Origin of the sequence: Robertkochia sediminum, from assembly GCF_016786255.1 — a bacterium.
GTDB lineage: Bacteria > Bacteroidota > Bacteroidia > Flavobacteriales > Flavobacteriaceae > Robertkochia > Robertkochia sediminum.
The window spans coordinates 194510-252180 of sequence record NZ_JADMKT010000074.1 but is presented as its reverse complement, the minus strand read 5'-3'; the positions used below and the strand labels follow the sequence as shown (position 1 = coordinate 252180).

The following is a 57671-nucleotide window of genomic DNA, read 5'->3' as shown; positions in this document are numbered from 1 at the left end:
TTCTCAAATTGGGTTAACGGCATTGGAGCCATGCGTCTTTTTAACGATCGCATGTAATAATTAGGATACTCGTTCTTCGACTCTATACGCACCAGGAGCTGATCTTCTTTTGGTTTGTAATCCAGCAGATTCTCTTTTTTACCTTCCAGTTTAGAGGTATAGATACGCTGCTTTTTCATGGTTTTGAGTTCCACCCGGTCTACAAAAGGGAATTGCCCTTCCGGTGTGTAACCCGCTCCCATCATATACGCGTGGTCGCCCTTATCGAGGAACAGGGTATTTCTGCCAAATTTGTTTCTTGCGGTCACAAAGCGTCCCGGATCACTATAGACATCCTGGTAGTTTCGGTCTTCGATGATCTTAACCTTGTCCGGGGCTGAAGGATCAAAGAGATAGGTCTTGGTATTTCTGTTGTTAAACCAACGGTCGTAAGCCACAGCAGTGTGATCATCGCCCCAGGTGATCCCTGCATAGCGATTCTTTAATTTTAAAAGTGCTTTCGGGGTCTGATTGAAGGGAGCGCTCCATAAGTACACCTGGTCGCGGTATTCGGCTTCGGTGGCAGGGTCACCGCCATCCAATGCTTCTACATAATATAAGGTAGCACCCTTATCACTTCTCCAGCCAATACTTCTTTTTCCCGTATACGTAGCCATAAAGCCTTTAGGAAGTTCTTCCCTTAAGGGATCCTCTGCGATCACTGAAACAAGGTCGCCTTTCGGAGTGTAAACGACGGTGGTCGAAGGGAACCTGTAGTAAGGAACAATATAGGAGAATGGTTTTTTGATCTCAGATACCATGATATACTTATGGTCCGGAGATACAGAAATATTGTCATGCATGGCCGTTGACTTCCAAAGGGTTTTTGTTCCATCCAGGTCTACCTTATAGATCTCAGACCGGGCCAGTTGTTCAAAGTTGAATTCGTCAGACGGGTCCTTTAACAGGTCCTGGTAGGTTCTGTTCTGGGCCTTTTTACCGTCATTGGTTGAAATGGTGGGTCCCGTAGGAACGGCTTCTGCAGTATTGATAAGTGGCTTGCGATCGGAAGGCAGCATTTTTACCAGCAGGGAAGAGCCCTCGTCAACCCAATTGATCACATCGCCCATGTTCGCATTTAAAACAGGGTCGGTAAGTCTTTTTAGCTCGCGGGATTCCAGCTCCAGTACCCAAAGGGCCACCCCGTTTTCTGTGGTATTGGTAAAGGCGATGAATTCCTCATTAGGAGAAAGGGAGAAATTGGCCAGCCTGGCATTTTCAGGGATACCCTCGATCGCATAAAGTTCATCACCCATAGGGTCCTTGATCTTTACATTGTTCACATAGCGGGTTCTGCTGCCAATATTGGTCTTCGGATTAATACGCAGTCCGCCCAGGCGCATTTCGGTTTCCGAGAGTTCGGCCACCGAACTGTATGCACTTCTGTAAAGCAGTAACATGTGTTCGTTGTTGTCGGTAAGAAATACCTGGGGAGCAGGAGTCGCCTCTGCCAGCTCCAGGATCTCGTTCGAAGGTTTTTGGTAATTCAGTTTTTCCTGAGCCAGTCCTAAAGCAGAAAAGGCCAGAAAAAAGCATCCAAAAATTAATGTTCTCATGAATGGATTTTTTAAACGATTTGTAGTGTGTGATTTGCAATTGGAAAGATATGAATTTTTTTACCTGTAGAAGTCGTTATGCTCAGGGTGGAAATTGCGATATTTTCGAATTTCTCAATGAAATGGGCACTTTTTTATGTATTTTTAATTTGTAGTTTTGCTTCACTCAGATAAGATCAATTAAACAAACAACATATGTATAATTCACGTTTTGCCGGTCTTGGTTATTACGTTCCTGAAAATGTGGTTACTAATGACGACCTGTCAAAGGTAATGGACACCAGTGACGAGTGGATCCAGGAGAGAACCGGTATAAAAGAGAGGCGCCATGTGATCAAGGGCGAGGAAACGACCATGACGATGGGAGTTAAGGCCGCCGAGCAGGCTATTGAGCGCTCGGGCCTGGATAAGGATGAGATCGATTTTATAGTATTCGCCACCTTGAGTCCTGATTATTATTTCCCTGGACCGGGAGTAATGGTGCAGAAAGAATTGGGATTAAAACGCACTGTTGGGGCCCTTGATGTTAGAAATCAGTGTTCCGGATTTGTGTATGCCGTTTCTGTTGCCGACCAGTATATTAAAACAGGGATGTATAAGAACATTCTCGTGATCGGTTCTGAAACCCATTCTCCGGGATTGGATTTCACTACCAGAGGGCGTGGGGTTTCTGTGATCTTCGGTGATGGTGCCGGAGCAGCAGTATTAACAAGGGAAGAAGACAACAGCAAAGGGATTTTGTCTACCCACCTGCACTCAGAGGGAGAGCATGCCGAAGAGCTGGCTCTTATCGCTCCCGGAATGGGAAGACATTGGGTAACCGATATTATTAAGAACAACGATCCTGAAGAAACTTCGTACTGGCCGTATATGAACGGACAGTTCGTATTTAAGAATGCTGTCGTACGTTTTAGTGAGGTGATCATGGAAGGACTTAAGACTAATGAACTCTCTCCGGCAGATATCGATATGCTGATCCCGCACCAGGCTAACCTCAGAATTTCACAATTTATTCAAGGGAAATTCAAGCTTAGCGACGACCAGGTGCATAACAATATTATGAAATACGGTAATACGACCGCTGCGTCTATTCCGATCGCACTTACTGAAGCCTGGGAGCTCGGTAAGGTGAAGGAGGGCGACCTTGTGGTGCTGGCTGCTTTTGGTAGTGGCTTCACCTGGGGAAGTGTGATCATACGGTGGTAGAGTATATCGCTAACATAAAAAAAACCGGCCTAAGCCGGTTTTTTTATTCTAATCGGGGAACACCCTGTTCCAGTCATTGGCCATATCGATCACCAGCCAGCCATGCCTGGCGGCTTCATCGAGTCCTTTATCCAGTCTTCCGATATGGGATTCCTTGTCGTAGGCCCACTCCCGAATAGAATCGGTGTGATGCAGGTACAACTGCATGCTCGGATCTTTGGTGTCGGAGTAGAGCAGCATCTGCAGATCGCCATCAGAATTTCCGGCAGCGAATACGGGGACCTTCCCGATAAAGCGATTGATACCAATAGGCTTACCTTCCTTATCGTCTATGAATTCCAGCTCAGGCAACCGGTTGATGTGTACGGTGTTCGAATCGGTGATCCATTCGGTTTTGATGCTACTACCCACCACCTGGTAGGGAGGGATCCCATAAGTAACCTCGGCCCAGGCGCGCAGAAACTCGACGCCTCCTCCCGAGACAATAAAGGTCTTGAAGTCATGAGCCCTGAGGTATTCCAGTAATTCCAGCATGGGCTGATAGGTCATCTGATTAAATGGTTTTCCGGTTTTCGGGTGGGTAGCATAGGACATCCAGTCCTGCACGATCTTGCGGAATTCCTGCGGACTCGTCCCTGCATGGGTGGTCATTACCAATTGGGCAATAGCCTTAAGGCCCTGTGCTTCGACATTCTTATAATTGCCTTCCAGGATCGATCGGTAAGGTTCCTGCTCCTTCCATTCGGGATGGTCATCTGCCATTTCCTTGATGCGATCTATAACAAAAAGCAATTGAAAGTAGACGGGTTGTTCGGCCCATAAGGTTCCGTCATTATCAAAGGTCGCTATCCGGTCCTGTATCGGAATAAAGCCTGTACTCCCTTCATTGATGGCGTCGCTCACAAATTTTATAATGGCCGATTTGTGTGCTCCATCATTCCAGGAAGGCAGGGGATCGGTTGCATATGCATCTGTCTTTAGTTCGCCGGATGATGCAGACGAATCGTTAGCTCCTTGTTCTTGTTTGCATCCCCAAAAGGCCAAGAGTAAAAAAAGAAAGAGGGCGGTAGTAAAAGATGAAGTTTTCATAGGCTGTGTTTTGCTGTAAAAGGGAACAGGCACTAAAGGTGCCTGTTCGTTATTTATTGAAATCTTTCGGAAGGTCTAATTACTTCCGATGTTCTTTAATTTCTCTTCAATACTACTCAGGTTGAAGGCTCCCGGAGACTGACTCGGAGGATATTCTTTCATGGTCATCAGGAATTGAGCTGCCATTTGCTGGATGGGAACCAATACGAAGGCGCGATCCAGTAACCAGTCGTAATAGGTGTTTGAGTTGTGTTGTGCCTTTTCGAAAGGATCTCTTCTTAAATTGAAGACATTCGGTACCCTGAGCTCTACGAAAGGCTCTACCCATACTCCGAATTTCTCACCGCGGTTCTCAAGGAAGACCACCTTCCAGTCGTCATAGCGTGCCGCTACGATCTGTCCGTCATCATTCACGTACCAGAATTCACTCCTTGGTGACTTGTCGGTTTCTCCCTTTAAATAGGCGTTGAGGTCGTAGCCGTCGATATAATTCTTGTATTTACGCCCGTTTAGTGTAACCCCATTCATGATCTTTTCTTTGATGCCTGGTGCACCGGCGATAGCGGCGAAAGTGGGTAGCCAATCTTCGTGTGCCACGATCCCGTTCAGCGTTACTCCGGCAGGATATACGCCTGGCCATCTCACAAAGGCCGGAACCCTGTAGGCTCCTTCCCAGTTCGAATTCTTCTCGCTTCGGAATGGTGTGGTTCCTGCGTCGGGCCAGGTGTTGTAGTGAGGACCGTTGTCGGTGGAGTACATGACCACCGTATTTTCGGTAATGCCCAGCTCGTCTAAAAGATCCAGTAGCTCTCCTACATGCATGTCGTGTTCGACCATACCATCAGAGTATTCGTCCTGACCACTTATCCCTCTGTGCTCTTCTTTAACATGGGTGCGGAAGTGCATGCGGGTACCGTTCCACCATACGAACCAAGGCGTACCTGCCTCGTGTTGCCTTTTGATAAAGTCTTTTGCGGCTGCCACGGTCTCATCATCAATGGTCTCCATGCGTTTTTTGGTTAATGGTCCGGTATCTTCTATACGCTGACCATTTCCGGTAGCCCAGGTGTGTAATACCCCTCTTGGACCATAGGTTTCACGGAAGGTCTTACCATTTTTAAGCATCATATCTCCGGGATAGTCTTCATTTTCGGGCTCTTCCTCAGCATTGAGGTGATATAGGTTTCCGAGAAATTCATCAAAGCCGTGGTTGGTAGGCAGGTGGGTGTCAAGGTCCCCCTGATGATTTTTTCCAAACTGTCCGGTGGCATAGCCCTGGCTTTTCATGACAGTGGCCATGGTCACATCACTCTCCTGCCACCCCTGCTCTGCACCGGGAAGTCCTACTTTGGTCATCCCGGAACGCACAGGAACAGATCCACTAATGAATGCTGCCCTGCCCGCTGTACAACTTTGCTGAGCGTAGTAATCGGTAAAGGCAACTCCTTCTTTGGCGATCCTGTCTATGTTTGGAGTTTGGTATCCCATCATACCACGATTGTTGTGGCTGATGTTCCAGGTACCAATGTCGTCACCCCAGATGACGAGGACGTTGGGTTTTTTGTTGTTTTGAGCTTGAGCTTCCTGGAAAGGGATGGTGAGAAGCATGCAAACAATCAGCATTAACACATTGTAAAATCTCATCTTTTTTTAACTGTTATTTGGTTAAACGTTTATTCGTTAACCACAGCTAAGGAGGAATTTTGCAGTACGCTTGGGGGGCAGATGATAGTCACAGGAGGTTCACGTATTGGTGATAGGTCATAAAATTAATGGGGAGTTCAAAGTATCTAAAGTATTAAAATTCAGCTAATTATAGGGATGTTTTAAGTTGTTATAAGTTCGTTTTCAGAATATTGAGTGTTTTAACAATGTTTTTCTGGATAGTTTTGTAGGTGTAGAGGTATGCGGGTAGGTAATTATCGATGGTATATGATGAATTTTGGATGTAGAGTTATAAATGTATTTTTCCTACCTGCCTACCTGCCTACCTGCCTACCTGCCTACCTGCCTACCTGCCTACCTGCCTACCTGCCTACCTACCTGCCTACCTGCCTAACTGGCTAACTGTATAACTGCCTCACCTTAATAATCAAAATCCCGGGAAGTACTGCTTTTCCCGGGATCTCTGTTAACAACTGTCAATAAACACTAACCATCAACTATAAATTGACGAGTTATTAAGTACTATAAAATACCTCCTCCGCTTTTGGTATTGCTGTCGCGTTGTTTTCTTCTTAAAGCTCTGTTCTTTCCTGAACCGAATTGGTAAGACATACCGACGAAAATGGTTCGGCTTTCCCAGTTAAAGTGTCCCTCCTGCGGATAAGGCCTGTCGGTGTCAAAGCCCCATTGTGCCGTGTTGAAGATGTCGTTAAAATTTAAGCTCACGCTTCCTTTACCCTGAGCAAAGGTGTGTCTTGCCCCGAGGTTTACAAAGTATAATGGTCTTTGTTCTATCTGCAGGGTGGCAGAACGTCCTCTGTACAATCCGAAAACATTAAAAGATAGCTTCTTGGTCGCCTTAAAGCTGTTGTTCATTCTTAGATTAAGGATATTGTTCTCCACCTGGATGGCATCGGTTGTGATATCATCCGGTGTTGGATTTACGATCGACGGATCCAACCGCTCTGTGAGTCCGCGTTGCGTTTGCGAGAAGAACTCTGAACTGAGGTTGACACTCCACCATTTGGTCAGGTTGAGGTTGGTGTTGATCTCCACCCCATAGGCCTCCGTGTCGGCAAAGTTCTCGTACGTCAGGATCTGCTTGGTGAGATCGGTACGGTCTACGAATACCGCCCTGTTGATCTCGTCGTTGATCTGTCTGAAGAAACCTCCAAAACTAATGCTTCCCAATTTTTCCATGCGATGGGTGTAATTCACTTCGAAAGAGTTGGTGAATTGAGGGAGCAGACTTTGATTACCGAATGATGATAGCTGAGGGGTACTCCACTCTCTCACCGGGTTTACCTGCTGCAGTCCGGGACGGTCTACCCTGCGGCTGTAACTCACCTGGTACTGGTTCTTTTCGCTGGGTGCAAAGCGAACGAATGCCGAGGGGTAAACCTGGAAGTAGTCGTCGGTAAAGGTGCGCTCTCCATTGGTGTCTGCGATTACAGATACATCTTCAACGCGTGCCCCGACCTGGTAGCTCCATTTGCCGAAGTTTTGTCCAAAGGTGGCATAGGCCGAATAGATGTCCATTCCGTAAATAAAATTGGTGCTCGGTGTCGGGATCAGGTTGCCATTGCCATCAAAGCTGAATCCGGTGGAAGCGTAATCAACCTCCGTTTCAAAGATGCGCGATTCCAGGCCTAATTCGAGTTTGGACTTTTCGCTAAGCGGATTCACATAATCCAGGTTGACGATGCTTTGGTCTCTTTGTGTGCCTACAAAATCCATATAGTCCGGCACGAGGGAGAAGCCTCTGGTTCTGAAATCGGCATCCTGGGTATTGTCAAAATTACTGTAGTCGGCTTCAAGGATCAGGTTATGTCCTTCTTTCGCAAAATCGCGTTTGTAAACAAAATTGTATTGTTCTGTGCGGTTGTAATCGTCAAAGGTGGCAAGCTGCGTGCTGTTAAGTCCCGGATCCTGGCTGTTTACCACATCGGTGTCTGCATTGCCTAAACCGTCAAATGTATTCTGGTTGGTGAACATAGAGATCGTATTCTTTTCATTTAAATAGAAATCCAGCCCAAACTTATAAAGGTTAGATTTGTTGTTATTCAGGAAATAGAAATACTGGAACTGTTGTTCGTTCAAGGATGAAGCGGGGTCGTCAAGACGTTCGATCTGTCCGATATTCACATTCTTACTGGTGTTGTTTCCGTAGCTTCCGTAGAAGTTAAATTTCCCCTGGCGATAGTTGAGGTCTAAGGATCCATTGAATTTTGCTTCGATCTCATAACCAAGGCCAATATTAGCGTTACCATTGAATCCGATATTCGCATTTTTGTGCAACACGATGTTGATGAGTCCGCTCATCCCTTCCGGGTTGTATTTTGCTGAAGGATTGGTGATCAGTTCGATCTTTTTGATCGAAGTTGAAGGGATCTGACGTAACAGCTGAGCCACGGGAACGTTCGATAGCTTCCCGTCGACCATTACTCTTACGTTGCTGTTTCCTCTCAGGGAGAGGGCTCCGGTTTGCTGGTCGACATTCACTGAAGGGATATTGTTCATGATCTCTGCCGCCGTAGCTCCCTGGGTAGTCAGGTCTTTACCGATATTGATCACTTTACGGTCGATCTTTTGCTCTATGGTAGAGCGCTCGGCTACCACATCCACACCTTCCAGTTCAGTCACATTTTCCTCAAGGGAAATGGTTCCCATATTGATTCGCCTGTTTCCGCGATTAATGGTAATGGTCTTGGTGTAGGTGGTGTATCCAATAAATTGGATCTCAAAGATATGGGTTCCGTCTTCGATCTTTTTGATCTCGAAGCTTCCGTCTTCGTTGGTGATGCCTCCGGTAAGCACGCTTTTATCGGATGCAGATTTGATCACTACAGAGGCGTACGGGATCGGATTTTTAGCGTTCTGGTCGATTACTTTTCCGCTGACAATACCTATCTTTGCGTCACTGATATCAGGTTCATTGGCAGCTGTTTGTGCAGTACTCCATGCGCCAAAAAGCATGGCGCACATCAGAAATAGATGTCTCATTGATTTGTTTTTTGATTGATGATGATTGATGATGAACCCGGATCGTTTAACCTACGTTCAATTAATTGACGAGTTGTAACGTACATTGTTACAGCTCGATTTTTATTTAACAATATTTAACAATGAAAAAAACCTTAGTTCTAGGGGCCTCAACCAAGCCTGAGCGTTACAGCTACAAAGCTGTGGAGAAACTCACCAAAGCAAACATCGAAACGGTTGCGGTTGGACGTCGTAAAGGCGTTGCCTGTGGTGTAGATATCCAGGATGCCCCGGTAGCCTTTGACGATGTGCATACGGTTACCCTGTATCTTAACCCGGAGAATCAGAAGGCGTATTACGACTACATTACCGGACTTAAACCAAAAAGAGTGGTGTTTAATCCGGGAACAGAAAATCCGGAACTATACCGCATCCTTGAGGAGCACGGTATTGAAACCGAAGTAGCTTGTACTTTGGTGTTGATCTCGATCAACGAGTATTAAGAAGTACATGACCTTAAGATAGAAAAGCCGCTCACAGAGCGGCTTTTTTATTTGGGATCAACAGATATTCCCGCGCGGCTTTGTTATTTGTTTTGCTCGACAGAAACTCTTATTGAGATATCTTGCTGTTTGTAGTGATCAGTAAAAGTCCTAAAAAGGTTAACGCCCCGTTGAGGATGAGTATAAAGAACCCAAAATCAAATCCGTAGTGCGTCATGCAATAATCGCTTATCACATAGGATAAAACGGGGGAGGCCAGGGCGATAAAAGGAACTAACTTATCTCTTACCTTCAGTTTGGTGAACAATCCGAAGCTATAGAGCCCCAGCAGAGGGCCATAGGTGTACCCTGCAAAGGTGAAGAGCTTGGCGATCACGCTTTCATTCTGAATGATGTATTTAAAGGTGATGATCACCAGTATAAGTACGAAAGAAAACAATACGTGTATGCGCTTTCTGATCTTTACCCGGTCTGCCTCGGGATATCGTTTTTCCAGGTCGATAATATCTACGCTAAACGAGGTGGTTAGCGAGGTCAGGGCGCTGTCTGCACTACTGTATGCAGCGGCGATAAGTCCGATCAGGAAGAATACAAAAACTCCGGTTCCAAGATGTTCTGAGGCCAGGATGGCAAAAAGGTCGTCCCGATGCGCATCGATACCGGTGCGTAGGGCGTATTCGGTAAGCAGTAATCCCAGGACTAAAAATACCAGTTTAACCACGGTTAACACGATGGTGAACCAGAACATGTTTTTCTGGGCGTCTTTCAGCGAACGACAGGTGAGGTTCTTTTGCATCATATCCTGATCAAGGCCTGTCATCACAACCGCAATAAAGGCTCCGGAGAAGAATTGCTTCCAGAAATAAGCCCCGTCTTTTACATCGTCAAAGAAAAACATACGGGAAAACCTGCTTTCGGTCACGAATTGAAAGAGTCCGCCGCTTTCGGCGATCCCCAGTTTGCCGTATACACTTACTGTAGCCACACCTACGGCAATAAGCATGAACAGGGTCTGCAAGGTGTCGGTATAGACAATGGTCTTGATGCCACTTCTAAAGGTGTAAAGCCAGATGAGGGCAATGGTTATGGTAACTGTGATCCAGAATGGTATGCCCAGGGCATCGAACAGCACCACCTGTAACACATTGGCAACGAGGAAGAGCCTGAAACTCGCTCCCACGATACGGGAGATCAGAAACAGGGATGCTCCCGTTTTATAACTGGCATTCCCGAAACGGCCATCGAGGTAGGTGTATATAGAGGTGAGGTTAAGGCGGTAGTACAAGGGCAGGAGCACCGTACCGATAATGAGGTACCCGAGGATGTACCCGAATACCATTTGCATATAGCTAAATCCGGAAGCTTCTACCCATCCGGGAACAGAAATAAAGGTAACTCCACTCAGGGTGGCGCCTATCATTCCGAAGGCTACTACATACCATGGCGACTGCCGGTTGGCCTTAAAAAAACTTTCGTTGCTTTGTTCTTTTCCGGTGAGGTAGGAGATCAGGATGAGAATGGCAAAGTAGGCAGCGATCAGGGAGACGATAAAGGTGGGTGACATGCAGGTTTAGTTTTTGTGACGGCAAAATACAAAACTTAAGATTATCCTGTTTTATGGACTGATAAAATCGTAAATTCGCCGCGATGGATTTTTCTTCTAAATTACTGGAGCGTGCCGTCGATGAGGTATCCCAGCTTCCCGGAATCGGAAAGCGAACTGCCTTGCGCCTTGTGTTGCACCTCCTGAGGCAGCCCAAAGAACAGACCGAAGATCTGGCCGGGGCGCTACTCGGACTTCGTCGCGATATTCACTACTGCAAGCAATGCCATAATATTTCTGATACCGATCATTGTGAGATCTGTGCCAACCCAAAACGCCAGCAAGAGGTGGTGTGCGTGGTTGAGGATATTCGCGATGTAATGGCTATTGAAAATACCGGCCAGTTTACCGGCCGTTATCACGTGCTTGGCGGTAAGATCTCACCTATGGATGGGATCGGGCCACAGGAGCTCAATATCGAGAGCCTTGTCGAAAAGGTGAAAAGCGGAACGGTGGAAGAGGTGATCTTCGCACTGAGTTCGACCATGGAAGGAGATACGACCAACTTTTATATTTTTAAGCAGATCGAGCCGTTTAAGGTGAAGACATCGGCCATTGCCAGAGGGATCTCTGTGGGCGATGAGCTGGAGTATGCCGATGAGGTGACCCTGGGGAGAAGTATTATGAACCGGGTGCCTTTTGAACACTCACTTAGAGGGTAGGTCAAAGATGGTTCAGGCGATTTTATTGAAATTAATTTAACGATAAATGCCTGATTTGTTTATTTTCGCAACAAACACACTAAAAAATAGCTATTCATTATCAATATGGCAAAATTTGAACTTAAACTGCCCCAGATGGGAGAAAGTGTAGCAGAAGCAACACTTACTACATGGTTAAAAGACGTTGGAGATACGATAGAGGCCGATGAGGCCGTGGTCGAAGTGGCTACCGATAAGGTAGATTCTGAAGTGCCCAGCGAGGTTGACGGGGTGCTGGTAGAGCGATTTTTTGATGTTGATGACGTGGTTAAAGTAGGAGAGGTGATCGCCATTATCGAAACCGATGGCGAAGGTGCCACTACTGAAGCTCCCGCTGCATCTGCCCCAGCTGAAGAAAAACCTGCTACTGCCCGGGCAGAGGAGGCCGCCGCTAATCTTGAAACGCAAATGAACGAGGTGAAGTCTCAGGTAGCTACCGAAGCCCCTGCCGATTTTTCAGATACAGAGCGTTTCTACTCGCCACTCGTAAAGAATATTGCCAAGGAAGAAAATATTAGCCTGGAAGAGCTTGAATCGATCGAGGGAACCGGAAAAGATGGACGAGTGACCAAGGATGATATCCTGGGATATCTGGAAAACCGCGGTACGAAACCTGCTGCGACTGCAGTGCCTCAGGCTAAAACAGCTCCGACCCAACCATCAAAGCCTGCACCGGTAGCGAAACCTGCACCGGCACCGGTATCGGTGAATGGCGAAGATGAGATCATTGAAATGAGCAGAATGGGTAAACTAATCGCCCACCATATGGTAGAGAGTGTGCAAACCTCTGCCCATGTGCAAAGCTTTATCGAAGTCGATGTTACCGCTATCGTGAACTGGCGTAATAAGGTAAAGCGCAGCTTCCAGGAGAAGGAAGGAGAAAAGCTCACTTTTACTCCGATCTTTATGGAGGCCGTAGCCAAAGCCATAAGAGATTTCCCGATGATCAATATTTCGGTTGATGGCGATAAGATCATTAAACGTAAGCATATTAACCTGGGAATGGCTGCAGCCCTGCCTGACGGAAACCTGATCGTGCCTGTGATCAAGAATGCAGACCAGCTTAATCTCGTGGGGATGGCCAAAAAGGTAAATGACCTGGCCAATCGCGCACGTAACAATCAGCTCAAGCCGGACGAGATCCAGGGCGGAACCTATACCGTAACCAATGTGGGAACCTTTGGAAGTGTTATGGGGACACCGATCATTAATCAGCCACAGGTCGCCATCCTGGCGCTGGGAGCCATTAGAAAAGTTCCGGCTGTGATCGAGACCCCTGAAGGCGATCTTATCGGGATCAGACACAAGATGTTCCTGTCTCACAGTTATGACCATCGCGTAGTGAACGGAGCGCTAGGCGGACAATTTGTAAAGCGCGTGGCCGAATACCTCGAATCCTGGGATATGAACAGGGAGGCATAAGCCGTTTAAAATATGAGTTTTTAAAACCCCGGTTCCTCCCGGGGTTTTTTAATACCCATTGGTTATCTTTGTCCGGAACAAAATGAAAATGGCCCTCTAATGGAGTTGAATTTAACGAAACCTATCTGTTTTTTTGACCTGGAAACTACCGGGATCGAAGTTGCCAAAGACCGTATTGTAGAGATCTCTGTTCTTAAGGTGTATCCTAACGGGAACCGCGAAAGCCGCACCTGGCTGGTGAACCCTGAAATGCCTATACCGGCCGAATCTGCTGCAATTCATGGTATTACCGATGAGAAGGTGGCCAATGAGCCTACCTTTAAGGAGCTTTCCAAGACCATATATAATATGATCAAGGACAGTGACCTCGCGGGGTATAATTCCGATCGATTCGATATTCCACTTCTGGCCGAAGAATTGCTTAGGGCAGGTATCGATTTTGACCTGGGAAATAAGGTGACGGTCGATGTGCAGACCATATTTCACAAAATGGAAAAGCGCACCCTGGAGGCAGCCTATAAATTCTATTGCGATAAGACCCTTGTCAATGCACATAGTGCAGAGGCCGATACCCTGGCCACCTATGAGATCCTGAAAGCACAGCTGGATCGCTATGACGAGCTGGAGAATGATATGAAGTTTCTTGGTGAATTCACCAACAGAAAACGCAATGCCGATTTTGCCGGATTTATCGCCTATGACAAAGAGGGGCGTGAGATCTTCTCCTTTGGGAAGCACAAAGGAAAACTGGTCGAAACTGTACTCGAGGAAGAACCCGGATATTTTGGGTGGATCCTTAATGCCGACTTCCCGCTATATACCAAAAAGGTTCTTACAGCCGTAAAATTGCGTAAACTCAATAATAAGCTAAACTAGTCGTTATCTCTAATGAAGATTATTTGTATCGGAAGGAATTATACCGAGCACATCGCCGAGCTGGCCAATGAAAAACCGGAATCACCGGTGATCTTTATGAAGCCGGATTCGGCCGTACTGCCCAGACAACAGGATTTTTACATCCCTGAATTTTCAGAAGATGTGCATCATGAGGTCGAGGTACTGGTCAAGATCAAAAAGGTAGGTAAGCATATAAACCAACGCTTTGCTCATAAGTATTATGATGAGGTAAGTCTCGGGATCGATTTTACGGCCAGAGATCTTCAGGCGCAGCTTAAGGCTAAGGGTTTACCCTGGGAAAAGGCCAAGGGCTTTGACGGGGCCGCAGTGATCGGTGAGTGGTCGCCTAAGGAAGATTTTGGTGATCTGGATGCCCTGGATTTTAAATTGCTGCGCAACGGAGAGGTCGCACAGCAAGGGAATACCAGTCATATGCTTTGGAAGATCGATGAGCTTATCGCGTATATTTCGACCTACTTTACCCTGAAAAAGGGAGATGTGATCTTTACAGGAACTCCTGCGGGCGTTAGCCGTGTGAGTCCGGAAGACCGTCTGACGGGATACATTCAGGATCGAAAAATTTTTGATATCAATATAAAATAACCATGAGCTACAGCCTGGATAAATTAAACGAACTTTCAGGAGGCGATAAAGATTTTAACGTCTCTATTATAGAAGTGTTTCTTGCAGAAACACCATCAGATATGTCAAGCCTTGAAGGGGCAGTTGCCGCAAAAGAGTTTGATAAGATCTATCAGCATGCCCATAAGATCAAGCCTAATGCCGACCTCTTAGGGATCGAAACGGCTCTTGAAGCGGTGCTCACCATCGAGAAGCACGCAAGGGGCGATCAGGATATTGCGGCCATCGAAACCTTAACGGTGACTGTAAAGGAAGCGCTGGAAAAAGCCTATCCCTTTTTTGAGGACTACATCAATTAATCGGGTAGCATGCAGGCAGAGATCATTACTATAGGCGATGAGATCCTGATCGGGCAGATCATTGATTCGAACTCGGCCTTCATTGCTCAGGAGCTCAATAAGATCGGGGTGAGTGTTTATCAGATCACCTCGGTGCAGGACGATAAGCAGCACATTCTTAATGCCCTTGCCGAAGCAGAGGCGAGAGCTCAGATCGTGATCGTAACCGGCGGTCTCGGTCCTACCAAGGACGATATTACCAAACGTACGCTATGTGAGTATTTTAACGATGAGCTGGTCATGAACCGGGAGGTCCTCCAGCATGTCGAAGACCTGTTTAAAAAATACATCTCCACTCCCATATCTGAAGTCAACCGAAAACAGGCATTGGTGCCTTCGCGCAGCAGGGTCCTGTTCAATAAGTACGGTACGGCTCCGGGCATGTGGATGGAGGATAATGGAAGAGTTTTCGTTTCGCTCCCCGGCGTGCCTTATGAAATGAAAGCCCTGATGCATGGGGAGGTATTGCCGCTATTACAGGAAAAGTTCGACCGGCCATACATCCTTCATAAGACCATGATCACCTATGGCATGGGGGAAAGTGCCCTGGCCGAAAAGATCGAAGCCTGGGAAGATGCCCTTCCTTCATATATAAAGCTGGCCTACCTGCCTAATTTGGGAAAGGTGCGCTTGCGACTTACGGCTAAGGGAGAAGATCTGGATAAGCTCACCTCTGAGGTCGATGAACGATTTAAGGCGCTTTATCCGCTTATTGGCGATCGTATCGTTGGCTTTGAAGAAGAAGGATTGCTCGAAGCCAATGTCGGGAAGCTGTTAAAAGAGGCCGGCGCAACACTTTCACTGGCAGAGAGTTGTACCGGTGGCCGTCTGGCAGCACAGATCACTTCGATCCCCGGAGCTTCGGCTTATTTTAAGGGAGGTGTGGTGAGTTATGCGACCAGTGTGAAAGAAGAGGTGTTAGGGGTTTCTCCTGAGTTGGTTGCTACACATTCTGTTGTGAGTGCCCAGGTGGCTGAAGCCATGGCCCTGGGAGCGCGTGCAGTACTAAAGGCAACCTATGGGATAGCGACTACCGGAAATGCCGGTCCCGAAAAAGGAGAGTCGGATGCTGAGGTGGGTACGGTCTACATAGCGATCGCTTCACCGGAAGGCGTTAAAAGTGAAAAGTTTAATTTTGGCAACCACCGGGAAAAGGTTGTAAACAGGGCGGTGAACAAAGCCCTGGAAATGTTGCGAAAAGAAATTTTAAAAAAATAGCGAAGCGACTTGGCTGAAAGGTAAATAATTCGTTAATTTGCACCCTGTTTTGAAATAATACTAAAGTTTAGAAGAATGTCAAGAGTTTGTGAACTTACAGGAAAGAAGGCGATGGTTGGGAACAACGTATCCCACGCGATGAACAAAACCAAGCGTAAATTCAACGCTAACCTTGTCAAGAAACGTTTTTATCTTCCGGAAGAAGACCGTTGGATCACGCTTAAGGTGTCTACATCTGCCCTTAAGAATATCAACAAGAAGGGAATTACTGCGGTTCTTAAGGAGGCTAAAGAAAAAGGATTCATCAAATAATCGGGGTTAATCCGCAAAATAAAATACGATGGCAAAGAAAGGAAATAGAATTCAGGTTATTTTAGAGTGTACCGAGCACAAAGCTTCCGGGAAACCAGGAACTTCTCGTTACATCACTACAAAGAATAAGAAAAATACACCGGATAGAATGGAGATCAAAAAATTCAATCCTATCCTGAACAAAATGACTGTTCACAAAGAGATCAAGTAAGAACCGGTCATAAATAAAACGTTAGCGTCATGGCAAAGAAGACAGTAGCAACATTACAATCTAAGTCGAAGAGATTAACCAAAGCGGTTAAGATGGTGAAATCTCCAAAATCAGGAGCCTATACTTTCGTTGAAGCCGTTATGGCACCAGAAATGGTAAACGATTGGTTAAACAAGAAGTAATCGTTCACAACTTTTAGTATATAAAGCTACTTTCACATTGAGAGTAGCTTTTTGTTTTTTTATATTTATACGTGCAAATCCGCCCTGTTTTACGGGGTGGAAATTTTAAGATTTCCGGATAGCCGGAAAGGTTAAGTGATACTTTCGGTATATGAGCTTTTTTAAAAAGATATTTTCATCAGAGAAAAAAGAGACCCTCGATAAAGGACTCGAAAAGTCTAAGACCAGTTTCTTTAATAAACTAGGAAAGGCCGTTGCCGGTAAATCCAAGGTCGATGATGAGGTGTTGGATAACCTCGAAGAGGTTTTGGTAACCAGTGATGTTGGGGTAGAAACCACCCTGAAGGTGATCGAGCGTATCGAAGAACGCGTTGCTCGTGATAAATACCTGGGTACCGATGAGCTCAATACCATTCTCCGGGAAGAGATCGCAGCCCTGCTTTCTGAAACCAACGTGGGAGAAGCTACCGAATTTGCCATTCCGACAGATAAGAAGCCTTATGTGATCATGGTCGTAGGAGTGAATGGAGTAGGAAAGACCACCACCATCGGAAAGCTGGCATACCAATTCAAAAAGCAAGGTAAAAAGGTCGTACTGGGTGCAGCCGATACCTTCCGTGCTGCTGCGATCGATCAGCTTCAGGTATGGGCCGACCGTGTAGATGTTCCTATCGTTAAGCAAAGTATGGGGAGTGATCCTGCTTCGGTTGCTTTCGATACCTTGAAATCTGCCGTATCCCAGGAAGCTGATGTGGTGATCATCGATACGGCAGGGCGTCTTCACAATAAGGTGAATTTGATGAACGAGCTCACCAAGGTCAAGCGTGTAATGCAGAAAGTGGTAGGCGATGCCCCCCATGATGTATTGCTCGTACTCGACGGATCAACAGGTCAAAATGCTTTTGAACAAGCCAAACAATTTACCAACGCCACCGAAGTAACTTCTCTGGCCGTGACCAAACTCGACGGTACCGCCAAAGGAGGAGTGGTGATCGGGATCTCAGACCAATTCAAGATCCCCGTAAAATACATCGGGGTAGGGGAAGGTATTGAAGATCTTCAAGTCTTTAATAAGTTTGAGTTCGTAGATTCATTCTTTAAGTAAAGAGGTAAAGAGGTAAAGAGGTAAAGAGGTAAAGGTTTTTTCCTTTTTAACTTCCTATTAACTGCTCACCATCTATATTGCCTTTGCGAGGAAGGCCAAAGGCCTGTCACGGCAATCTTTCGAACAACGGTAAAGAAGTAAAGAGGTAAAGGTTTTTTCCTTTTTTAACTCACTACTCACTACTCACTACTCACTACTCACTACTCACTACTCACTACTCACTACTCACTACTCCCTACTCCCTACTCCCTACTCCCTACTCCCTACTCACTACTCTCCACTCACCATTCTCTACTTCGGAAACAACAGTGTTAATCCGAACCGTACTCCAAAATCAGATCGGTTCCCATTACCATACGGGAATCTCGGTCCTGCAAACACCTGTGCCATTTGTGATCCCAGGGTGATAACCTTGGATCCCACGATATTCAGGGTCCCGTTGGTTAGGCTGTTATCCCAATCCTGGGAGATCTCTGTATTCACAGAAATAGCGTAACCTCCGGGAATGTTCTTCCCGATAAAAGGCTGGAAAAATGTGGTGTTGATATCTGCCCTGTCCTCGTCTCCTGCTACCGACCAGATGTGATTCACCAAGGCTCCGAAAGTGATCGAACCTGCCTGTTGCAGGGCGACAGCAGTGGGACCAACACCAAATTTTTCACCTCCAAGAAGATTCTGAGATGCTGTAGGCGCCAGTATTACTGGACCTACCCCCCAGATGAGTCCGCCCGCTGTAGGTTGTTTAGGAGAAAAGAAGCCACTGATCACTGCATCACCGATGCCGAACTGACTGTCGTTATTGACCACGTCGTTCTGCCAGATCACCGGGAGGATGACCCGGGCAATAAGATTCCAGTCTTCATTAAGCCCCAGTGGGACCACGGGTTGGACATTAAGTAACATACGATTTCCATTTAGCGGATCATACCCGAAGTCGTAGTTAAACTGAAAGGGTACACTGATCAGGCTGGCTACCGGGTTCTGAAGTTGTTTTGCCAGCGCATCGGCATCAGAAAGCTGTTGCTCTTCCTGGGCAAAAAGCGCAGCGGTAAACACGAATAATACCAAGGTTAGTGTGTTTCTGTAAAGGTTAATAGCTGTTTTCATATTCCAGTGTTTTATAGTAAGGGTTCTTTTTTTATCTGATTTAATTAGTTGGTAGGGATGGTAAGCGCAGGGCCCTGGGCTTGGGATTGATTTTCTGATAGGCTGAGGATGAGCTGGAGAAAAGAAAAATAGCGCTTAGAATTCCGGTCGTTATTATCAATATAAAACCAATGATCCTGGGTAAATACTTTTATAATGGCATCCTTCGGCTCCTCTTTTGCGTAAAGTACATTGATCGGTGCCACCACCGTACTGTCCTGAGCAGAAAATCCCTGGGTAGTTCGTCCGTCTGTAACATGTTCCGGGGGTACCTCGAAGTACCAGGACAGATTGAGCATGATCTCCCATACCGAACCAGTGATCATGGCGATCTCAGTAGCATTTTCCTGTATGAGGCCATACTTTATATTAAAAGAGTCTGCATGTGCATCGAGATGGATGATGTCCTTAAAACGACTGATCTTTTCGAGGTACTCCTGATTTTCTGTTTTTTGAAAGAACAATTTGATGATATCCGGATTCTTTATACCTCTCCTTAGGCCTATCATTCCGTTTTCACCCAGAAACTGCCAGATGTCGATCAGTTCAGAGATCTCGGGGTCTGCAATTCTTCTTCCGGAGGGGCGTGCTACCTCCAGGAATACCCCGTTTACCGACCATACCGCTGTTGTCATCACCAGTTCTATGGGCCACCCCGATTGGATCAAGCCAAGCAAGGACCAGGGTGGGATAGGGGTGAGCAGATTGCGCGAAAATTCCTGTCCGCTAATCGGCAAATAGGTTATCGTAGGGGTATTGGACCAGGAAACACCTCCTCCTGTAGAGAGGGTGTTGCCGTTGATCCCGTCGCCAATACCGCCCAGCACATTGGCCGATCCCGATCGGGTATATTGATTCACAATAGAACCTACCTTTAAAAAGGTAGGCTGTTCACTATACCTCAATCGGACCAAATTCAATAGAAGCTGTTCTGAACTCGCCTCATTGATCGCCTTATTGAAATCGAACTGGTCTGCCGGGATCTTTTTAGGTCCCACGGTACGGCACCCCTGAAACATGAGGAATGCGATGATCAGGCACTTTAAAAGAAACTGTTTATTTATGTGACGACGGTTGGTTTGCATATAGTTTCCTGCATTCCTGGATATCTAATTCACTTTCTTGATCAATTCTGTAGCATTGTAGCCTTCAACGTTATTGCGTACGTTATCGCTCGGCCCATAGTGCCGCATGACCACATTGAATTTGCCGGTGGTATTCCCTTCCCTTATCGGGATGTTGTTGGGCATGTTATCGCATCCGAACCGGACAGTAATACTTCCGTCTTCATTGATCTCTGTATCCATCTCACTCGATATATGGGCAATGTCATTGAACATATAGCCATTGGCATCATACACCGTGGCAGACCAGAAGTATTTATTCTCAGGGTCAGGAAAGGTCATTTCGTAGCACCCATCGGTATCCAGGTAATCGGAGGTCTGATAAATATTATCCTCCACCATGGCGCCTCCCCAGCCGCCGGCAGCACCAATAAAGTTCATATAGGTGGTCTGCCCGGTTTCCTTACTTCCAAAGGCTTTTGATTGATCATAGCCTTTTACGAAAACGGCATTTCCTTCTGCCTCCAGTTTTTTAAAACTCTCCATATCCCATTCTTTCATTTCAAAGGGCTTGTTGCTTTCGGCTTCTACCAGCAGGTTTTTCCTGGTCTCGTCTTCAAGTGCCCTTACGATAACAAAGGCATGGTCGGTCTTGGCGGTGATCTTGTGTCTTCCGGGGCCATAGATCATCGGTTGGGTTTCGTGATTTTCATCTACGATCTGGATACTAACGTATTTATCGGTTTCAGGGATGGTGATATGCGCATCTTGTGATACATCGATCACTGCTGCCGAATAATAGGTGTCTCTGTTCATTCGGACTACCGGTTGTTCTGCCGGATCGCTGGGGGGTGTTGGCATCTCCATAAAGGCGTTAACTCCTCCCGCGTTTTGCACAACGACACCCATGCGCATATTGCTGTAGGCCGTTGGGAAATTTTCCTGGGTTACAGTGATCGTTGTGGCCAGTTCCTGATCCACCATAGTTTCCGTCTGTTCCCCGCCAGAATCGTCGGCCTTCTTTTTTTCTGTAGTATTACAAGAAACCAATATTCCCGTAACTACAATGCTCAGTAAAACTTGAATTAGCGTTTTCATATCAGTGTATTTTTAGAATTATCAATTAACAATTCACAATTCACTTCTCTCGACTCTCGATTCACTACTCCCTACTCCCCGGGTGTATACCATATCGGACTCGTATAGGCCCGTTCCTGTCCGGTAGTTTCAGCAACTTTAGGGATATCAATTCCAAACCTGAAGGCATCATAGACCACCCATCTCGGGGTCGGGATCTCCAATACCCTGGCGTAATAGAATGCCTTTTGGTCAGGGTCAAAATCGGGGTCGGTCCATACGGTCCCCAGTTCTGAGGCCCCGATGGTATTGCTCCAGGTTGCGTTTTTAATATCTACGGTATTGCCTACAGCTTTGATATTTCCTTTTTTATCGGCTTTTCGATCCCCTGACCATACCACATTGTAAACTTTTTCGTGGGTATTGCCATCGGCATCCAGCCACCCTTTAATGATCTGTATCCGGTCGAGGTTGGCCCCCAGCGGATCTTTAAGAGCGTAAACCATAAAGGAGGGAGCCTTGTTACCCTCTGCAGCTCTCAGATCACCACCCATAGGGACTCCTTTTTCATATCCCCTGAAGGCCGGAGCCCTGCTTTTGAGGTCCTGATCGGTATAGTCCCAACCCCCAAAGAAACGCACCATAATTCGCGGACCGGTAGTGGCATAGGTTTCCTTTCGTGCCATTGCATCCCAAAGGGCTTCCCTAGTGTTTTCTGTAGCCCATACGGCGGCAAAACCGGAGGCCACCAGTTCATAGCCCTCGTATACTCCAAGCTCAGACTTTGCAAAGGGGTGTTTCATACGTTCGGTTGAGGGTTCTGCATTGGCTGCCTTTCCAAAGAAGTTGTCTTCTTCGACTGCGACAAGAGAGGTGTGGCTATCGGTAGATCCCACAGCCCCGAACTTGTATGGGTTAGTCCCCAGTTTGCTTTCCAGCATCAGTCCGTTTTTCAGGGCTTCCCGGGCATATTCCTTAGCCAGCATATCATTGGTTTTCGCTTCAGAGAGGTCCAGGTTCCCGGCATCCCAGGTCTCATAATCGGCGAATTCATCATCAGGAGAAAGATAAGGGTGGGCTTCTCCGTCACCTTTGATCTGTGTCCATTCGTATAGGGGTTCCCATTTGTTACGAAGGGTGACATAGGTTTCATCGAGGGCTTTGCCGGTGTATTGTGCATCAACAGGGAACATGAGTCCGTTAGACAGATTCCCATTATGGGCAAGGGCCAGAGCCGACCCCCCTGTTTTTTCTTCATAATTTTCCAGCCACTTATAGAGTTCCAAAGGGTCTGTTGATCCAAAAGGTTCTTGTGTAACCATGGGGACAACTTGTAGCGCTCTGTTTGCCCCATCTCTGAGTAATACGTTTCTATGAAGATTATTTCCACTAACCAGGGAGGTCCACTCAAATCCGATGATCGTTGTGAATTTACCGGGATCGTTGTATTCTTCTGCAGTTTTAACCACGCGTTCCCATACTGAGTTATAGGTCCTTGCCCCAGGGGAATAATCCTCCAGTAATGCCCGATCCAGATTGCCTTGTGCGAAGGTAGTGATCAGATTGAGGCTGGCCTCTGTGGCCTTTTCGCCGCCTGCTTTTAATCCGTCGTACCAGCGTTTTCCCTGTTCCGTCGCCAGGATATTTGGTGCACCCTTATCAAGATCTTCCGCAAATCCCATCATATCTGAGTGATCAGCGATAACCAGCCAATCCAGGGGCCTGGAAAGTCTCACAGGTTGATTGGTCGAGGAGACCACCTCTTCTCCGCGGGCAAAACGGTAGGCTTCATCCAATCCAAGGGTATTGCCAAAGAGTCCCGCATCGGCAGAAAGACGTGTATGCAGATGGGTATCTCCCCAAAATACTTTGTCAGGGAAAGAGCGTTGGGCATAGGGAGAATAGGCTTTGCCTGGATAAAGGTTGGATAAGGATTCTTTGGAGGGGTGGATCTGTGCTAATGCAGGAAGTGTTATCAAGAGGACAAATGTCGTTGAGATCATCCTGCATAGGTTAGAAGTGGATTTCATATCTCTGGTTTTTATGGTTAGTTATTCCGAAGTAGTGCGGTAAGGTGACATGGAGTAATATAAAGGTACTGAAAATGAGCTGCTTACATGTTTATTGTGGTCGGTTTTTAAGGGGGCGGGAAGTGGGGAAGTAGGGAAGTGGGGAATTGGGGAATTGGGGAAGTGGGTATTTAGGCAGGTGGGTAGACAGGTAAGTAGTACTTACGGCCCCGAGCTTTCCTCTTTATCGAAAGGTAGGATTATGGAGAAGTGGATTTGTTGTGCTTTAAGGCTAAGTTTGATGGAATGGGAGCTAAGAGGAGTGGGGGTGTTTTCGGCGTATAACATTTTAAAAATCAGTAAATTGCACTTACTGTCATCTTAAATAGTTTAGAAATGTCGCGTATACTAACCTTCACCATTGCCCTGATGTTATTTATTTCCTGTAAGAGTGAGAAGAAAAATGATCAGATTCCTGAAGTGTCTGCCTCTTCCGAATTAGCAACTCCTCAGGTAAGGGAAAATCCGCTAAAGGATGCCTACTTCGGAGAAGAACACCTCCATACAGGTGTGTCCATGGATGCATTTATTGCCGGAACCAGAATCGGCCCTGATGAAGCCTACCGCTTTGCAAAAGGAGAAGCAGTAGAGATCAATGGAATGGTTCATAAGATAAAAAGGCCATTAGACTGGTGTGCGGTTACCGATCATTCGGAATTTATGGGTGAGGCTTACACGCTTAGAAACCCGGAATCTGAGGGATATGACGGTGAGATTCCAACGCAATTCCGTAATGCCACTAATTATCAGGAAGCTCTTGGGCTCTATAAGAAGTATGTTTTAGATGTACTCGCTGGAGGTGACAATCCGCATGCTGAATTTTGGGAAGGCTGGGAGGCCGTGAAATCGACATGGAGATCGAATTTTGAGGTTACTGAAAAGCATTATGAGCCCGGAAAATTCACGACGATTCATGCCTACGAGTGGTCGTCTGCCCCGAATGAGGGAAACTCCCATAGGAATATATTCTTTCGGGATACTATTGTCCCCGATATTCCCTTCTCTTCTAATGAAAGCAAGGATCCGGAAGATCTTTGGGCCTGGATGCAGGAACAGCGAAATGAAGGAAAAAAGGTATTTGCCATTCCTCATAATCCCAATGAGAGTAAGGGGTTGGATTTTCCTGAGCAAACCTTAAGCGGTGGCCCCATTACCAAGGAATATGTGGAAACGAGGGCCAGTATGGAACCTCTTATTGAGATGATGCAGATCAAGGGTAATTCTGAAGTGGTAGCTGAATTCTGGAAAACGGATGAATTCGCAGATTTTGAAAATGCACCTTCCATTCAAAAATTTAATGAAAGGGTTTTCGAAAAAAGGAATTTTGTGCGTTATGGTCTCACAAGGGGAATGAAATATCAGATGGATCTGGGGACCAACCCCTTTAAATATGGTTTTGCAGGGGGAACGGATAGTCATAATGGCTCTCCTTCAAACGTAGAAGAAGACAATTGGCTGGTGGGAGGTCATGGACTGGCGGACCGAACTGCGGAAGACCGCGCTAAAAATGATATGGATGGTGAAATGACGGTTGCCGATATGAATCCCGGCGCCCTTACAGGGGTGTGGGCTACATCCAATACCCGGGAGGCTATCTGGGATGGAATGTATAACAAGGAAACCTTTGCCACCAGCGGTCCTCGTATAAAAGTAAGGGCCTTTGCCGGCCAGGGCTTCGATACCTCGATGGAATCCTATGAAGATATTATCGCTGATGCCTACCAAAAGGGTGTGCCTATGGGACAGGATTATAAGGGAGCCGAGGCGCCGCAGATCCTGGTATGGGCGATGAAAGACCCTATAGGACCTAACCTGGACCGTATCCAGATTATTAAGGGTTGGGTAGAAAATGGTGAATTAAAAGATAAGGTGTATAATGTGGTGGCTTCCGGAGACCGCTTGCAGGAAGATGGGAGTGTAACCCCAATCGATGCTCCTGTGAACCTTGAAACCGGTGAGTTCAATACTGAAAAAGGAGACCCGGAACTTTTGGGCGTATGGACGGATCCCGATTTTGATCCTTCGCAATACGCATACTACTATGTACGTGCCTTGCAGCTTCCGACAGGCCGGTGGAATTTGTTTGATGAGATCCGGCATGGGGTGAAGTTTCCCGAGAGGATCCCGAAAACCCTCATAGAACGCGCTTGGGGCTCTCCCATATGGTACACACCTTCGGAATAAATAAAAAAACGGGCTTCGGCCCGTTTTTTTTTGGTTATGGGGTTATAAAGTTATGAGGTTATGAAAAGGGAACTGTCCTTGCGAGGGCTATGCCCTTCCTCGCGAAGGTGCCTTCAATAACTTATAATTCACCATTTATAATTCTTCTCTGTAGATCTCCTTTAATGCCTCAACATTCTTCTCCATGCCTTTCAGAAAATCGCTATCCCCGGGTTTGCCGCCCATGGGGGTGAATACCACGCTTTGGACGCCCATTTTGGAGAGTTTCTCAAAGTTCTCAGGTAAAGGCTCACCTTCCCAAATGAGCCATGTAACCCCTTCGTCTTTTATTAAATGTTCGATCTCATGTTCCATATCGTGATCGATAGGTGTTTCCGGTTCCCAGTGCAGGCTTTTTCCGTTGATCCCATAGGCGGTTGCCAGGTATTGGTATACGGGGTGAGAGAAGGCCACCGTAATGGTGTTGCCTTCCGGGATGCTGTTTTGCATCTCCCGGTGGAGTGTCATCAGATCGTTTTGGAGGGCTTCGAAGTTTTTTTCGAATACTGCCTTTTCTTCCGGCTTTAATGCTACCAATGCATTTTTTACTGCTTCTGCCTGTTTTGCGGCCAGGGCCAGGTCAAGCCAGGTGGTATAGGCCGTGCCTTCATGGGCATGCTCGCCTTCATCTCCATGGCTGTGGGTAAAGGTACTGCCACTGGATAAGAATTGATCTTTAAACGATTCACTGGTATTCACCACCTTTCCTTCGGGCAAACTTACATTCATCATCCAGTTCTCAAAGGAGGCGCCGTTTATCAGGATGAGGTCGGCGTTTTGCATGGCTGCAATGGTGTCGGCTACCGGCGTCCACCCGGAAGGGTCGGAAAGGGTTCTAGCGGGGAATCGGAGATCGTTGGCATCACCCCCTATGCGGTTTGCAAAATAGTAGAGCGGATAGTTACTCGTGTATACTATCGGTTTTTCGACAGTTACGGCAGCAGGTTCTTCTGCCTTGTTCTCTTGTTTGCATCCTGTAAGAAGCAAGGTAAAAGCTGTGAAGAGTAGAAGCGTGTTTTTCATAATGATTACTGAATTATTTTTTCAAGTAAAGGAATTCCAAGAAGATTGATCACAAGCAGGTAGGTCAGGGTGAGCAGCAGGCTTATGGCAAAAACAAGAACGATCTCCAGGGAAAGTACGGCAGTGATCCTGCCTTTGGCTGCTCCGATATAGCGGAGCGTTTGTATCTCTTTCTTTCTGAGGCGTATGGAAAGGGAGAACACCAACAGGGTGATCACCAGGGTAGCCAATCCGATGGATACTGCTGCCAGGGTCAGGATCTCTTTTATGGAGACCACAGTTTCCAGGAGCTCTTCCACCACCAGTTCGGGTACCACGACCTGCGACGCACCGCCTTCATTTTCATACCTGCCGCGCAGCATGAGTTCCGATTTTTTGTCCTTTGGTACGGCTATGATCGCGTTGACCGGATAGCTGTCCGGGTCGCCGTGGAAGTGGAAGGAATTGATGTTTTCCGAGGTGATCTCTGTATAGGAAAGCACGGCCTTGCTGGCAATGGCAATGCTGTCGCTGCGGGACAACAGTAAACTGTCGGAGGTAACGGTGGTAAGATCATCATGGCCATGGGCCTTTCCGGAGATCACCCAGGTGGTTTTGATGTCGGTGAACACCCCTTCGTCATCTGGGGTATGGGTTGGCTCTAAAACACCCACTACGGTCATTTTCAAAGGAAAACTTCCTGCCACATCAAAAGCTCCGGCAGGAGAGGAGATCACGGCATCGCCTACACCGGCCCCAAGGACTTCAGAGGCTGTGGCACCTAAAACACATTCGCCCAATACGGCCATAGGGCGGCCTGCATGAAATGCTAGCTTGCGAAAATCAAAATACCGGTTGGAGGTGCCCACAATGGGTTGGTTCTTTACCTTGTAATCTAGGTTGAGGGGAATGGCTGTTGCCAGACCTTCCTGTTCGATCAATTTTACTTCCCGGAATTCGAGGGGCGGAATTCCCGCTTCCCTGAAATAAAGGGAGCTCAGGGTCAGGTCGGTGGCGCTGCCCTTGCTGCCGGCCAGCAGTGGGGTGGCAACAGCCCGTGACATCATTCGTTCCGAGCCCCGGTTGGCAAACAGGTTGAGGGCTAAAGGAATAAAGATTACCATGCTGATGGCCAATACCAGTAGCAGGGTCTTTCCCCAGTGATATCTCAGGTAATTCCATGCCAGGTAGATACTATGATTCATCTGTTCCGGAATTTATGGTGAAACTATATTTGCTCAGGTCGATCTGACGGTCAAAGGCCGAGACGATCTCCCGGTCATGTGTCACCATGACCAGGGTGGCGCTGTGGGTTTGGCAATAATCGAAAATGATCTTCAGGATGGCATCGCGGTTTTTGGCGTCCAGGTTGGCCGTGGGTTCATCGTAGAGCAGGATGCCCGGGGAGGTGATCACCGACCGGCAAACCGCCACCCGCTGCCTTTCGCCCTGGGATAAGTGCCCCGGGTATCGTTTGGATTTATTTCCCAGGCCTACAGAATTCAGTAATTCCTGCGCCCGTGAACTATGTTTCCTTTCATATTTTAAAATGGGGTTGAGGCGAAGGGGTAGGGTTACATTGTCGATCACACTCAGGTAATCGAGCAATTCAAATTCCTGGAATACCAGGCCCGTTTTGACAATGCGCAGGTCCTGCAGATCGGTATGGCTGTAGCTTGTTATATCCAGACCATCGAGAAAGATCTTTCCGGTATCGGGACGGAGAATACCGGCCATCAATTTTATGAAGGTGGTCTTCCCGCAGCCACTGGGTCCGGTAATCGCTACCCGTTGTCCCTTGCCAATATCGAGGTGGTCGATCTCCAGCGAAAATTCTGCCGAATAGGAGAACCGTATATCGCGGCAGCTAATCACAGGGTGGCCGATGGGATCACCTCCCGGTCTTCGGAGTCGAGTATGATCTTTGAGATCTTCCATGTATCGTTATCAGTTTTCATTTCTATAGTGCCGGTATACCGGTTACGCCGATAGTGAATGTGCTTCAGGTGCTTTACCCGCGCTGTTACTGTCCAGGAAGCCGGATAACTTAATCCGCTTTCACCGGAAGGGGTTTCAGCATGACCTAATAGGTTCACCCGTACCTCTTCCACGGTAACTTCCGAACCTTCCCGCAACCCCATGGTAAGTCGTCTACGGCTATCGAGGTACATATTGTCCAGGAGTTGTTCATCTACGTTAGAAGAGAGAGCCTCATAAAGTGCTTCTTCATCTTCAATATTAAAGGCAGTATAGGTATTCGACAGTACTTGTTGCATCACGGCCTGAATTTGCTTTTGATCCATATTGGCAGTACTGAACCAGGGGTTGTTCATCCCAGTCTTGACGGGTAAACAGCATAGTGACAGCCCTAAAAGGAGAAGCGACAGCGCCGGTTTCTGTTTTTCGATCCCCATATCCTTATGCACCTTTTTTCGCCTGGGCCAAAACAGGATCGCAGCCACCAACAAGCCCAGACTTAACAAAGGGGCCTGCAATTGTGGTTGCAGGTGAAGGTCCTCCAGGGAGAATCCTGCACGGTGAATAGCGATTGCTCCGACCATGATCACGGCAAGTACCGTAAGTATCTGTGTGAGGGAAATTCGGGAAGTATTTATTTGCTGTCTTTGGGATACCCACGACATCAGCGGGACTACTACAGCAGCCAGATAGATCAGGATGAGAGCAAATTCTACCGATCGCGCGATGGGATACGAGAGGTATCGGTCGGTGTATTGCGCAAGAAAGAGTCCGCTGCCCAGGCCAATGACGATCATGAGTATGGTTGAGATCCAACCGCTGTTATCCGATGGGAAATAGCGTATGATCAAAAAAAGCACACTCATGGCCATGGTGAATTCTGCAACAAATGGTATTTGGAGTCCGATATAACACAATATGATACCTGTAAAAAGCGCTATGATAAGATAGTACGACCTGAAATTTCGTTGGTCCCTTTTGATCAGGAGCCCTCCGGTTACCATCATCAGGGTTAAGGTCCACAGCACTAAGGGGATGGTCGGGAAGAGAGAAGGTGTTTCCCAAAGGAGGGAAGCGTGATAAATAAGTAACCCCAAACTAAGTGTTCCTAAGAGGGTATATGTCTCCCGTAAGTCGTGAAGTTCTTTATTCAGGACGAGTGATAAAAGTGCTAATCCCTGACGGAACAACAGGAATAACAGCACAACACCCAGTAAAATCCCCGATAATGTCCAGAACATAAGGAGTGTGGTTTCGGCGGAGGTGAACCCCGAAAGGGTATTTGGTTCTGAATGTTGGGCTCCAAGAAATATCGTGGATACCAACAGGGGGAGGATCAAAGCCCTTTCCTTAAAGAGCCATTTTTCAGGAGCAAATTTTTCTACTGCAAGCAAGAGGGATAGTAAAAGGGCGGAAAGGCCGAAGATCCACCCCGGAGTTCGCAGTAATTCAAAATAAGAAAGGAGGTGCCCCGCAATGATCCCGGTTGAGAGCAGGAGAATGGTTTTTTTAGCGGGTATGTCCTTTTTAAGGATCAGGATAAATAAGAGCAGCGCAAACAAGTAATTGCTCACCGGGATTCGCATACCCTTATAGATGCCATTGGTGATCAGGTCCCATCCGGAAGGGGGATAGGGGATCTCGAACCAAGCAGCTGCAGGATTCAGGGTGGTGCTGTATTCGCGGCCTTCAAGGGTGTTCACCTGCAGGATGATGTTGATCTGACTCCCCAGGAGTCCGCTGATCCCAATACTCTGGCCGTAAAGTTCCTTTTGGTCGCATTGAAGGGTCCATCGCATTTCCTTTACATAGGCATTTCCTGTCACTTTCGGATCTTCCAGGTAACTGCAAAACTCCGGAAATACAGGGGCCGCCTTGAGTACTTTCCCCTGGATCACGGGCAATACAAAATACACTACGAATACTCCGGGTTGGATCTCCTGGAGTTCCAGGCGTGCGGGGTAAACGATGTCTGCCTTTATGCTTAAGGGCATTAAAAGAAGGCACCATAGGAGGGATCTGAATATATTTTTCACCCAAATGTTATTCATCGATCAGGTCTTTAGCCATACCCTGGTAGATAATTTCATATTGCTGAAGGAGTTCTGTGTAGAATTGTTCTTTTGCCGCTTGTTTTTCTTCGTACTGCAACATATTGGCGATCTCGTTCTTCACATTTTCAAGAGGTAGAGGCGCTGCAGGAATGAGGGAGTCGAGATAGATGAGGTGATATCCAAATCCTGAGCGTACCGGGCCCGACCATTGTCGAACCGGAAGTTTTGAAAGGGCGGCTGCGAAACCATTTCCGAACTCACGGTCGATAACATCGGTGGTTTGCAGGTTAATCCGCGGCAGCAGCAGGGAAGGGGAGGCCTTTTTTAAGCCTTCTTCGGGAGACAAACCTTCCCGGTTCCACTTTGAAACCAGGGCAGTCATGGCGGTGCTGTCTTTTTCGTCTTTAAGGTATACCTGGTGGAATTTTAACAATGCAGGCGCTACGAACTGTTCCTTGCGGAGATCGTAATACGCTTTGATAGCTTCTTCACTGATATCGCGTTCACTTCCCTGTCCTTCGGCCAGCATATCCATCTGGGAGATCAGGGCCCGTTTTACGGTGGCATTGTTCCGGTCCATCCCTTGGTTCAGGGCCTCCCGGTACACCACCTCATCCTGAACATAGGAATTCATGATCCCCTGAAGTTCCTCCCTTGTGGGCATGCGCTTCCAGGTGCGCTGCCATCCGGCGACCATATGTGCCAGGTCGGCATCGTCAATAACGACCTTCCGATCTTGAAGTTCCGGCTGCCGTGGACCATAGATCAACAGCAGGGTTGTGCCTAAAAGCACTCCGAAACATAAGATCTGGAATACCGGGTGTTTAATAATCTTACGCATGTATAAGAAATTTCATTTAAGATATTGAAAAATAGGGGGTTGTAGATCTATTTTAGATGAGCGGAAAAATAGAGGGGTAAATTGTTACCGGGGGTTCGTACCTTTACCATGCAGGAATCAGACAAGCCTAATCTACGGGTGGACAGTAAGACGTACTGCAGCGAAAAATACATTAACCAGGAATCAGAGAAGTAATGACTAAGATCACGGAACAATCATCCCTATACGACAATCTGGAGGACATGTCGTCGAAAGAGATCCTTACCCATATGAATAATGAAGATAAGAAGGTTGCCCTTGCCGTAGAGAAGGTGATCCCTCAGGTAAGTATTTTAGTCGATGAGCTCACGAAACGCTTTCTGGATGGAGGACGCTTATTTTATATAGGGGCGGGAACCAGTGGCCGACTGGGTATCCTGGATGCTTCTGAGATCCCGCCTACGTATGGGATGCCTTTTGATCGGGTCATCGGACTCATAGCCGGAGGGGATGGTGCCATTCGTAAGGCGGTGGAGTTTGCTGAGGATGATACTGAGCAGGCCTGGGAAGATCTGCTGGAATACGATATCAATACAAAAGACGTGGTGGTAGGGATCGCTGCTTCAGGTACTACGCCCTATGTTTTAGGTGGGGTCAAAGCTGCCAAAGAACACGGCATTCTCACCGCCGGGATCACCAATAATCCGGGATCGCCTTTGGCTGTGGAAGCAGAGATCCCGATCGAGATCAATGTAGGTCCGGAATTTGTCACCGGAAGTACCCGTATGAAGAGCGGAACCTCTCAGAAGTTGGTGCTCAATATGATCAGTACCGCCCTGATGATCCGCATCGGCAGGGTGGAAGGAAACAAGATGGTGAATATGCAGCTCAATAATAATAAGCTCGTAGATCGCGGGATTCGATTTATCGTAGAAGATCAGGGGGTTGATGAGGAAACTGCATCTGCCTACCTCAAGAAATTCGGTTCTGTGAAGAAAGCCATTGCCGTACTTAGGGAAAATCGGGGGGTTTGATAACTGTATAATGGTAACAGAGTAACAAGGGTGGCAAGGGTGACAAGGGAGATGGATTATTGTCTCCTTGCAGCCCTGTAACCCTAACTAGGAAGTCCGGTTGGCGGGTAGTGAAAACGAATAATTTGTATTTTCTGCATCACTGTATCATCCACCATAGCTTTAGCGAAGGTGGGCATCACTGTAACCCTACCTCTCGATACAATTGCTCCGCAATCACTCGAGGTGGCAATTCCACATACCCGTTTTTTTTTCCTGTCGTCTGCGTCCTTTTAGTTGCTACATTCCTTTCTTTATATTTGAAGTAAAATGAACTGTATGCGTACTACTTTACTCACAATATTTTTACTAGCCTTGGTCAGCAGCTGTAAGCAGGAACCCCAACAGGAGGCAGTGGCTGTAGCCTACGATGAGGCAGCATTGATCGATGCTCAGCAAGACCATGAGAATCCCAGGATGCGTTTTAAACTCATTAGCTCTCGTGTAGAACGTGAGTATATGTTTGCGCCTTTTTCTGCCGCTCTTAAAGCCTTTGGGGAAGAACGCTACCATGAAATGAAGCCGCTCGTCCTGGAAAAAAACATTCCGGAACTGCAAGAAGCGGTAGCGAACAATGCCTTTACCTATAAAGATCTGTGCTTGTTCTATATCTGGAGGATGCGGGAATACGAAAGTCGCCCGGAAACGGCATTGAATACCATTATAGCCATTAATCCGGTGATCCTGCAACAGGCCGAGGAGGCCGATAAGATAAGAATAAAAGGGCAGGAAGAACTCCATCCGGTCTTTGGTATGCCGATCCTTTTAAAGGACAATATTGGAACTTCCGAAATGCCTACTACGGCAGGGGCTGTAGCCCTTCTGGATAATCGCGCCGATGACGCTTTTATCACTAAAAAGCTCAAAGAACACGGAGCGCTTATCCTCGGGAAGGCCAACCTCAGTGAGTGGGCTTATTATTTCTGTCAGGGCTGCCCGGTAGGGTATTCGGCTATTGGCGGACAAACCCTGAATCCGTATGGGCCACGGCAGTTTGAAACCGGAGGTTCAAGTTCCGGAAGCGGCGTGGCCATAGCCGCTAACTACGCTGTAGCCGCAGTAGGTACAGAAACTGCCGGTTCTATCTTGTCGCCTTCCGGGCAAAATTCAGTAACCGGATTAAAACCCACTGTTGGTGTGCTGGGAAGAACAGGGATCGTCCCAATCTCAGGTACCCTGGATACTCCCGGACCTATGACCAGAAGTATTGTAGATAATGCCATACTGATGGACGCCATGTTCGGAGAAGATCCGGACGATGCGGCCTCCATGAAGCGGGAGATGAGCTTTATGGATGGTTTGGATAGCCTCTCGCTAAAGGGAATGCGATTGGGGGTATATGAACCTTTCGTGAACAGCGATTCCCTCTATGCGCAAACCGTAGGTCGCCTGAAGCGTGCAGGTGTCGAGATCGTGGTGTTTGAGGAGCAGGAGGGGAATGGTCTCAACGGCTTTTTAACCTTGCTAAATATCGATATGAAATACGACCTTCCCGTATACCTCAACACGCAGGCTTCTAAAAACATCACGGTAAGGGGTGTAGCCGATGTGGTGGATTTTAACCTGGCCGATAGCCTGGTGCGAATGCCTTACGGACAAGGATTGTTCGAGGGCATATTGAAAGACAGTACCACCACCGATGAGGTCCAGGCCATAAAGGACAGGCTGCGAATTGCAGGGCAGGAGTTCTTTGATCCGGCACTTAAAGAAGCAGGTGTTGACGCCTTCCTGTCGATCAACAATTATTCTGCCGCCTATGCCGCCCTGGCAAAATACCCGGCACTCTGCATGCCTATGGGGTATCGTGAATCGGGAGAACCCGTGGGACTCACCCTCATCGGACTGCCATATACGGAACCTGAATTGTTACAATTGGGATACGCTGTAGAAAAGGAATTGCAGGCCAGAAAAATACCGAAGAATTATAATTAAAAGTTATGTCTGAAAGAAATCTGAATATTATCACCAAGATCATTGGCTATTACTGTGCCTTTTATTTTGGTGTTAAGACCTTCGCCGCAATACAGGGTAATCCATACGCCAAGGGACATATGATCTTGGGAGCGGCCCTTTTTATTATTGCCTTTATCGCCTTTTACCTATTAAAGAAAGAACGTCAGAACTGGGCTTTCGCCGTTTTCGGAATTATAGCGGTAAGCGCCCTGCGCTACTATGAATCGGAACTTGTGGTCTGGCTGCAGGGGTGGTGGTGAAGGTTACCGGGTTATAAGGTTACGAAGTTATAAGGAAATGAAAATTCAATGATCGCCAATTCATCATCAATCATCCATAATCCACAATCCACAATCCATCATCTATAATCGATCATCCCCTCTCCACTCCCTACTCCCTACTAACTATTCACTCTACCCCAACTCATTTTTAACTTCAAATACTCGTGAAATACAGCTTCTTGTCGTAATTTTGCCGTCTGAAAAAAATAAAGGTATGAGAACGAGGTCATTGAAAAAGAATAAGATCAATGTGGTTACCCTTGGGTGTTCCAAGAATGTCTACGATAGTGAGGTGTTAATGGGGCAGCTCAAAGCCAGTGGTAAGGATGTTGCACATGAAGAAGAGGGTAATATCGTAGTGATCAATACCTGTGGCTTTATCAATAATGCCAAGGAAGAAAGTGTGAACACCATTCTCGAATACCTCAATAAAAAGGAAGATGGAGATGTAGATAAGGTTTTTGTGACCGGGTGTCTTAGTGAGCGCTATAAGCCGGACCTCGAAAAGGAGATCCCGGATGTTGATCAATACTTTGGTACTTCCGACCTGCCGCAACTTCTCAAAGCATTGGGCGCCGATTACAAGCACGAACTTATCGGAGAGCGTTTAACTACAACGCCAAAAAATTATGCCTACCTCAAGATCGCCGAAGGTTGTGATCGTCCGTGTAGCTTCTGCGCCATTCCGCTGATGCGAGGAAAGCATAAGTCGACCCCGATCGAAAACCTGGTGACCGAAGCTTCTAACCTCGCCGCTAATGGGGTGAAAGAACTTATTCTTATTGCACAGGATCTTACTTATTACGGACTCGACCTGTATAAGAAAAGAGCCCTCGCAGATCTGCTTAAGGAATTGGTGAAGGTCGAAGGGATCGAATGGATTCGTTTGCATTATGCCTTCCCGACAGGATTCCCCAAGGATGTGCTCCAGGTGATCAGAGAAGAGAAGAAGGTGTGTAACTATATCGACATCCCACTGCAGCACATATCAGATAAGATACTGAAGTCTATGCGCAGAGGAACCACCTATGATAAGACCACCCAATTATTGAAAGACTTCCGCACAGCCGTCCCCGGAATGGCTATCCGAACAACACTTATTGTTGGGTACCCCGGAGAGACCGAGGAAGATTTCAATATTCTTAAGGAGTGGGTTAAAGAAATGCGCTTTGAGCGTTTAGGTTGCTTTACCTATAGTCATGAAGAGAATACCCATGCCTATACCCTTGAAGATGATGTCCCGGAGGAGGTGAAGCAACAGCGCGCCTCAGAGATCATGGATATTCAGTCTCAGATCTCCTGGGAGCTGAACCAGGAAAAAGTAGGTAAGACCTATCGTTGTATCATCGACCGTAAAGAAGGAAACTACTTTGTGGGAAGAACAGAATTCGACTCTCCGGATGTTGATAATGAAGTGCTTATCGATGCGTCAAAATACTATGTGAAGATCGGTGACTTTACCGAGGTAGAGATCCTCGATGCAGGGGACTTTGATCTGTATGGAAAGCCGCTTACCTCTCAAGAGGCGTAAGCCCATAAGAAAAGATTGCAGGAACTGCCTGGAGCTTGTGCTTCAGGCAGTTTTTTATGTCCATAACTGAAAGTGATGGGAGGTCTTCGCAGGCATAAACATACGGACAGGGACCTTTACTTCATTTCATTTAGAGTGAGAATATAACTACTTATTTACGGTAAACGGTATAAATATTAGCTAATAAGCCACGGGAAAAAATAATAATTACATTAATTTTATAGATGCTAAAAATCTGACAAACAGTATTTTAATGATTGCTTCTTATAGAAACGTATTCCTTGTTATTCTGACCGCTGTACTCTTTTCTTCATGTTCGCTGTTAAAGATCGAAAGTGAGCAGCAGCCGCTTTCAAAGCGGGAGCTCAATACCCGATTGACCACGCAGGCCTTTGCCAAGGCTGCTGCGGTAAAAGTGGAGCAGATGGCCGATAGTATCATCGGACTTTCACGGGATATTGAAACCCAAAAGGCGGCCTATCTTTGGAAGATCAACACCGTACAGGGCTTTGGTCAGACCGCTTTTCAGACCACCCCCCAACTGAGTTTGCTCGATACCTGGCTGGCTGTACAGCAGGTAGCTAATTATATGCAAACCCAGGCTGCTGCCGATGTGTTTAAGGCGCAATATCCTTTGGCTTTATCGGTGAGTGAAGAGAATGTCAATGACATAAGCAGAAGGGCCAAAGGGGTTATGGCTGCAAAAGATTACGAAGACCTTAAGGCGTTCGTAGAATCCTACGCCGTTCAGAATCCGATCTCCAATCTGGATTTCACCCCGGTAAGCATGCGTGAAACCTATTTTCAGCATTTAGACGTTCCGGATTCGCTTGCTGTTCAGACGGTGGGTAGCCTTAGTGAGGTAATGTCCGATTTTTCAAGTAGACTGTCCTACAGCACCGATGCAACCGTAAAGGACCTGAGTTGGGGTACTGAATTGTACCTGGTTGAAAAAGGATTTGATACGATGAGTATTAAAGAGCAGATGAAGGCCATTGACGCGCGGTTTGACCGGTTGGTGAAAGCGGCCCAGAAGTTACCCGGTGATTTCCAGGTGGCCCTTCGCGGACTCCAATATCAGATGCGGCAAACTGTTGTGAGTATCGATACAGCTCTTAACGGTACGTACAGGTTTGTGGCCCGGGAGCGGGTGATGATCGATAGTATGTTACTTCGGGAGCGCATAGCCCTTGATACCATTGTAGCCAGGGAAAGGGAGGCGATCGCAGGTCATGCTGTGACACTTACAGAGTCGCTTATGGATGACTTGGGGAAGATCATACGAAGTATTCTCTTCTACGTCATCATCCTGGCGATCATCATTTTTGCATTTCCATTTTTCGCCGGATTCTACCTCGGGAAGTTTTATGTCCGAAAAAAAGAACGCGATAAAGGTTGAATGTGGTGAGGTACGATTTTTATTCTTAACTTGAAAGTTCCAGCAAAATAAAAATTCCTCGAGCCTTGGCTTCCAGATTACTACATCCCATACCAAAACAGCCTCACCCGGTACTTTCGTACTTTCGGGTAGGGAAACTTTTGTATTATTCACTTATCCTTTTCATTCTCGAAACCTGGTTTTTTTACAAGCTTTATGAGTATTCGTTAGAGCAGGGTGCCAGCTGGTGGGTCTCTGCCTTTCTATTTGGGTGTGTGATCTTTGCCTTCACCCATATATTCCTGGTGATGGCGGATGGATGGTCCCGATACCAGAATTATAAACGGGCAAAGGATCTTTTTTACGAGCACGGGTATCGGGATAGGATCGCTACCCTATATATTGCTTCAAAATGTCAACGCAACGCTGCCCTGGAAGCCGCAAGAGAGCTTGGGATACAAGATCAGGTAGCCGATCTCTACAAGCGGAAAGGGGTTAAATGGTGGCATTTTATTCCCTACTTTATGATCCAGGATCCGCTATTCATGTTTAGAAAACAATTTTGGAACAGGACTTTTCTGGAAAAGTCATATACCCCGAAATACGATTTTAAAGCCCTGGAACTTCAACCCCTTGCATGAGCATTACAGCAACCAACATCTACAAGTCTTACGGAACCACCACAGCTCTCGACGATGTGAGTGTCTATTGCAAACCCGGTGAGATCACCGGAGTTCTCGGACTCAATGGTGCCGGGAAATCCACTTTATTTAAGATCCTGCTGGGGCTCATTAGCCCGGACAGCGGCAGTATTCATTGTGAACAGTCGCATGCCAAACCCCTTGGAGGCATCATCGAAAAACCGGCGCTTTACGAATACCTCAATGCCCGTGAGAATCTCCGGGTGTTTGGCGCTATTCAAGGTGCCAATGTGAGTGAAAAGGCGATCACCGGCTACCTGGAAAGGGTTGGGTTGGATGTGAACAGGAACGACAAGGTGGGGAATTATTCCATGGGAATGAAGCAACGTCTGGCTATTGCCATTGCCTTGCTCAATGATCCTCCTTTTCTTGTGCTTGATGAACCTTTTTCAGGCCTTGACCCCATGGGGGTCATCCGGTTGCGTAACCTGATCATAGAGCTGGCTAAAGAGAAAGGAATAGGCATTCTGGTATCTTCGCATCTTATTGATGAGATGATACGAACCTGCGACCGCATCTATGTGATCAATAACGGTAAGATCATCAGGGAGGACGCCCCCTTTACCTTAGTCGATAAGGCTACGAGGTCGTATGTGCTTACCGGTGCATCTCTTGAAAAGGCCGCTACCCTGCAAGGAGGAAATGTCATTTTTCAGGGTGGTCATGTACGTATTACCGATCCCGATCCCGATATAGGTGAGATCTTAATGCAATTGGGGCGTGAAGGTTTTACCGTGTATTCCTGTATTCCCGAAACCGACATTAACAGGCTGCTCCATGATGACCAATAATACTGTGCTTTCAAGAACCGAATGGTTCAAATTATTTCGACAAAGCCGCACCTGGTATGCGTTAGGCGCCCTGCTGCTTTTGCAGGTGATCCTTTTGCTCAATGCATGGTATCAGGGAGAGTCGATCCTTAATATGCTTTTGGAAAACCTCAAGCAGAGTTTTCACTTTCAGGGTGAGCTTCTCAATGGTCATCTCCTGGTGTATATTGTTTTAAATACCATGTGGTTTCACCTGCCACTCATCCTGATGATCGTAGTGTCGGGAATGCTTACTACCGAGATCGAAACGGGAACCCTGCGAACGGTCATGATGACGGGGATCTCCCGGAAACGATTTATTCGCAGTAAGTTCTTAGTGGCGGTGGTTTTTACCCTTGTTACCGTATTGCTGGTGGCGATTACATCGGGGGTCTTGTCCTACCTGTTCTTTGGTTTTGGTGATCTTTTTGTATTTCACGGTGCGTTGAACTTTTTTGAATCTGAAGATGCTTTTTTCAGACTGGCCATGGCCTTTGTCGCCGGTGCGTTTTCTATGGTGTTCTTTTCTGTATGCAGTCTTTTGCTGGCCGTGATCTTCAGGGAGACCGTGAAGACTTGGATCGTGGCAGCCTTCTTTCTTATTGTCTGTAACCTCCTCTTGCAAATGCAACCCGGAGAAGGGTGGTGGAAAAGCCTGTTCTTTTTTAACCTCAATGATACCTGGCAATTATTCTTTCAATACGAGATCCCATGGGAACAGATACTCATCAATTTGGCTATGCTTATCGGGTACGCTGTAGCGGTTTCCCTGATTGGGATCTGGTGGTTCTCTAAAAATGATATCGAATGAAACAATACCTATTGATCATATTTCTGTGTTTACTCGGAGGACTTGATGTTGCTGAGGCTCAGGAAACCGCGATCCTCGAACGATTACGGACGAAGATGGAACAGATAAATGCATTCTCTGCCACAGTAAGACTGGAAACAGATATCGATTTTATTCGCATGCCGGTAAAGACCGCTCGAATGAGCTATGAGCGGGAGCAACCGGTTAAGCTCACTTCAGAAGATTTCGTGCTGGTGCCCAAGAGGGGATTGGACCTGGTTATGTGGGAGATCTTTAAATACGATTATATCGCTGTTCCCAGGGGAGAAGCAGAAAAGAACAATACGCTTTGCACCGTGCTTCATGTGATCCCGGACGATAAAAAAGCGCAGTATGCCATCGCGACCCTGTTTATTGATCGGCAGACCGACCGCCTGGTGGAGGCCGAAATTCAAACCAGGAAACAGGGGGCGTATACCCTGACTATGGATTACGCCAAACCCGAAGATCTCCTGCCTGAGAAAGTAGAGGTGTCTTTTGAGGTGGAGAAGGTGAAGATCCCTATTCGTTATCTCGCACGGGAAGGAGAGGTGAACCGCGAAGCCTATAAGTCCGATGGCGTAAAAACCGGGAAGGTGGTGTTGTATTTTGACGACTATGAGATCGCTCTAAAAGGATAAAAAAATCCCGGAACAGTATCTGTCCGGGATCTTCTAAATTGTATAGCGATTCTTAGTTGCCTGCCATGAACAGGGCATTGGCAAAGAAAAGTTTTCCATTCTCCCAGAAGCCCCTGAATAGCGGATTGTCGGCCAGGTAGATCACCGTGCCCCGTCCCATGTTCTCCGATCCAAAAACTAAACTTCCACCTTGTCTTTTTATCGCCTCACTTCCAACAAAACCTGCAGCCGGAGTGGTGTCTTGCGGAAGGTAAACAGCATTACCGCTGTCTAGCCATTGATACGACCTTCCACTTAATTTCAGGGTGTGGTAAGCCGAACCATAACCAAAAGCAAGAGGATGGGTCGGGTCTACCGTAGCCTTAAATATGGCTCCGGTAATAAGCTCCTTAATGGCCTCTCTTTGGGAACTGTTATATGACTCCGGAGTATGGTGCGTTTCTGTATTTTCTTCTGCCTCCGTGGTTGCCAGTGAAAAATCATCGTCTCTGTCCAGAACGTTCAGGGCACTGCCTATGGCAATGAGCTTACCACCATCGCGTACCCACGATTTGATCTTTTGCAGTTTGTCCTTGTCCAATGATCTCATATTGGGTAAGATCAGGACATCGTAGGCGCTGAGGTCTACGCGTTCAAAATAGCTGTCGTCCAGAACACTTACGGGGTAGTGTAATTGTTGTTCAAAGAAGTGCCAAACTTCACCGAAACCAAGGGTAGAAACAGATCCTCCCGAGTAAATGGCAGCCTTAGGCGCTTTGATCATCTTGACACTCGGTGACCCGAAATCGTAACCGCTGTCTACAAATCCGGTTGTGGTTGAGTAGATCGATTTGGATGCTTTTCGAGCAGCTTTTTCCAGGATATCGATAACCGGAATATGCTTGTTGTCTCCTTTGGTAACAATAAGGCTCCCCCTGTCAAAGGTATGCTCGCCAAAAGAAAAAGGCGCTTCGTTAGTGCGCACGCGAACGCCTTCTTTGATAAGGTCGGCGAGGAAGCGCGCATCTTTCATGCTGTTCCAGTCGGTGATCCATGCCAGGGCATTCTTATCGGCTACAGCGGCAGGTGATGCTGCAGGTGCGGCTTCGTTGGCCTGTACTATTTTTTTAGAAGCAACGGTGTGGAGGCCATAAGCATATGGCAGCGACCAAGCGGTAATATCATAGGTGATCGAATCGTTGAGTTTGGTTTCCGGTTCGAAAAGCACTTTGACCAATGTTCCTTTGAGCTGATTTGTGCTTACCACCAGTTTTGGTTCCTTGTTATTCAGGGAAACCCCTTCTTCGTATCCCATACCTTTTACAGCGTTGTTCGTGTAACCATAGGTGATCTCATGGGCGTCAAGCAGCTGGGTAAGCGCCTCGATCTTATCTTCATTTCCCTGGAGCACATAGCTCTGAAATTCAAAGTTTTTCTTAGCGTAGAAGTCTGCGAATTCTGCAATAAGTCTTTCCGCATGGGCGGCCGAGGTTTCTACGGTAGAGATCCCTGTGGTAAAATGGTGGTCGATACGGTCTTTCAGGGTCAGGGTGTCGCCAATTGCGGTGATCACCCCAAGACCGGCTCTGCCGCTACCACCTTGTTCGTAAGTCATTCCTATACCTCCGTTATACGTAGGGTAGGTGTCTCCATAACTGGGGTACAGCAGGTCAAAACGTTCTTTGGTGAAATACAACCAACCCTCCTGGTCAAAGTATTTGGCGTGATTTTTTCCCAGGGTTACCTGGAAATCCTTTTGCCAGTCGGTAATAACCTCGTGTAATGGTTCGGCAGCAGGGGCAAAGTAATAGGGGTTGTTCATGCCTTGTTCGTGAAAGTCCACATGTACATGAGGTAACCATTGGGTGAATACTTTCAGGCGTTGCTGACTCTCTTTTTGGGTGATCCAAACCCAGTCCCTGTTGAGGTCGAACATATAGTGGTTAGGCCGACCGGCGAGCCAGGGTTCGTGGTGTTCTTTAGAATTAGGATCTGTTTGATATGGGGCATTCGCGAATTGATTGTACCAGTTCACATAGCGATCACGACCATCAGGGTTGATGCAAGGGTCTATGATCACAACGGTATTCTCTAGTAATTCCTTTTTACCGGTGAGCAGCTCATAAGCGGTAAGCATCGATGCTTCTGTACTTACGCTCTCATTTCCGTGTACATTATAACTCATCCATACTACGGCCTTATTGGCTTCGGAGTTTCCGGTAGCACTGGCCATATGTGTTTTGCGAATGTCTTCGAGGTTGGCGATATTATCGGCACTTGAGATGAATACGACCATTAAGGTTCTGCCTTCGTAGGTGGTTCCGTAGGGCTGAAGTTTTACCCTATCCGGTGCCTGAGATGCGAGGTGTTCAAAATAATCGGTTACCTGGTGGTGTCTGGAGAATCGGGTTCCCAGTTCGTAACCAAGGAAATCAGAGGGAGATAACAATTCCTGCGCAGCCGATAGCTGGAAGCACAGTATCATTAAAAAGAAGTGCTTGATCTTCATGAATGTGTAAGGTTTTGGCCCAAACTTACAACATTCCATATTTTTATTAACGGTTTTTTAGTAACGGATCGCTTAAAGAATGTTATTTTTACGTTTTAGAATTCCGGAAAAATATCAGGCTTTCCGAGGCGTATTTCCTGTGAGATCACAAGGATTTTCGGAGTGACGGAAAGGTTCTGAACATTACGTAAAAATCCCTACAAAGCATATGACCCTGGAAACGATAGATCTTGAGAAAACCGGCCGTTTCTCGGCCCTGATCCGCGATTATCTGGCTAAAAAGCCCTCTTTAACTTCCTTTTACAACAGGTTTCCGGAGCTCGAAGCATTCAAAGGTCAGATCGAAGAAAAGAGCAGTTTTTCGGTAGCAGCCAGGGAGGTGCTGGCAGATGCCCTGGAAGGTCAATATGAGGGACTTGATGTCACCGAAAGCACCAAGGCCAATATAGCGGCTTTGCGTTCGGGTAAGACCTTTACCATAACCACAGGTCACCAGCTCAACCTGTTTACCGGGCCCGTATATTTTATATACAAGATCGCTTCGGTCATCAATTTGTGCAAGCAGTTAAAACAGGCGTATCCGCAAAATGATTTCGTGCCGGTATACTGGATGGCGACGGAAGATCACGATTTTGACGAGATCAATTTTTTCAATTACCACGGAATGAAATTCCAGTGGCAGGGGTCGGGGGATGAATCCATGGGTGGTGCAGTGGGAAAGATGAATACCCGTAACCTTGATAAGGTAGCCGATCTGTTTAAAGCGGAATTGGGGCCTGGGAAGTTTGCGGAGACCCTTCACGACCTTTTTTGTAAGGCGTACCTGAAACATGATGATCTCACCAGCGCAACACGCTATATGGTCAACACCCTGTTCGGAGACCGCGGATTGGTCATTGTCGATGGAGATGATCCCAAATTGAAGCGACAGTTCATTCCGCATGTAAAGAGCGATCTTTTGAAGCAGACGGCCTATAAGGAGGTGACCAAAACCATAGCTCGTCTTCAGGAGCAAAGTGCCGACTACAATATTCAGGTGAATCCAAGGGAGATCAACCTCTTTTACCTGCAAATGGGTTCGCGGGAACGCATTGTTTATGATGGCGGCGCCTATGGCCTTGCTGAAGGAGAAAAGCAATGGGACGAAAAGACCCTCCTGGAAGAAGTGGAGGCTTTTCCGGAGCGATTCTCACCTAATGTCATGCTTCGTCCGCTATATCAGGAAGTGATCCTACCTAACCTGTGCTATATCGGTGGAGGCGGGGAGTTGGCGTACTGGCTGGAGCTAAACGGCTTTTTTAAGGCTTCAGAGGTCCCCATGCCGATACTCTTGCTCAGGGATTCGGTTTTGGTGATGAGTGAAAAGCAAAAGCGTAAGTTCGAAGCTCTGGGCGTATCCACCGAAGAAATGTTTCTGGACAACCGCGCCCTGGTGAATAAGAAGATCCGTGAGATCAGTGATCTCAGGATCGACCTGTCTCCCGAACGAAAGCTTTTAACCGATCAGTTTCAGAGGCTTTACAGCGTTGCAGAGCATACAGATGCCTCTTTTCTTGGGGCGGTAAAGGCCCAGGAGGTCAAGCAGATCAAAGGACTTGATCATTTAGAAAAAAGATTACTGAAGGCTCAAAAGCGTAAGATGAACGACCATGTGTCGCGGATCACAACCTTGCAGAATACCCTTTTTCCGGGTGGAGGACTGCAGGAGCGATCAGCGAATTTCTCCCTTTTCTACATGGAATACGGTCAAGATTTCTTCGTGCAGTTGTTCGAAGAACTGGATCCCTTAGATCTTCGTTTTAAGATCCTCACCTTTTCTCAGACTCAGTGAATAGATGATGGCAGGTTGTAGCTTCTGGCATAACTAAGGGTATCCCAATAGCTGCGCTGATGCCTGATCTTACCATCTGTGATGTGGAAAAACACGCATCCTCTCAGGCCAAAAGCATCTTTCCATTCCAGGATCACCCAAGGGGTGTCTTCATGCAGGTGTTCGATCTCACAATGCATGCGCGCGGTCGCAAACTCTTCCTCATAAAGTTGTTCGATGGCTTTTCTCCCTTTTACGGCAGAACTGGATATGCGGTCGTTTACGGCTTCCTCGTGGTAAAAAGCAGCCAGTGTTTCGGCATTCCCTTCATTGTAAGCGGCGATCCATGAGGTAATCAGTTCTCTTGCTTTCATAGGCGTGTGTTTTTATGGGATCAGGAAGGTGCTGTTCCAGTTTCCGCTCTCTGTAAGGTGATATTGCAACCTGATATGTTTGGGGCGCTTCAGCTTGAGGTATTCTAATTTATAAGCCTCGATATGCATCACTGCAAAGTTCTTAGAGGTGTCCAGGTATTCGATCTGGTCCGGATTGTCGATCCTTTCCCCCGGATCTTTTACGGTAATATAGTCCTGCCGTGCTTTTTCGTCTATGCTGTTCCAGATCTTTTCCAGTTTTTTCTTATCGGTTTCCATATACGCAACCCCGTCGATCTTGACCTGGATCAGTTTCTCGGGATGGTAAAAAAGAAGGCATACGCGGTTATTCTCTTTGATATGGGTGACTTTTCTGGATCTTTTATCGGTATACAGGGTGAGGGTCATATCTTTCGAAAAGTCGCGAAGTACAACCGTCCTTAAACGAGCGACCTTGTTTATTCCGGTAGTGGCAAGGGTAAAATAGTGAAAGGGGTGATCTGCATTTTTAGCCCCTTCCTTTAGTTCTTTTTTTGCGATCTCGAAATGTTCTTTATCCACGGCCTACAGGTTTTTTATAAAGTTACAAATCCCCTTAAGTTTAACAAAGTTATACCTTTGCTAAAAAAGTAATTACATGCATAATATCGATATAGATCTGGTGGATATGACACTGGATGTGATGAAATACGCCATAAACCGTATCACTAAGACAGTGCCTGATCTTGGAGTTCCGAAAAAAGCAGAGGAATTAAAGCGGATCGTTGGCGAAACCATTACCGAAAAAGGGATCGGAGGCGAAAAGGCTTTTGAACTTTTCAGGGATGTCCTGGTAAAGGCTACCGTGCCTATCGACCACCCCAGGCACCTGGCTTTTGTTCCTGCGGCTCCTACCCGGGCGGCGGTGATGTTCGACCTGGTGACCTCGGCATCGAGTATTCACGGTGCTTACTGGATGGAGGGTGCCGGTGGTATCTTTTGTGAGAACGAAGCCATGAAATGGCTTGTATCTCTTACCGGGATGCCTGAAGGCGCTTTCGGAGTTTTTACCAGCGGGGGAACAGCGGCGAACCTTTCGGCCATAGTGACGGCACGTGAAACGTGGCGTAAGGCACCCGAGAATCAGCGCAAACGCGGCATGGTGATCACTTCGATAGGGGCGCATTCCTCGATCAAGGCCATGGCTAAGGTAGCCGATGTCGATGTCCATCTGGTAGACACCGAAGATCGCCTTAGTGGAGCACAGTTAAAGGCGTGTATCGACGGACTTCCTGAGGAGGATCGAGCTCGATTATTCGCGGTTGTGGCTACGGGAGGAACCACTAATGCCGGGATCATCGACGACCTTGAGGGGATATCGGAAGTTTGCGAAAGGCAATCGCTTTGGTTTCACGTGGATGCTGCATATGGTGGAGGAGCACTTTTAGCCGATTCGGTACGACACCTGTTTCAGGGCATCGAAAAGGCCGATAGTATTACGATCGACCCACATAAATGGTTGTTCTCGCCTTATGACTGCGGGGCAGTACTGTATAAAGATCCGCAGCTTGCTAAAGAAGCACACAGTCAGGAGGGATCTTATCTGGAGATCTTCAAGGATGAGGGAGCTCACGGATTTAACCCTGCCGATTACCAGATACAGCTTACCAGAAGAGTACGGGGATTGCCACTGTGGTTTTCCCTTGCCATGCACGGTACCGATAAGTATAAGTGGGCTGTTGAAGAAGGGATATCCCTCGCCAATAAGGCCGGAGATATGATCGAACGGGAAGACCATTTGGAATTGGTCAGAGATCCCAGTCTTTCCTGTGTGTTGTTCCGAAGAAAAGGATGGGCACCCGACGACTATCGCGACTGGACCTATAAGAACCATCGTGAAGGTGTCGCCCTGGTAACTCCTACTAAATGGCGGACCGCCGACGGATTTGAAACTGTGGCGCGTTTCTGCTTTATCAATCCGCACACTACCAAGAATGATATCCAACTTATTCTGGATACCATGAAATAAAGCGCTTACGGCAGTAGGATCACGATTGGGGTGGTCTTACTGCTGTTCGTTCTTCTCTTCTTTAACACCGAACATTTGGCGTAAGCTGAGGTTGAGCCCGATGAGAAACCGCCATCTTGAAATTCCGATCTTGAAAATGTCGCTAGTAGGCAGGTTGTCATCGATCGGTCTGTCCCGGACTGTGGTAAATTCCTGTTTCCCCGTAGTGTATATGGCCCCAAATACGACATCCGCTTTTCCGAATTTCCAGTTAAATCCGCCTCCAAAGTGGTAGTTGTCGAAGGCGAGAAGATTGGATGTTCCAATACCTTCTGATGTGCCAAGTACCTCGTCGGCCTCCTTCAGGGGTGAGAAATCGGTGGAAAAGCTTAGGTATGTGGTGAATTTGGGTCCGAGTTCCACTTCACCGCCTGCTCCGAAATTAAAGATCGATCTTCGGTTCTCCTGGAAGAGTAAGGACTCTTCTTCTCCTGTTTGGCCGCCTAGTTCAGGCAGGGTGATGCGATCGTAGGTGGCTGTAGGGGCATACCAACTGGCGTTAAGATGGAGCTTATAATTGTTGATCGGGATTCCTGCTCCTACATTGATGCCTAATGGTGTTTTATGCTGACTATCGAGTCCGTCGAGATCTTCGAAAATAAAAAAATCTCTTGTAGGGTCTCCTGTCGCCAGGATCTCGTCGTAACTAAAATCACTGTCTTTGATGATCTCCAGGTAGGGGAGGTCGATATTGATACCAAGTTCCCAATTGTCAAAGATCCATGCTGCAGCCACTTTTAGGTACAGGCCATAGGAAGACTGTGAAAAGTTAAGATTCGATTCGTAAATATTGACCTGGTCACTCTCCTCATCGACGACAAGCCTGGAAGTGTCGCCCCCGCTATACCGGTAGATGGATGCGAACATAGAAGCACCCAGTGCGAAATGGTCGTTAACCTTGTAAGCCCATGTAAGTCCGAACCAGTCTTCTTTTAGAGAGTTGCTTAAATTTAACTTCAGATTAGCAGCATTTCCGGGGCTAATATCCTCATTGCCTTCTGAGTCAATCAGTCCGGAGTTATACCCTAAGGAAATATTTAGCCTGTTTCTGGAGATCGACGAATAATAAAAGGTGGTTCCAAACAGGTCAAAGCTACCGGCGAGCATCCCGGGAAGGCCGGTGAAATTAGAAGAGCGAAAACGCTCGTCTGGAATCACGTCATCGATCGTAATTCTGTTCCATTCGTAAAACTTTCCCTGAACCAAAAAGCCGGGGTTATCGATAAGGGCCAGCCTTGCAGGATTGTAATACACGGCCCCCAGATCGTTCACACTTCCCGTAACATTGCCGTTAAGTAATACCGATCGGTTCCCGAAATTCTCGTATTCATAACCCCTTTGGGCGCTACAGGTGAAGTAACTTCCGGGGTATATCGACATACCTAAGGTCAGGAATGCGATAATCTTCAGGGTTTTCAATTGAATTTTCATCAGGTCTCGGTTTTAGTTGTTTGATAGCATATCCTGTAGGTGAGCAAATGCAAGATGTCAAGCCGCCTTCATGAGGTCATAGGGGCTGGCTTACGGGGAGAGCATTGGAAAATGGTGAAGCCGGTAATTTTTGGGGGGAGTGATGGTTAAAAGGATGGTCTGCAACTAATGGAGGTGCCTCGTTTTTGGGGGAGGTTTAATTATTTATAAATATACTTAAAAAGACCCTTTTTGAAACAGTGTAAATTGTTATTTTTGCGCATGCAAAACAACGTACTTATCTTAGACTTCGGTTCGCAGTACACCCAGCTCATCGCGAGAAGAGTAAGGGAATTGAACATCTACTGCGAGATTCATCCATACAATAACATTCCGGAAGACCTTAAGCAATTTAAGGCGGTGATCCTTTCAGGGAGTCCGTTCTCGGTAAGGGCAGAAGATGCACCTCACCCGGATCTTTCTGAGATCAAGGGGAAACTTCCACTACTCGCCGTGTGTTACGGAGCGCAATACCTGGCCCATTTTAACGGGGGGAATGTAGCGCCTTCGAACATCCGCGAATACGGAAGGGCTAATCTGTCTTACATCAAAGAAAATGAGACCTTCTTCGAAAACATCGAATCTGGAAGCCAGGTTTGGATGAGCCATAGTGATACGATCAAGGAATTGCCTTCAGGAGCTGTTCGTCTCGCAAGTACTGCAGATGTGGAAAACGCTTCCTACAGGATCGATGGAGAGAGCACATATGCTATCCAGTTCCACCCTGAAGTATACCACACTACAGACGGCCGTCAGTTGCTGGAAAACTTCCTCGTTAAGATCGCAGGGGTTGCCCAGACATGGACACCGGATAACTTTGTGGATATGACCGTTGCCGACCTTAAGAAAAAGGTAGGAGATGGTAAGGTGGTACTCGGACTCTCAGGAGGTGTTGATTCTACTGTAGCCGCTGTACTGCTCAACAAGGCTATTGGAGATAACCTGTACTGTATTTTTGTGAATAACGGATTGCTCAGAAAGAACGAGTTCGATAACGTGCTCAAGCAATACGAGGGTATGGGGCTTAACGTAAAAGGAGTAGATGCTTCGGCACGCTTTTTGGATGCCTTGAAAGACGTAGAAGATCCGGAGCTTAAGCGTAAAGCTATCGGTCGTGTGTTTATCGAAGTTTTTGATGACGAGGCACACCTTCTCGAAGATGTGGAATGGTTAGGTCAGGGGACGATCTATCCCGATGTGATAGAGTCGATCTCTGTGAAAGGCCCTTCAGCAACCATTAAAAGTCACCACAATGTTGGCGGACTTCCCGATTTCATGAAACTCAAGGTCGTGGAACCTTTGAATATGTTGTTCAAGGATGAGGTAAGAAGGGTAGGTGCCAGTATGGGTATCGATCCGGAATTACTTGGAAGACACCCTTTCCCGGGGCCGGGACTTGCTATCAGGATCCTCGGAGATATTACTGAAGAAAAAGTTCGTATTTTACAGGAGGTAGACCACATCTTTATCGAAGGACTCAAGAGTTGGGATCTTTATGATAAGGTATGGCAGGCCGGTGCTATGTTGCTTCCGGTGAACTCGGTAGGAGTTATGGGAGATGAGAGAACCTATGAAAAATGTGTTGCCCTGAGAGCTGTTGAGAGTACAGATGGGATGACCGCAGATTGGGTGCATTTGCCGTATAACTTCCTGCAAAAAATATCTAATGATATAATAAATAAGGTGAAAGGCGTTAATAGAGTAGTATACGATATTAGCTCTAAACCACCAGCCACCATCGAGTGGGAATAACATTTATAGGTTTATGAAAAAACACATACTTGTATTACTTGCGCTGCTTTTTGTTTCCCTAACCTATGCCCAGCAGGAGTTTAAGACCCATGCTGTAAAAGAAGGGGAGACCCTGGAACAGATCGCAAGGAAATACCGGGTAACTCCCTTTAATCTTATAAAGTACAATCCCGAAGCCAAGGATGGTGTTACCCCAAACACCATCCTGGTTATTCCGGTTGCATCAGGTGAACGTTCTGATATGGTCCTTTCCGACGAGGAGGCCGCTTCCGGTGTGAAGGAAAAGGAGGTGGAGCGTTTTATTCGCCACCGGGTAAAGAGAAAGGAGACCCTTTTTGGGTTAGCCCAGAAGTATGATGTTACCGAGGCAGAGATCAAGCGCTATAACAAGGTGCTTTACAGTCGTCTCCCAAGAAAGGGTGAAAGGCTTCAAATCCCTGTGTTCAAGCAGCAAGATGCTGTTTCAGGTTGGCAGGTGCCGGAAAGTGGCCTTGTTCCTTATGTAGTGAAGCCTTCTGAAGGTAAATGGCGCATAGCTTATGAGCACGGCATCACCCAGGAAGAGCTGGTGCGACTCAATCCGGAGATCCGCGATGTGTTACAGCAAGGGGATACCCTGATGGTACCTTTTGTGCCGGGCAACGATAAGATCACGGTGGTTGACAGCCTCTACAATTATTACGAGGTGAAACCTGCAGAAGGTTTTTATCGTCTGAAGGTGAAACTCGGACTCTCACAAGAAGAGCTCGAAGCCTTGAATCCGATACTTAAGGATTCAGGACTTCAGAAAGGGATGATCCTGAAGCTGCCTAAGGTTACCGGAAACCAGTTGGTGCTCAATAATGGTATTCTGGTCGAGAAGTTTAGTCTTATCGATAGTATTCGCGTTCCTGCCAGTACCAAGGTAGGTCTGATCCTTCCTTTTGACCTGGGTGCGGTGAATTTTGACAGTATCAGCGGAACCAAGAATGATATCAATAGTTCGCCCTTGCTTGGGGTGTCCCTTGATTTCTACACCGGGGTGTTGGTCGCACTCGATTCGGTTAAGAAAATGGGAGTCTCTGTCGATATGCGTGTTTTTGATAGTGGTGACCGCGATAAATTCATTCTGGATTTCAGGAAAAGAGAGGCCTTGAAGGAAATGGATGCGGTTGTAGGCCCTGTACGACCATCTGTGATCAATGACCTTAGTGGTTTTCTCAATGAAGCAGGAGTTCCCGTATTTGCGCCCTTTATCAATAAGGGGCTGGAAATGCGTCCTAATGTCTATCAAACCTTACCTCCGGATGACCTGATGCGCAATGAGATGTTCAGGTTTTTAGAGAATTATGGGGAAGGTAAAAATGTGATCATCATTGCCGACGAGGAGAATGCCTATACCAAGGCGCGATTGCGTGCTGTTTTCCCAGGAGCTAAGATCGTAGATCCCCTTTCCGATAAATTCCTGAGACTGGAGGATCTGAATCCCTTCCTTTCGGCAGAAAAGGAGAATTGGGTCATCCTGGAAAGTAGTTCCTTTAACCTGATCGGGAATGTGACAGCTGTTGTGAATTCGGCTCAGACCGAAGAGTACAAGATCAGGCTGCTCACTACCTTAAAGGGGAATGTTTATGACAATAAGAACATTTCGAACCTGCACTTGTCCAATCTTCAGTTTCACTATCCAACCTTTTATAAGCCGGTTGCAGGAGCGTCACTGTTTCATAAGCAATACGAAGCTCGTTTTGGAGTGGAGCCCAACAGGTATGCTATTCGCGGCTTTGACCTGATGCTTGACGTGCTGCTGAGACTGGCATACAATAAGAATCTGGATGTGGTGGCTGCCAAGGTAGGAGAGACAACCTATACCGAAAATAAATTCAACTACGAGCGTGCTCCGGAGGGCGGATTCATTAACCGTGCCTTGTATATTGTTCGCTATGATAACCTCACTATAAAAGAAGTAGATCCAAATGCCAACGACCTCGAAAGTAACCTATCTGGGGGCACTGAGAACGGAATGTCTCCACGTGAAGAGCGGTAATACGTTCATCACCGATGCACCAATAGACAATAATGGAAAGGGGGAGGCATTTTCTCCTACAGATACCGTAGCTACGGCAATGGCCAGCTGCATGCTTACCGTTATGGGGATCAAGGCCCGTGATATGGAAGTGGATCTTAAAGGAGCTGTAGCGACCATTGAAAAAGAAATGGCCGCGGCTCCAAGGCGTATCGCTGCGGTAAGGGTAGAGGTGGTTATTCCCGCCTCGCCTTCTGAGAAAGATCGAAAAATACTCGAGCAAACCGGTAAAACTTGTCCGGTGCTCCTTAGTTTGCATCCCGAGATCGAGAAGGATATTCGTTTTGTATGGGGGCAAACGCCGCAATAAATGAAATTACTACCCTATTTGATTTTTTTCTTGAGTCTTGGTCTTCAGCAGGATCAGGAAACAGTAGCGTGGCATCCCGGTAAGAAGCTCAGGTGGGTCGATTTCAGAGGTGTGCCGGACCGTTCTGTTGATGCTGCAGCTACTACGGTCTCCGCTTTGTCCTATACGTTTAACGGATATCTTAAGGAAGGAAGGTTGGTCTATGAATACGATGTTAAGGCCTTGTTCTTTCCGGAAAAAAGCTGGGTGCGCGAAGACCTGAAAGATGAAGAGCTGCTGTTGCATGAACAACTGCATTTTGATATTACTGCCTGGTACGCAGCAAAACTCAGGCGTGCATTTGATACGATAGCGCCTTCTTTGGATCCGCAGCCTTCGGTAAAAGTTGTTTATGAGCAGGTGAGAAGAGAATTGGATTCTGTACAGGCCCTTTACGATAAAGAGACCAATTATTCCCTTGACCTGAAAGAACAGTTGCTCTGGGAGTCCCGAATAAAACAGTATCTGGAAGAAGTCTATGAATGAACAAGCCGCCTTTTTACAAAAGATCGCTTTTATGCGGATGCCCTATGGAAAATACAAGGGCAGGTTGTTGGTAGATATCCCTGAGCCTTACTACGTGTGGATGCGCCAAAAAGGGTTCCCGGAAGGGAAAATGGGGCTATATCTGAGCTCCATGTACGAGATCAAAGTGAACGGACTGGAAGGTCTTATCAGAAAGATCATCGCCAATGGCCGTCAATCCGTTTAAAATCTTAAAATTAGCCGTATTCACCGGAGTTTTTTAATTCTTATTTGTATTTTTGGCGCGAAAATTTCAGCAATTCTACAAGCGTTTTTACATGGCAGACACGAAGTACATTTTTGTTACAGGAGGGGTTTCTTCATCATTGGGTAAAGGTATTATCGCCGCATCTTTGGCAAAACTATTACAGTCCAGAGGGTATAAGACCACTATCCAGAAACTGGACCCATACATCAATGTGGATCCGGGGACTCTTAATCCTTATGAACACGGCGAATGTTATGTAACCGACGACGGTGCTGAAACCGATCTGGATCTCGGTCACTATGAGCGATTTCTTAACGTAAATACCTCTCAGGCCAATAACGTGACCACCGGTAGGATCTACCAGAGTGTGATCGAAAAAGAGCGTCGCGGAGAGTTTCTTGGAAAGACCGTACAGGTGGTTCCTCATATTACCAATGAGATCAAAGAGCGTATCCAGATCCTAGGGAATAGCGGAGACTATGATATCGTGATCACCGAGATCGGTGGTACTGTTGGTGATATCGAATCATTACCATATATCGAGGCAGTAAGACAATTGCTGTGGGAGTTGGGAGAAGATAATGCAATGGTGATCCACCTTACCCTGATCCCGTTCCTTTCTGCTGCAGGAGAATTAAAGACCAAGCCTACCCAGCACTCTGTGAAGACCCTCATGGAGAGTGGAATTAAGGCCGATATCCTTGTGTGTCGTACCGAGCACGAGCTTTCTGATGATCTTAGAGATAAACTGGCATTGTTCTGCAATGTTAGACGCGAAGCCGTGATCCAGTCGATCGATGCTTCTACCATCTATGATGTTCCGAATCTTATGCTCGATGAAGGGCTCGATAAGGTGGTTCTTAATCGCCTTGCGCTCTCTGACGATCAGGAGCCTGAACTTACCAACTGGAATCAATTTTTAAGTCGTCATAAAAACCCTAAACACGAGATCCATATCGGACTCGTAGGGAAGTACGTAGAATTACAGGATAGTTACAAGTCGATCCTTGAATCGTTCATTCATGCAGGAGCAGAGAATGAAGTAAAGGTTCACGTTGATTGTATTCACTCAGAGCATATTTCCGATGATATCCTTAGGGAAAAGATCGCTAAGCTTGATGGAGTGCTTGTGGCTCCCGGATTTGGAGAGCGCGGGATCGAAGGGAAGATCAAAGCCATTCAGTATGTGCGCGAGAACAACATCCCGTTCCTTGGGATCTGCCTCGGAATGCAAATGGCCGTGATCGAATTCTCGAGAAACGTACTCGGACTAAAAGATGCGAATTCCACTGAAATGGATGAGCAAACCGCTAATCCGGTGATCGACCTGATGGAAGAGCAGAAGGACATTACCCATATGGGAGGGACCATGCGTCTTGGTGCATGGAAATGTGCGCTTAAGGAAGGTAGCATCGTATACGATGTTTACGGACAAAAAGAGATCTCTGAGCGTCACCGTCACCGTTATGAATTCAATAATAAGTTCAAGAACGATATCGAGGCAGCAGGGATGAAGGCTACCGGATTGAACCCGGATACCGGATTGGTAGAAGTGGTTGAAATTCCTGAGCATCCTTGGTTCGTAGGGGTGCAATACCACCCTGAATACAAGAGTACGGTTGCGAATCCGCACCCGCTGTTCGTAGCATTTGTAGAAGCATCTTTGAATCACCATAAAGAAAAAAACAGTGCCACTTTGGCATCTTAACCGGAATTGGGGAGGTTTTTGATTTCTCTCCGAAACATATATAGCATAGCAAAGGTCTGCAATTCCCGACCTTGAACAGCCTATTAAATTTAAACCATGGAAGAAAAGAAATTTGACGTGAACTCCCTGATCGGGTTCCTCTTGATCGGAGCGATCCTCATCTGGGTGATGTATAATAATCAGCCTACTCCTGAGGAGGAGGCCGGTGAGGCCACTACCACAGAACAGGTAGAACAGGCCACACAGCCTGCTGTTAAACAGGAAGTAGTGCCGATGGCTGAAGCCGATTCTCTCGCAGCCGATTCCCTCGCGCTGGAAAGATATAAAAGTCAGCTTGGGGCCTTCGCCTATGGAGCTGCCATCGGAGTTGGAGAGGGCGAAACCGTTCTTGAGAACGAAGTGGTAAAATTGACTATTGCCAATAAGGGTGGTCAGATACGCGAAGCTGTTCTCAAGCAATTTAAAACCTATGATTCTGTGCCGGTGTATCTGGTTAAAGATGGGAATGCCCGATTTAACCTGAGCTTTGCCACCACCGATAACCGAACCCTGAATACAGAAGATCTTTACTTTGAGCCGGTATTATCGCAAAATGGCGATAACAAGGTGTTAAGCATGCGACTAAAAACAGGAGAGCAAACCTACCTGGAATATCGTTATGAGATCAAGCCTGACGATTATATGGTCGACTTTACCGTGCGTTCCCAAGGTCTTAACGGCGTGCTCAACAGCAGTGTGCCTGCAAATATGAATTGGGAGGTTAAAGGGATCCGTCACAGCAAGAGTATCGAGTATGAGAACCGATATACCCGCCTTACCTATAATCATGATGGAGACATTAGCAAGCTGGGGCAGATGGGAGATGATTCTGAGACAGAAGAAGATCTTGAGTGGATCTCTTACCGTCAGCACTTCTTTAGTACCATCCTTGCGACTACTACTCCGTTTAAAACAGCTACCCTGAGTTCAGAGAACCTGGTAGAGGAGGAGTCTGATACCGCAAAGTATACCAAGCATTATAAGGCTGCAATCCCTCTGGAGATCGCCGGAGGAGAGCTGGCGCATAATATGCACTGGTATTACGGTCCGACCGACCTCAAGGTGTTCAAGAAATACGAAGATTTTAACTTTTCAGAATCCATCCCATTTGGATGGGGGATCTTTGGTTTTATCAATAAGCATGTGTTTACCCCGCTTTATGATATTCTGAGCTCCTTCCTGCCTTATGGTATTGCGATCATTATTATGACCATCCTGGTGCGAATAGTATTGTCTCCGGTAACCTATAAGTCATACCTGTCGCAAGCCAAGATGAAAGTGCTGCGTCCGGAGATCACTGAGATCAATGAGAAGTATAAGGACAATGCTATGAAGAAGCAGCAGGAAACCATGAAGCTTTACAGCAAAGCCGGGGTGAGTCCGATGAGCGGATGTGTACCTGCCTTATTGCAGCTGCCGATATTCTACGCCCTCTTCATGTTCTTCCCTACGGCGATCATGTTAAGGCAAAAGCCATTCCTTTGGGCAGACGATCTGTCGTCTTACGATGTGATCGCAGAACTTCCGTTCAAGATCCCGTTCTATGGAGATCACGTGAGTTTGTTCCCGATCCTGGCTTCGATCGCTATCTTCTTCTATATGCGAATGACCACCGGACAACAGCAAATGATGCAACAACCGGCTCAGGAAGGGATGCCAGATATGGGGAAACTCATGAAAATGATGTTGTACATCTCTCCGCTACTGATGTTGTTCTTCTTTAACAACTATGCGAGTGGATTGAGTTTATACTACTTTATCTCTAACCTTATTACCATTGTGATCATGCTGGTGATCAAGAACTACATCATTGATGAGGATAAGATCCATGCACAGATCCAGGAGAATAAGAAAAAGCCTAAGAAAGAAAACAAGTTCCAGAAGCGTATGCGCGAAATGATGGAGCAGGCAGAAGAGCAACAAAAGAAAGGGAAGCGTTAAGCATGCCCTCCTTTACAGTTATAGAAAAAGGGAAGCCATACGGCTTCCCTTTTTTGTTTTGAGCGTGAACGTGAAATTCCATGCATACGTCACTCAATTATGGTTTATGTGTTAATGGGTAGGTGTCTGCATTTTATTTTGAAAAGCGATCAAGTATGCTCATAAAATAAAGCCCGGTAAATGCCCGGGCTTTTAAGCTATTTACGGATTACTTTCTTTAATTATTCATGTCAGGTAGCATTACCTGATCCAGAACGTGAATAACTCCGTTGACCGCCTGAACATCTACATCGATGATCGATCCGGTGTTTCCTGAACCATCGGTGATATCTGCGACTCCTCCCTGGGCAGGTGGCAGGGTGATCAACAGGTTGTCTCCTTCGAGCGATGCAAGCGTATTGTCCCCTTGCTGAAGATCGGAAGAGCGAACGTTGGATTCGCCTACGACGTGATGCAAGAGCACCTGAGTAAGCGCATCTCCCGTTGGTGGGTCAGTAAGGTCTGCAAAGGCTTCATTGGTAGGGGCGAAAACCGTAAATGGAGATCCTTCGGTACCTCCAAGGACATCGGATAAACCTTGTTCGATCACAGCTTCTGCC

General features: G+C 46.9%; 50 protein-coding genes (2 of these 50 running past the window's edge). 31 read left to right on the top strand and 19 right to left on the bottom strand.

Annotated features, from left to right (window positions below; translation table 11 throughout):
* Positions 1-1595, bottom strand: partial view of an alpha/beta hydrolase family protein gene (locus IS446_RS08015; RefSeq protein ID WP_203059578.1) — the 5' portion only. Its footprint begins 847 nt before the window's first position; the window shows 1595 of its 2442 coding nt (coding positions 1-1595); its start codon is at positions 1593-1595; its stop codon lies beyond the left edge, outside the window.
* Between the two features lie 195 nt (positions 1596-1790).
* Here IS446_RS08015 and IS446_RS08010 point away from each other — a divergent pair, with 195 nt between their 5' ends.
* Positions 1791-2801 (top strand): 3-oxoacyl-ACP synthase III family protein, encoded by a 1011-nt coding sequence (locus IS446_RS08010; protein ID WP_203059576.1) that lies wholly within the window; start codon positions 1791-1793, stop codon positions 2799-2801.
* Between the two features lie 48 nt (positions 2802-2849).
* Here the strand turns inward: IS446_RS08010 and IS446_RS08005 are convergent, their stop codons facing one another.
* The 3 genes from IS446_RS08005 to IS446_RS07995 all read right to left on the bottom strand — a co-directional run bounded on the left by IS446_RS08005 (position 2850) and on the right by IS446_RS07995 (position 8558).
* Entirely contained in the window at positions 2850-3890 is a 1041-nt protein-coding gene (locus tag IS446_RS08005; protein ID WP_203059574.1) for an HAD family hydrolase, read from the bottom strand.
* A 75-nt stretch (positions 3891-3965) separates the two neighbouring features.
* Entirely contained in the window at positions 3966-5498 is a 1533-nt protein-coding gene (locus IS446_RS08000; protein ID WP_235996447.1) for an arylsulfatase, read from the bottom strand.
* Between the two features lie 579 nt (positions 5499-6077).
* Entirely contained in the window at positions 6078-8558 is a 2481-nt protein-coding gene (locus IS446_RS07995; RefSeq protein WP_203059572.1) for a TonB-dependent receptor domain-containing protein, read from the bottom strand.
* 122 nt (positions 8559-8680) lie between these two features.
* Between IS446_RS07995 and IS446_RS07990 the strand changes: the two genes are divergently transcribed.
* Positions 8681-9040 (top strand): CoA-binding protein, encoded by a 360-nt coding sequence (locus IS446_RS07990; RefSeq protein WP_203059570.1) that lies wholly within the window; start codon positions 8681-8683, stop codon positions 9038-9040.
* Positions 9041-9149: 109 nt separating this feature from the next.
* Here IS446_RS07990 and IS446_RS07985 read toward each other — a convergent pair whose 3' ends face one another.
* Entirely contained in the window at positions 9150-10604 is a 1455-nt protein-coding gene (locus tag IS446_RS07985) for a sodium:solute symporter (protein WP_203059568.1), read from the bottom strand.
* An 83-nt stretch (positions 10605-10687) separates the two neighbouring features.
* Between IS446_RS07985 and recR the strand changes: the two genes are divergently transcribed.
* From recR to ftsY, 10 genes are all read left to right on the top strand, one after another.
* Positions 10688-11305 carry a recombination mediator RecR gene (recR, locus tag IS446_RS07980; RefSeq protein ID WP_203059566.1) on the top strand — a complete coding sequence of 206 codons (618 nt, stop codon included), beginning with the start codon at positions 10688-10690 and terminating at the stop codon, positions 11303-11305.
* Positions 11306-11410: 105 nt separating this feature from the next.
* Positions 11411-12766 carry a dihydrolipoamide acetyltransferase family protein gene (locus IS446_RS07975; RefSeq protein ID WP_203059564.1) on the top strand — a complete coding sequence of 452 codons (1356 nt, stop codon included), beginning with the start codon at positions 11411-11413 and terminating at the stop codon, positions 12764-12766.
* A 99-nt stretch (positions 12767-12865) separates the two neighbouring features.
* Entirely contained in the window at positions 12866-13642 is a 777-nt protein-coding gene (locus IS446_RS07970; protein WP_203059562.1) for a 3'-5' exonuclease, read from the top strand.
* A 12-nt stretch (positions 13643-13654) separates the two neighbouring features.
* A complete protein-coding gene (locus IS446_RS07965; RefSeq protein WP_203059560.1) occupies positions 13655-14266 on the top strand; it encodes a fumarylacetoacetate hydrolase family protein in 612 nt (203 codons plus the stop codon).
* Positions 14267-14268: 2 nt separating this feature from the next.
* Positions 14269-14604 carry an Hpt domain-containing protein gene (locus tag IS446_RS07960; RefSeq protein WP_203059558.1) on the top strand — a complete coding sequence of 112 codons (336 nt, stop codon included), beginning with the start codon at positions 14269-14271 and terminating at the stop codon, positions 14602-14604.
* A gap of 9 nt (positions 14605-14613) precedes the next feature.
* The gene (locus IS446_RS07955) at positions 14614-15861 is read left to right on the top strand and encodes a competence/damage-inducible protein A (protein ID WP_203059556.1); all 1248 of its coding nucleotides are present in this window, start codon (positions 14614-14616) and stop codon (positions 15859-15861) included.
* A 75-nt stretch (positions 15862-15936) separates the two neighbouring features.
* The gene (gene rpmB, locus IS446_RS07950; protein ID WP_203059553.1) at positions 15937-16173 is read left to right on the top strand and encodes a 50S ribosomal protein L28; all 237 of its coding nucleotides are present in this window, start codon (positions 15937-15939) and stop codon (positions 16171-16173) included.
* 28 nt (positions 16174-16201) lie between these two features.
* Entirely contained in the window at positions 16202-16384 is a 183-nt protein-coding gene (rpmG, locus tag IS446_RS07945) for a 50S ribosomal protein L33 (RefSeq protein ID WP_136336970.1), read from the top strand.
* 29 nt (positions 16385-16413) lie between these two features.
* On the top strand, positions 16414-16566 hold the full coding sequence (locus IS446_RS07940; RefSeq protein WP_203059551.1) for a DUF4295 domain-containing protein: 153 nt from the start codon (positions 16414-16416) through the stop codon (positions 16564-16566).
* A gap of 151 nt (positions 16567-16717) precedes the next feature.
* Entirely contained in the window at positions 16718-17671 is a 954-nt protein-coding gene (ftsY, locus tag IS446_RS07935; protein WP_203059549.1) for a signal recognition particle-docking protein FtsY, read from the top strand.
* Positions 17672-17962: 291 nt separating this feature from the next.
* Here ftsY and IS446_RS07930 read toward each other — a convergent pair whose 3' ends face one another.
* The 4 genes from IS446_RS07930 to IS446_RS07915 all read right to left on the bottom strand — a co-directional run bounded on the left by IS446_RS07930 (position 17963) and on the right by IS446_RS07915 (position 22988).
* Entirely contained in the window at positions 17963-18778 is an 816-nt protein-coding gene (locus IS446_RS07930; protein WP_203059547.1) for a hypothetical protein, read from the bottom strand.
* Between the two features lie 44 nt (positions 18779-18822).
* Positions 18823-19902 (bottom strand): hypothetical protein, encoded by a 1080-nt coding sequence (locus IS446_RS07925; protein ID WP_203059545.1) that lies wholly within the window; start codon positions 19900-19902, stop codon positions 18823-18825.
* Positions 19903-19926: 24 nt separating this feature from the next.
* Complete coding sequence (locus tag IS446_RS07920; RefSeq protein WP_203059543.1) at positions 19927-20979, bottom strand: DUF1214 domain-containing protein; 1053 nt, start codon at positions 20977-20979, stop codon at positions 19927-19929.
* Between the two features lie 71 nt (positions 20980-21050).
* On the bottom strand, positions 21051-22988 hold the full coding sequence (locus tag IS446_RS07915) for a DUF3604 domain-containing protein (RefSeq protein ID WP_203059541.1): 1938 nt from the start codon (positions 22986-22988) through the stop codon (positions 21051-21053).
* Between the two features lie 375 nt (positions 22989-23363).
* Between IS446_RS07915 and IS446_RS07910 the strand changes: the two genes are divergently transcribed.
* Positions 23364-25211: a DUF3604 domain-containing protein gene (locus tag IS446_RS07910; RefSeq protein ID WP_203059539.1), complete on the top strand. Its 1848-nt coding sequence runs from the start codon at positions 23364-23366 to the stop codon at positions 25209-25211.
* Positions 25212-25346: 135 nt separating this feature from the next.
* On the opposite strand, the gene IS446_RS07905 is transcribed toward IS446_RS07910, so the two are convergent.
* The 5 genes from IS446_RS07905 to IS446_RS07885 are packed head-to-tail and all read right to left on the bottom strand — an operon-like array spanning position 25347 to position 31124.
* Positions 25347-26273, bottom strand: coding sequence for a metal ABC transporter substrate-binding protein (locus IS446_RS07905; protein ID WP_203059537.1), 927 nt, complete (start codon positions 26271-26273; stop codon positions 25347-25349).
* 5 nt (positions 26274-26278) lie between these two features.
* Positions 26279-27457: an ABC transporter permease gene (locus IS446_RS07900; protein WP_203059535.1), complete on the bottom strand. Its 1179-nt coding sequence runs from the start codon at positions 27455-27457 to the stop codon at positions 26279-26281.
* A complete protein-coding gene (locus IS446_RS07895) occupies positions 27447-28190 on the bottom strand; it encodes an ABC transporter ATP-binding protein (RefSeq protein ID WP_203059533.1) in 744 nt (247 codons plus the stop codon). Before IS446_RS07895 ends, IS446_RS07900 begins: the two co-directional genes overlap by 11 nt.
* On the bottom strand, positions 28124-30280 hold the full coding sequence (locus IS446_RS07890) for a hypothetical protein (protein WP_203059531.1): 2157 nt from the start codon (positions 30278-30280) through the stop codon (positions 28124-28126). Before IS446_RS07890 ends, IS446_RS07895 begins: the two co-directional genes overlap by 67 nt.
* Positions 30273-31124, bottom strand: a complete 852-nt coding sequence (locus IS446_RS07885) for a peptidyl-prolyl cis-trans isomerase (RefSeq protein WP_203059529.1) — start codon at positions 31122-31124, stop codon at positions 30273-30275. Before IS446_RS07885 ends, IS446_RS07890 begins: the two co-directional genes overlap by 8 nt.
* A gap of 194 nt (positions 31125-31318) precedes the next feature.
* Between IS446_RS07885 and murQ the strand changes: the two genes are divergently transcribed.
* From murQ to IS446_RS07840, 9 genes are all read left to right on the top strand, one after another.
* Positions 31319-32137: an N-acetylmuramic acid 6-phosphate etherase gene (gene murQ / locus IS446_RS07880; RefSeq protein ID WP_203059527.1), complete on the top strand. Its 819-nt coding sequence runs from the start codon at positions 31319-31321 to the stop codon at positions 32135-32137.
* A 318-nt stretch (positions 32138-32455) separates the two neighbouring features.
* On the top strand, positions 32456-34108 hold the full coding sequence (locus IS446_RS07875) for an amidase family protein (RefSeq protein WP_203059525.1): 1653 nt from the start codon (positions 32456-32458) through the stop codon (positions 34106-34108).
* A 5-nt stretch (positions 34109-34113) separates the two neighbouring features.
* Positions 34114-34389: a hypothetical protein gene (locus IS446_RS07870; RefSeq protein ID WP_203059523.1), complete on the top strand. Its 276-nt coding sequence runs from the start codon at positions 34114-34116 to the stop codon at positions 34387-34389.
* 235 nt (positions 34390-34624) lie between these two features.
* Complete coding sequence (rimO, locus tag IS446_RS07865; RefSeq protein ID WP_203059521.1) at positions 34625-35941, top strand: 30S ribosomal protein S12 methylthiotransferase RimO; 1317 nt, start codon at positions 34625-34627, stop codon at positions 35939-35941.
* A gap of 253 nt (positions 35942-36194) precedes the next feature.
* Positions 36195-37340 carry a hypothetical protein gene (locus IS446_RS07860; protein ID WP_203059519.1) on the top strand — a complete coding sequence of 382 codons (1146 nt, stop codon included), beginning with the start codon at positions 36195-36197 and terminating at the stop codon, positions 37338-37340.
* A 65-nt stretch (positions 37341-37405) separates the two neighbouring features.
* Complete coding sequence (locus IS446_RS07855) at positions 37406-37960, top strand: hypothetical protein (protein ID WP_235996446.1); 555 nt, start codon at positions 37406-37408, stop codon at positions 37958-37960.
* Positions 37957-38811 (top strand): ABC transporter ATP-binding protein, encoded by an 855-nt coding sequence (locus tag IS446_RS07850; protein ID WP_203059517.1) that lies wholly within the window; start codon positions 37957-37959, stop codon positions 38809-38811. Before IS446_RS07855 ends, IS446_RS07850 begins: the two co-directional genes overlap by 4 nt.
* Positions 38798-39640 (top strand): ABC transporter permease, encoded by an 843-nt coding sequence (locus tag IS446_RS07845; protein WP_235996445.1) that lies wholly within the window; start codon positions 38798-38800, stop codon positions 39638-39640. The genes IS446_RS07850 and IS446_RS07845 overlap by 14 nt, the downstream gene beginning before the upstream one ends.
* The gene (locus IS446_RS07840) at positions 39637-40299 is read left to right on the top strand and encodes a hypothetical protein (protein ID WP_203059515.1); all 663 of its coding nucleotides are present in this window, start codon (positions 39637-39639) and stop codon (positions 40297-40299) included. Before IS446_RS07845 ends, IS446_RS07840 begins: the two co-directional genes overlap by 4 nt.
* A gap of 52 nt (positions 40300-40351) precedes the next feature.
* On the opposite strand, the gene IS446_RS07835 is transcribed toward IS446_RS07840, so the two are convergent.
* The gene (locus IS446_RS07835) at positions 40352-42787 is read right to left on the bottom strand and encodes a M14 family metallopeptidase (RefSeq protein ID WP_203059513.1); all 2436 of its coding nucleotides are present in this window, start codon (positions 42785-42787) and stop codon (positions 40352-40354) included.
* A 208-nt stretch (positions 42788-42995) separates the two neighbouring features.
* Here IS446_RS07835 and bshC point away from each other — a divergent pair, with 208 nt between their 5' ends.
* Positions 42996-44618 carry a bacillithiol biosynthesis cysteine-adding enzyme BshC gene (gene bshC, locus IS446_RS07830; protein WP_203059512.1) on the top strand — a complete coding sequence of 541 codons (1623 nt, stop codon included), beginning with the start codon at positions 42996-42998 and terminating at the stop codon, positions 44616-44618.
* Here bshC and IS446_RS07825 read toward each other — a convergent pair.
* Both IS446_RS07825 and IS446_RS07820 read right to left on the bottom strand, forming a co-directional pair.
* Positions 44612-44971 carry a nuclear transport factor 2 family protein gene (locus IS446_RS07825; RefSeq protein ID WP_203059511.1) on the bottom strand — a complete coding sequence of 120 codons (360 nt, stop codon included), beginning with the start codon at positions 44969-44971 and terminating at the stop codon, positions 44612-44614. The genes bshC and IS446_RS07825 overlap by 7 nt on opposite strands.
* A gap of 12 nt (positions 44972-44983) precedes the next feature.
* Positions 44984-45532, bottom strand: a complete 549-nt coding sequence (locus tag IS446_RS07820) for a pyridoxamine 5'-phosphate oxidase family protein (RefSeq protein WP_203059510.1) — start codon at positions 45530-45532, stop codon at positions 44984-44986.
* Between the two features lie 76 nt (positions 45533-45608).
* Here IS446_RS07820 and IS446_RS07815 point away from each other — a divergent pair, with 76 nt between their 5' ends.
* On the top strand, positions 45609-46979 hold the full coding sequence (locus tag IS446_RS07815; protein ID WP_203059509.1) for a pyridoxal phosphate-dependent decarboxylase family protein: 1371 nt from the start codon (positions 45609-45611) through the stop codon (positions 46977-46979).
* A 36-nt stretch (positions 46980-47015) separates the two neighbouring features.
* Here IS446_RS07815 and IS446_RS07810 read toward each other — a convergent pair whose 3' ends face one another.
* A complete protein-coding gene (locus tag IS446_RS07810; RefSeq protein ID WP_203059508.1) occupies positions 47016-48449 on the bottom strand; it encodes a porin family protein in 1434 nt (477 codons plus the stop codon).
* A 261-nt stretch (positions 48450-48710) separates the two neighbouring features.
* Here IS446_RS07810 and guaA point away from each other — a divergent pair, with 261 nt between their 5' ends.
* The 7 genes from guaA (at position 48711) to yidC (ending at position 57072) form a co-directional block, all read left to right on the top strand.
* Positions 48711-50240 carry a glutamine-hydrolyzing GMP synthase gene (gene guaA / locus IS446_RS07805; RefSeq protein WP_203059507.1) on the top strand — a complete coding sequence of 510 codons (1530 nt, stop codon included), beginning with the start codon at positions 48711-48713 and terminating at the stop codon, positions 50238-50240.
* A gap of 13 nt (positions 50241-50253) precedes the next feature.
* A complete protein-coding gene (locus IS446_RS07800) occupies positions 50254-52263 on the top strand; it encodes a LysM peptidoglycan-binding domain-containing protein (protein WP_203059506.1) in 2010 nt (669 codons plus the stop codon).
* Positions 52193-52612, top strand: a complete 420-nt coding sequence (locus tag IS446_RS07795; RefSeq protein WP_203059505.1) for an OsmC family protein — start codon at positions 52193-52195, stop codon at positions 52610-52612. Before IS446_RS07800 ends, IS446_RS07795 begins: the two co-directional genes overlap by 71 nt.
* Positions 52613-53137, top strand: coding sequence for a hypothetical protein (locus tag IS446_RS07790; protein ID WP_203059503.1), 525 nt, complete (start codon positions 52613-52615; stop codon positions 53135-53137). It begins immediately after the preceding gene.
* Positions 53130-53363 (top strand): DUF3820 family protein, encoded by a 234-nt coding sequence (locus tag IS446_RS07785; protein WP_203059501.1) that lies wholly within the window; start codon positions 53130-53132, stop codon positions 53361-53363. The genes IS446_RS07790 and IS446_RS07785 overlap by 8 nt, the downstream gene beginning before the upstream one ends.
* Before the next feature lie 91 nt (positions 53364-53454).
* On the top strand, positions 53455-55092 hold the full coding sequence (locus IS446_RS07780) for a CTP synthase (protein ID WP_203059499.1): 1638 nt from the start codon (positions 53455-53457) through the stop codon (positions 55090-55092).
* A 96-nt stretch (positions 55093-55188) separates the two neighbouring features.
* Positions 55189-57072: a membrane protein insertase YidC gene (gene yidC, locus IS446_RS07775; protein ID WP_203059497.1), complete on the top strand. Its 1884-nt coding sequence runs from the start codon at positions 55189-55191 to the stop codon at positions 57070-57072.
* Between the two features lie 217 nt (positions 57073-57289).
* Here yidC and IS446_RS07770 read toward each other — a convergent pair whose 3' ends face one another.
* On the bottom strand, positions 57290-57671 hold the 3' end of the coding sequence (locus tag IS446_RS07770; RefSeq protein WP_203059495.1) for a fasciclin domain-containing protein. The gene runs 1445 nt beyond the window's last position; only the last 382 of its 1827 coding nucleotides appear in the window; its start codon lies off the right edge, out of view; its stop codon occupies positions 57290-57292.

Excerpts from the sequence above, each read along its gene's own strand:
- IS446_RS08010 (WP_203059576.1), top strand. The coding sequence starts at position 1,791 with ATGTATAATTCACGTTTTGCCGGTCTTGGTTATTACGTTCCTGAAAAT.
- IS446_RS08005 (WP_203059574.1), bottom strand. The coding sequence starts at position 3,890 with ATGAAAACTTCATCTTTTACTACCGCCCTCTTTCTTTTTTTACTCTTG.
- IS446_RS08000 (WP_235996447.1), bottom strand. The coding sequence starts at position 5,498 with ATGCTTCTCACCATCCCTTTCCAGGAAGCTCAAGCTCAAAACAACAAA.
- IS446_RS07995 (WP_203059572.1), bottom strand. The coding sequence starts at position 8,558 with ATGAGACATCTATTTCTGATGTGCGCCATGCTTTTTGGCGCATGGAGT.
- IS446_RS07990 (WP_203059570.1), top strand. The coding sequence starts at position 8,681 with ATGAAAAAAACCTTAGTTCTAGGGGCCTCAACCAAGCCTGAGCGTTAC.
- IS446_RS07985 (WP_203059568.1), bottom strand. The coding sequence starts at position 10,604 with ATGTCACCCACCTTTATCGTCTCCCTGATCGCTGCCTACTTTGCCATT.
- recR (WP_203059566.1), top strand. The coding sequence starts at position 10,688 with ATGGATTTTTCTTCTAAATTACTGGAGCGTGCCGTCGATGAGGTATCC.
- IS446_RS07975 (WP_203059564.1), top strand. The coding sequence starts at position 11,411 with ATGGCAAAATTTGAACTTAAACTGCCCCAGATGGGAGAAAGTGTAGCA.
- IS446_RS07970 (WP_203059562.1), top strand. The coding sequence starts at position 12,866 with ATGGAGTTGAATTTAACGAAACCTATCTGTTTTTTTGACCTGGAAACT.
- IS446_RS07965 (WP_203059560.1), top strand. The coding sequence starts at position 13,655 with ATGAAGATTATTTGTATCGGAAGGAATTATACCGAGCACATCGCCGAG.
- IS446_RS07960 (WP_203059558.1), top strand. The coding sequence starts at position 14,269 with ATGAGCTACAGCCTGGATAAATTAAACGAACTTTCAGGAGGCGATAAA.
- IS446_RS07955 (WP_203059556.1), top strand. The coding sequence starts at position 14,614 with ATGCAGGCAGAGATCATTACTATAGGCGATGAGATCCTGATCGGGCAG.
- rpmB (WP_203059553.1), top strand. The coding sequence starts at position 15,937 with ATGTCAAGAGTTTGTGAACTTACAGGAAAGAAGGCGATGGTTGGGAAC.
- rpmG (WP_136336970.1), top strand. The coding sequence starts at position 16,202 with ATGGCAAAGAAAGGAAATAGAATTCAGGTTATTTTAGAGTGTACCGAG.
- IS446_RS07940 (WP_203059551.1), top strand. The coding sequence starts at position 16,414 with ATGGCAAAGAAGACAGTAGCAACATTACAATCTAAGTCGAAGAGATTA.
- ftsY (WP_203059549.1), top strand. The coding sequence starts at position 16,718 with ATGAGCTTTTTTAAAAAGATATTTTCATCAGAGAAAAAAGAGACCCTC.
- IS446_RS07930 (WP_203059547.1), bottom strand. The coding sequence starts at position 18,778 with ATGAAAACAGCTATTAACCTTTACAGAAACACACTAACCTTGGTATTA.
- IS446_RS07925 (WP_203059545.1), bottom strand. The coding sequence starts at position 19,902 with ATGCAAACCAACCGTCGTCACATAAATAAACAGTTTCTTTTAAAGTGC.
- IS446_RS07920 (WP_203059543.1), bottom strand. The coding sequence starts at position 20,979 with ATGAAAACGCTAATTCAAGTTTTACTGAGCATTGTAGTTACGGGAATA.
- IS446_RS07915 (WP_203059541.1), bottom strand. The coding sequence starts at position 22,988 with ATGAAATCCACTTCTAACCTATGCAGGATGATCTCAACGACATTTGTC.
- IS446_RS07910 (WP_203059539.1), top strand. The coding sequence starts at position 23,364 with ATGTCGCGTATACTAACCTTCACCATTGCCCTGATGTTATTTATTTCC.
- IS446_RS07905 (WP_203059537.1), bottom strand. The coding sequence starts at position 26,273 with ATGAAAAACACGCTTCTACTCTTCACAGCTTTTACCTTGCTTCTTACA.
- IS446_RS07900 (WP_203059535.1), bottom strand. The coding sequence starts at position 27,457 with ATGAATCATAGTATCTACCTGGCATGGAATTACCTGAGATATCACTGG.
- IS446_RS07895 (WP_203059533.1), bottom strand. The coding sequence starts at position 28,190 with ATGGAAGATCTCAAAGATCATACTCGACTCCGAAGACCGGGAGGTGAT.
- IS446_RS07890 (WP_203059531.1), bottom strand. The coding sequence starts at position 30,280 with ATGAATAACATTTGGGTGAAAAATATATTCAGATCCCTCCTATGGTGC.
- IS446_RS07885 (WP_203059529.1), bottom strand. The coding sequence starts at position 31,124 with ATGCGTAAGATTATTAAACACCCGGTATTCCAGATCTTATGTTTCGGA.
- murQ (WP_203059527.1), top strand. The coding sequence starts at position 31,319 with ATGACTAAGATCACGGAACAATCATCCCTATACGACAATCTGGAGGAC.
- IS446_RS07875 (WP_203059525.1), top strand. The coding sequence starts at position 32,456 with ATGCGTACTACTTTACTCACAATATTTTTACTAGCCTTGGTCAGCAGC.
- IS446_RS07870 (WP_203059523.1), top strand. The coding sequence starts at position 34,114 with ATGTCTGAAAGAAATCTGAATATTATCACCAAGATCATTGGCTATTAC.
- rimO (WP_203059521.1), top strand. The coding sequence starts at position 34,625 with ATGAGAACGAGGTCATTGAAAAAGAATAAGATCAATGTGGTTACCCTT.
- IS446_RS07860 (WP_203059519.1), top strand. The coding sequence starts at position 36,195 with ATGATTGCTTCTTATAGAAACGTATTCCTTGTTATTCTGACCGCTGTA.
- IS446_RS07850 (WP_203059517.1), top strand. The coding sequence starts at position 37,957 with ATGAGCATTACAGCAACCAACATCTACAAGTCTTACGGAACCACCACA.
- IS446_RS07845 (WP_235996445.1), top strand. The coding sequence starts at position 38,798 with ATGATGACCAATAATACTGTGCTTTCAAGAACCGAATGGTTCAAATTA.
- IS446_RS07840 (WP_203059515.1), top strand. The coding sequence starts at position 39,637 with ATGAAACAATACCTATTGATCATATTTCTGTGTTTACTCGGAGGACTT.
- IS446_RS07835 (WP_203059513.1), bottom strand. The coding sequence starts at position 42,787 with ATGAAGATCAAGCACTTCTTTTTAATGATACTGTGCTTCCAGCTATCG.
- bshC (WP_203059512.1), top strand. The coding sequence starts at position 42,996 with ATGACCCTGGAAACGATAGATCTTGAGAAAACCGGCCGTTTCTCGGCC.
- IS446_RS07825 (WP_203059511.1), bottom strand. The coding sequence starts at position 44,971 with ATGAAAGCAAGAGAACTGATTACCTCATGGATCGCCGCTTACAATGAA.
- IS446_RS07815 (WP_203059509.1), top strand. The coding sequence starts at position 45,609 with ATGCATAATATCGATATAGATCTGGTGGATATGACACTGGATGTGATG.
- IS446_RS07810 (WP_203059508.1), bottom strand. The coding sequence starts at position 48,449 with ATGAAAATTCAATTGAAAACCCTGAAGATTATCGCATTCCTGACCTTA.
- guaA (WP_203059507.1), top strand. The coding sequence starts at position 48,711 with ATGCAAAACAACGTACTTATCTTAGACTTCGGTTCGCAGTACACCCAG.
- IS446_RS07800 (WP_203059506.1), top strand. The coding sequence starts at position 50,254 with ATGAAAAAACACATACTTGTATTACTTGCGCTGCTTTTTGTTTCCCTA.
- IS446_RS07795 (WP_203059505.1), top strand. The coding sequence starts at position 52,193 with ATGCCAACGACCTCGAAAGTAACCTATCTGGGGGCACTGAGAACGGAA.
- IS446_RS07790 (WP_203059503.1), top strand. The coding sequence starts at position 52,613 with ATGAAATTACTACCCTATTTGATTTTTTTCTTGAGTCTTGGTCTTCAG.
- IS446_RS07785 (WP_203059501.1), top strand. The coding sequence starts at position 53,130 with ATGAATGAACAAGCCGCCTTTTTACAAAAGATCGCTTTTATGCGGATG.
- IS446_RS07780 (WP_203059499.1), top strand. The coding sequence starts at position 53,455 with ATGGCAGACACGAAGTACATTTTTGTTACAGGAGGGGTTTCTTCATCA.
- yidC (WP_203059497.1), top strand. The coding sequence starts at position 55,189 with ATGGAAGAAAAGAAATTTGACGTGAACTCCCTGATCGGGTTCCTCTTG.